Genomic DNA, 44,105 nt, shown 5'->3' with positions numbered 1-44,105 from the left:
GGAGTCGGCGTGGAAGTGTCTGCCGAGTTCAGGGGGGACGATGTTCGGTCCGTTGCACGATGTCCGGGTCCTCGACCTTACCGGCGTGGTCTCGGGGCCATTTGGCGCGATGTGGCTGGCGGACCAGGGCGCGGACGTGATCAAGGTGGAGCCCCCCGTCGGCGGGGACCAGGGCCGTTACGTGGGCGCGGGTTTCCTCGGCTACAGCGCGCTGTTCGCCACCTGCAACCGCAACAAGCGCTCGATCGCCCTGGACCTCGCGAAGCCGGAGGGCGTCGAGGTGGCCCTGGCGCTCGCGGCGCGCGCCGACGTGGTGCTGGAGAACTTCCGCCCGGGCGTCGCTGAACGGCTGGGCATCGGCTATCGAGCGGTGCGCGAGCGGAACCCGCAGGTGATCTACGCGTCCATCTCCGGCTATGGGCCCCAGGGCCCCTATGCCGGCCGTCGGACCTACGACTCCATCGTCCAGGCCGGTTCGGGCCTGGCCGACATGCAGGCTGGGGGGCGAGAACCGCCCCAGCTCGTGAACAGCATAATCTGCGACAAGGTCGCCGGCCTGGCCGCGGCCCAGGCGGTCACCGCGGCGCTCTACGCCCGGGCGCAGGGCGGCGGCGGCCAGCAGATCTTCATATCGATGCTGGAGGCCACGCTCGCGTTCAACTGGCCCGACGTGATGTGGAACGAGACGTTCCTCTCTGAGGACTTCCGGCCGGGCCTGACGATCGCCGACACCTATCGGCTCTGGCCCACGCGTGACGGCCACATCGCCATCGTGTTCATCAGCGGCAGCGCCTTCCAGGACTGGTGCCGGGCGTTGAGCGCCCCGCCCGAGGTGGCGGGCGAGACGTTCGAGACCGAGGCGGACAGCCGCCTGCGCTGGCTGGAACTGCGGCCCCTCTGGGAGGCGCGGATCGCTGCGCTGGACACCGAAGAAGCTCTTCGCCGGTTCCACGCCGAGGGGGTTCCCGCGGGCCGCGTCGCGCGGCGCGGCGAGGTGGCCGGCGACCCGCAGGTCGTGAGCGACGGCTCGATCGTGCGTCTCGAACACCCCGAGTATGGCCCTATGCAGATGGCGCGGCCGGCGGCGCGCTTCGCGGGGTTCCGGCCTCCGGCCCCGCGTGTCGCGCCCGCCCTGGGCGGCGACTCGCTCGCGATCCTCGAAGAGATCGGCATGGGCGGCGAACGGGCCGAGCGGCTGCTGCGCGACGGCGTCGTCCGCACCCAGGCGGCGCCTGCCGCCTGACGCCACGTCTGCGTCGCCGATGCGGGGCGCGGCAGCAGGCATGACTTGAAAACATGACCCATGGGTCATATAAAGCGCGCGGAGAGGGCGAGATATGTCCAACGACCTGAGCACAGCGGCGCGGGGGGAGACGACGGCCGCGGCGCCGAGCGAAGCCCGCGCCGCGTCCAACGGGGCCGACGCGCTCATCCGCACCCTGGCCGACAACGGCGTGACGGCCTGCTTCGCCAATCCCGGGACCAGCGAGATGCAGTTCGTCGCGGCGCTGGACCGCGAGCCGCGGATGTCGGCGGTGCTGTGCCTGTTCGAAGGCGTCGCCACGGGAGCGGCGGACGGCTACGGCAGAATGGCGGACCGCCCGGCGGCGACCCTGCTCCACCTGGGAGCGGGCTACGCCAACGGCGGCGCGAACCTGCACAACGCACGCCGGGCGCGGACGCCGGTGGTGAACGTCGTGGGCGACCATGCCACCTATCATCGGGCCTACGATACGCCGCTTTCGAGCGACATAGCCGGCTGGGCAGCGCCGAACTCGGCCTGGGTCCGCAGCGCCGACCATGCCGACCGGGTGGGGCCGCTGGCGGCCGAAGCGGTCACCGCGAGTCTCGGCCCTCCCGGAGGCTGCGCCACACTGATTCTGCCCGCCGACAGCGCCTGGAACGCGACGGCGGTGCGCGGCCGTGCGCTCGCCCCATCGTCCCCCGTGGCGCCGGATGCAGAGCGCATCGCCGAGGTCGCGGCCGGCTTGCGGGGCGCAAAGGCCGCCGGCCTGCTGATCGGCGGTCGCGCTTGTCGGGCCCGCGGCCTGGCGGCCGCCGCGCGCCTGGCGGCGGCGGGCGTGCGCGTCTGGACGGAGACCTTCGTCGCGCGCCAGCGGCGTGGAGCCGGGATCTTCGCGCCGGCGCGGCTGGCATACTTCGGCGAGGTGGCGCACGACGAACTGGCGGACCTCGACACGCTGGTCCTGGTGGAGGCGCAGGCGCCCGCCGCCTTCTTCGCCTATCCCGACAAGCCCAGCGCGCTGTGGCCGGAGGGCTGCCGCATCGAGATGCTGGCCGGCGTGGACGAGGCCGGCGATGTCGCGCTCGAGATGCTTGCCGACCTGCTCGAGGCGCCGCCGGCCGGTCCCGTGGCGTGCGCGGCTGCGCCGCCTGCGCCACAGGGCGACCTGTTTCCGCAGTCCGCGGGCGCGGCGATCGCGCGCCACCTGCCGCACGACGCCATCATCTCGGACGACGCGGTCACTGCGGGGATGCCCATCTTCCTGCAGACCGCGTCGGCAGCGCCCCACGACTGGCTGATGCTGACGGGAGGCGCCATCGGGCAGGGGATCCCGCTCGCCATCGGCGCGGCCGTGGCCTGTCCTGACCGGAAGGTCGTCTCGCTGAACGGCGACGGCGCGGCGATGTATACGGTGCAGGGCCTCTGGACGATCGCGCGCGAGCAACTCGACGTCACCGTCGTGGTGTTCGCCAACGGCGCCTACAAGATCCTCAACGTCGAGTTCGGGCGGACCGGCTCGGGTCGGCCGGGCCCCGCCGCGCGGCGGCTGCTGGACCTCGGGCGGCCCACCATCGCCTGGACGACCCTGGCCGAGAGCCTGGGCGTGCCGGCGACGCGCTGCGAGACCGCCGAGGCGTTCGACGCCGCGTTCGCGTCCGCCATGGGGCGCCGGGGACCGCGCCTGATCGAGGCGGTGATGTCGCCGCCGCCACAGCGGGTGGGGGCCTAGTCGGATGGACTTCACCCGGCCCGAGGCGCACGCGCTGATCCGCGAGGGGGTGCGCCAGGTCTGTCGCGCCTTCCCCGACAGCTACTGGTCGGAATGCGACGAGCAGCACCGCTTCCCGTGGGCCTTCTACCAGGCGATGGCCGAAGGCGGCTGGCTCGGTATCGCGACGCCGGAAACCTACGGCGGCGCGGGCCAGGGGATCACCGAGGCGTCCATCCTGCTGGAAGAGGTGGCGGCGTCTGGCGCGGCGATGAACGGCGCCAGCGCCCTCCACATGTCGATCTTCGGGATGCACCCCATCGTGCGGTTCGGCTCCGAGTCGCTGCGCCGGCGATTCCTGCCGCGCGTCGCCACCGGCGACCTGCATGTCGCCTTCGGCGTCACCGAGCCCGACGCGGGCAGCGAGACGACCCGGATCGCCACGTTCGCCAGCAAGGTCGATGGCGGATACCGGGTGCGGGGCCGGAAGGTGTGGACCTCGAAAGCCCTGGAGTCGGAGCGGGTCCTGCTGCTCGTGCGCACCACCCCGGTCGAAGCGTGCGCGCGGCGGACCGATGGCCTCACCCTGCTCTTCGCGGAACTGCGCCGGGCCGAGGTGGACATCCGGCCGATCCCCAAGGCTGGGCGCAATGCGGTGGCGAGTTGCGAGGTGGCCTATGACGGCCTGTTCGTCAGCGAGGAGGACCGTGTCGGGGATGAGGGCGCGGGGTTCCGCTACCTGCTGGCCGGTCTGAACGCGGAGCGCATCCTCGTCGCGGCCGAGGCCCTGGGCATCGGCTGCGCGGCCCTGCGCCGGGCGACCGACTATGCGCGCGAGCGGGTGGTCTTCGGTCGGCCGGTCGGCCAGAATCAGGCGGTGGCGTTCCCGCTCGCCGAGGCGCGGATGCGCCTCGATGCGGCGGAGCTCGCGATCCGCGAGGCGTCATGGCGCCTGGATCGCGGCCTCGACTGCGGGTCGCAGGCGAACCGCGCCAAATGGCTCGCGGCCGAAGCGGGGTATGCGGCGGCGGACGCCGCGGTGCAGACCCACGGCGGCTTCGGCTACGCGCGCGAGTACCACGTCGAACGCTACTGGCGCGAAGCGCGGGTGATGCGCCTCGCGCCGATCTCCCAGGAAATGGTCCTCAACTACGTCGCCGAGCACGACCTCGCCCTCCCACGCGCCTACTGACCCGGCGGCCGACCGAACAAATAACCGAACTAGTCAGTCATATTAGATGAGGTAGATCTTGTTCGCGCGGGGTATCAGAAATCGGATCGACAAGAAAATGACGAAGAAACAATATGATAGCAGAAATCAAACCCTCGCAGATGATCCTGAAATAGCTGTTTCAATTTAATGATAAGAATGTCATATAGCGAACGCCTAGCCGACGAGCAGGCAGCGGGAAACGAGGGGGCTCACATGCGTCGTTGCAGTACGTCATGGATTGCGTTGGCGGTCGCCGCCGCCGGCTGCGTGGGGGCCGGCGCGGCCAGCGCCCAGACCGCGGTCGAAGAGGTGATCGTCACCGCGACGAAGCGGGAGGAGAACCTGCAAGCGGTGCCGGTCTCGGTGACCGCGTTCACGGCTCAGGAGCTGCAGCGTCGAGGCGCGGTGTCCCTGCGCGACCTGCAGTACTCGGTGCCGAACTTCAACTACTCCAGCAACGACTTCAACCGGCGGCCCGACGTGTCGCTGCGGGGCATCACCTCGACGGCCCGCAGCCCGGGCGAGGACGGCTCGATCGGCTTCTACGTCGACGGCGTGTTCCTGGCCCGGCCAACGGACTGGAACCCCGACATCCAGGGCCTCGAGCGGATCGAGGTGCTGCGCGGTCCGCAGGGGACGCTGTTCGGCAAGAACACCATCGCCGGCGCCGTGAACATGGTGACCAAGCGGCCGCAGGACACGTTCGGCGCCTCCGTCGACGTCGAGGCGGGCAACCACAGCGCGCTCCGCGCCGTCGGCATCGTCGACATGCCGCTGATCGCCGACAAGCTCTACAGCCGCGTCTCGATCACGCGCTTCCGGCGCGACGGCTTCACGCGCAACGTGTTCAATAACACCCGCGTCGACAGCGAAGACCGGTGGGGCGGCCGGCTGCAACTGCGCGCCAGGCCGTTCGAGAACTTCGAGGCGAACCTGAGCTACGACTACATGACCGAGACCCCCACGCGGGTCATGCGCGAGATCATCTCCGGCGCCAATCCGCTGACCTTCATTCCCGGTCCGCGCACGGTGTCGTTCGATCGAGCGAACGTGAACGACCGCACGCTGCAGGGCGTGCATCTGACCACGGACACCACCTTCGGCGACTACACGCTCACGACGATCACGGCCTATCGCAAGTCGTATGTGGACTTCCAGGTCGACGAGGACACCGGTCCGCTGGACGACCAGCGCACGCGGATCCTCGATCACAATCATCAGTTCAGCAACGAGGTGCGGCTGACCTCGCCGAGCGGCGGGCGGCTCGACTACGTGTTCGGCCTGTTCTACCTCGACGTCTATTCAGACCAGAGCGGGGGCTTCGTGCAGAACGGCGTGGCCAGCCCGTTCTTCCCCGGGCTCACGGGCGCCAACCGCACGGTGTTCACCAACAGCTACGCCGCCTACGGCAACGCCAACTACCACCTCAACGACCAGTGGACGCTGAATGTCGGCCTCCGCTACGGCTACGAGACCAAGCGGCTGGAGTTCTTCCGGTTCAACCAGAACGGCGGCTTCTTCGGCGGCGCCTTCCCGGCGTTCGGGCCGATCACGGACAAGATCCTGGACCACGACGTCTCGCCGATGGTCGGCATCCAGTACAAGCCCTCGGGCGACGTGATGGCCTACGCCAAGTGGTCGCGGGGCAACAAGAGCGGCGGCTGGAACGCCGGCCTCAGCTTCCGCGGGGCGGAGCCCTACAAGGCCGAGCGGGTCGACAACTACGAGGCCGGCTTCAAGGCCGACTTCCTCGAGGGCCGGGCGCGGACGAACGTCGCCGTGTTCTACATGGACTACCGGAACCTCGCGGTGACCACCTTCGGCGGCCTCGCCAACGGGGTGGGCTTCAACGTCGACAGTGCGGCGAAGGCGGTGATCAAGGGCGCCGAACTCGACTTCACCCTGGTGCCGGTGGACGGCCTGGAGATCGCGGGCGGCGTCGGCTACCTCGACAGCGAGTACAAGAACTACCGGGCATCCGCGACCGTCAACAACAGCGGCAACCGCCTGACCTTCGCGCCCAAGTGGAACGGGAATCTGCGTGTCCAGTACACCCGGCCGATCGGGGACGACCTCGACTTCATGGTGCGCGGCGAGTGGCAGTACCGCGGCAACCAGTACGGCAACCCGGCCAATACGCCGGCGTCGCTGACGCCCTCGTACAGCCTGCTGAACGCCCGCATCGGCATCGCGCGGCAGGACGAACGCTGGGGTGTCTACCTGTGGGGTCGCAACCTCGCCGACAAGGACTACCTGAACTATGCCGACACATTGGGCACGGACCGCGTCGGCACCTACGGCGCTCCACGGACCTATGGGGTCGCCGTGAACCTTCGGTACTAGGTTGCGCCGGCTGCGCCTCACCTCCCCGACGCGCGGCCTCTGCCCGGATCCGAGGAGCGTGTGATGCCGAAACCCCACATCGCTCACACGGGCGGGCTCCAGGCGAAGCATCTGCTCGCCTGGAGCCTCGTCTCCATCATCAGCAGCATGATGATGATACCGCTGAACGCCCTCATTCCGGCGTTCTATGCGAAGAACACCGCCATCGACCTGGCGACGATCGGCATCATCCTGATGGCGGCGCGGCTCTACGACGCCGTCGCCGATCCGGCCGTCGGCTACCTCTCGGACCGCACCCGGGGCCCGCTGGGCCGGCGCAAGCCCTGGATCATCGGCGGCGGCGTGCTGGCGACCGGCGCCGTCTACCTGCTGTTCAATCCCCCGGCCGCCGCCTCGGGCAGCTATCTGCTTCCCGTCCTGCTGATCTTCTACACCGCCTACAGCATGCTGGCGGTGCCGCACTCGGCCTGGGGCAGCGAGCTGTCGCGCGCCTACCGCGAACGCTCGATGATCTCGGGCGTTCTCACCTTCGCCAGCGTGGTGGGCCTGCTGCTGTTCATGGGCCTGCCGCTGCTGCTGTCGTCGCCGCTGCTGCCGCTGTTCGCGACCGCCGAAATCACGCCGCCGATGCTGAAGCTGCTGGGCTGGCTGATCCTCGCGCTGATTCCGCTCTGTATCGGCGCGGCGGTGATCTTCGCGCCCATCGGGACGAACGCCGACGAGTCCGGGGCGGTGACCCTGCGCGGCGTGGCCCGGTCGTTGCGCATCAACCGGCCCTTCTGGACCTTCGCCGGGGCCTACGCCCTGACCGGCCTGGCCTACGGCGTCTACTATGGGACGTCGTACATCTTCATCGACGCCTACCTGGGCATGGCCGACAAGTTCCCGGTGATCTACGCCACGGCCGCCATCGCGCAGATGGTGTCGATCCCGCTGTGGACGCGCCTGTCGCAGACATACGAGCGCAAACATATCTGGGCGTTGGGGATCGCCAGCTTCGGGCTGCTGCTCACCCTGCGCGTCTTCGTACCCCCAGGCCAGGCCGGCTTCCCGTGGCTGTTGGCGCTCGCGACCATCGCGAGCTTCGCGAACGCCGCGTCGCAGGTGCCGCAGATGGCGGTGCTCGCCGACTGCATCGACTACGACACGCTGCGCACCCGCGCGAACCGCGCGGGCTCGTACTACGCGATCCAGCAGTTCGTGCTGAAGGCCACCCTGGCGGCGGGCGGGGGCGCGGCGTTCCTGGCGCTGAGCCTGATGGAGTTCGACGCCAGGGCCGCCATCCATTCGCGCGCCAGCCTGAACGGACTGGCGCTGGTGCATACGGGCGCGCCGCTGATCCTGTTTACGGCCGCCGGCGTGATCCTGTGGCTGTTCCCGCTGGACCGCGACCGGCAACGTGTCATCCGTCGCCGGCTGGAGCGCCGGGCGGCCAGCGAAATGTCCCTGGTGTCAGGAGCGTCCCCGCATGGTTCATGAAGTTTCCTACGGCGCCTGGCCGTCACCGTGGACACCCGAGCTGGTGTCGACCGCGTCGGCCTTTCCCGTCTACTGGACCGGCCAGCTCGAGGTGGATCGCGACGGGGCGGTCTACGCGCTGATCCGCCGGCCGGAGGAGGGCGGGCGCAGCGTCGTCGAACGCGTCGCGCCGGGCGCGGCCACGACGATCACGCCGGACGGGTTCAACCTGCGCACCACGATCTACGAGTACGGCGGCAGCGCCTTCCTCGTGCGGGACGGCGAGTTCTTCTTCATCAACGAGGACCAGCGCTGGTATCGGCATCGCCCTGGTTCGGCGCCCGAACCGATCACGGCCGAAGGGCCTTATCGGTATGGCGCGCCGGTCCTCGACGCGCGGCGCGGGCGCATCGTCTGCATCCGCGAAGAGTTCCAGGACGCCGGCGAGCCGAAGAGCACGATCGTGGCGATCGATGTGCGCGGCGACACCTTCGGGACCGTGCTGGTGGCCGGCGACGACTTCTACGCCTGGCCGGTGCTCAGCCACGACGCCGGTCGGCTGGCCTGGGTCTCCTGGAACCACCCGAACGTGCCGTGGGACGTCACCGCGCTGCGGGTCGCGCAGCTCGACGCGGCTGGGAGCCTCGCCGCCGTGGAGACGGTCGTCGCCGAAGAGGCCGAGGTGGCCTGCGATCCACGCTTCACACCCTCGGGCGACCTGATCTTCATGACCGACCGCTCGGGATGGTGGCGGCCCTGCCGCTGGCGGGGCGGCGAGATCGAGCCGCTCTGCGACCTGGAACGCGATTTCGCCCGGCCCCTCTGGCAGATGGGGACCAGCGACTGCCGCGTGCTCGACGACGACAACCTGCTCTGCGTCTACACCGAGGAGGGCATGAACCGGCTGGGGCGACTGCACCTGCCGACGGGCGAGCTGTCGACCCTCGAGCTGCCGTTCACCTACTTCGCCCGGCTGGAGGCGCGCGACGGCGTGGCCTACGCCCTGGCCTCCTCGTCGACCATCCCGGCCGCCATCGTCCGGATCGAGCTGGAGACCGGCGAGCACACGATCCTGCGCCAGGTGATGTCGGCCGAGCCGATGGCGGGCGCGATCTCGCGGGCGCAGCACATCCACTTTCCGAGCGCAAAGGGCCGGACGGGCTTCGGCTTCTTCTATCCGCCGACCAACGCCGATTGTCGCGGACCCGAGGACGAACGACCGCCGCTGCTCGTCGTCAGCCACGGCGGGCCCACAGGCTGCACCAACACCTGCTTCAACCCGGGCATCCAGTTCTGGACCAGCCGCGGCTTCGCGGTCTTCGACGTCAACTACGCCGGCAGCACCGGCTACGGCCGCGACTTCCGGCATCTCCTGCGCGGGGGCTGGGGCGTGGTGGACGTCGAGGACCATGTGGCCGCGGCGCGCCACCTGGTGGCCGAGGGTCTGGTCGATCCGGAGCGCCTGGCGGTCCGTGGCTGGAGCGCCGGCGGCTACAACACCTTCGCGGCGCTGGCCTTCGCAGACACCTTCCACGCTGGCGCTTCGTATTTCGGCATCAGCGACGTGGCCTACTTCGCGAGCCAGACCCACAAGTTCGAGTCGCGGTACGCGGACTACCTCGTCGGCCCGCGCGACACGTCGGAGGCGCTCTATCGGGAGCGTTCGCCGCTCCACAGCGCCGACCGGATCACGGCGCCTCTGGCCATGTTCCAGGGCGAACGGGACAGGATCACGCCCAAGAACCAGTCCGAGCTGATCCTCGAGAGCCTGCGCAAGCGCGGCGTGCCCGTCATGTACATGCTGTTCGAAGGCGAGGGGCACGGCTTCCGGCGCGCGGACACCAACCTGGCCTGCCTGAAGGCCGAACTGGCGTTCTATGCGCGGCTGTTCGGCTTCAGGCCCGCCGACGTGCTGCCGCCGATCGTGATCGAAAACGTGGACCGGCCGGCGGCTGCCGCGGGAGCCGTTTGACGGTGCGGGCGAAGGGCGGCGACCGTCGAGCCTGGGCCGAGGCTCTCGACGCGCGTCTCGCCGAGATTCATGCGCTGACGCCGGAGCTCACGTTCCGGCCCGGCGCCCAGGTGCGGGTGTCGAGCCCCGCCCTGGGTGTCGAGCACACATTCCTGGCCGGGGAAGCGCGCGCGGACCGGGCCGGGCCGATGCGGGCCGACACCGGGTTCCACGTCGCCTCGGTGGGCAAGGCGATGACGGCAACGCTGCTGCTGCAGGCGGTCGAGGCCGGCCTTCTGGGGCCGCAGGGCGTGGACCGCTCCGTGGCGGACATCGACGAACTCGGCGACGTCGTTTCCCGCTCGCAGGTGCTGTCCGACCGCCGCGTCACGCTCCGGCGGATGCTGACCCACACCTCGGGCCTGCGGGACGCGTTCAGCGACGATGCGTCCCGCACTGCGGCCCAGAACGGCGGCGCGCCGGCTCCGGGGTCGCTGGGGGCGCGGCTGCGGGCGGATCCCGATCGCGGACGCCTCTGGCGCCCGTGGGACCCTGACGCGCCTGATGTGGCCGACGCCGGAGTGCTGAACTGGTTCCTGGCGTCGGGCGCGGGCGACGCGCCGGTGTTCGCGCCCGGTGAGGCCTTCCACTACAGCGACACGGCGTATGTGGTCCTGGGCCTGCTCGTCGAGCGGTTGAGCGGCCGCTCGTACGGCGCGTCGCTGCGCGACCGGATCTTCGCCCCGCTCGGCATGACGAACACCTTCCTGGCCTATGGGGCCGAAGCGCCCGCGGGATGGGAGTCAGAGGTGTCCGACTTCCTGTACGGCGGTCGTCCGCTGTTCAGCTCGGGCGGCGGGGCGTCCTGGGACTGGGGCGGCGGCGGCCAGGTCAGCACGGCGGACGATCTGGAGCGCTTCCTGCGCGGCCTGTTCGGTGGCCGGCTGCTGCGCTCGACGGCGGCGCTGCGCACCTACGCGCCTCTCGACGGCATGCCGCCTTACTGCGTGGGCCTCGGCCTCGGCGTGCGCCGCCTCGTCAGCCCGGGGGGACGGGTGCTCGAGGGACACGCGGGCGCCTGGTCGGTGCAGGCCTTCTATTGCGCGGAGCTCGATGCCACTATCACCGGAACCTTCAACCGGCCGATGGCGGATCCCAGTCTTCGCAACTGGGTGCTGGACGTGGCCGACAGTCTCGAACACCTGGCAAGGTAGGTTCATGCCCGCAACGAGAGGGTCCGCTCGGAAGGCGTCGTCCGCGGCGCCCGCGCGGCCGCGTCCCACCCTGCCGCTGATGAGTTTCGCCGACTATCTCGACGCGCTGGTGCGCCGCTCGACGAAGCAGCGCGACCCGGAGAAGACGCGGCCGCTGCTGCTGGCCGCCGCGGTACGCTTTTCCGAGACCGGCAGCTTCGCGACCATGACGGTCCGAGACGTCGTGCGTCTGGCCAACACCTCGCACGGGACCTTCTATCTCTACTTCAGCTCGGCCCAGGACATCGCCGTCGAGGTGCTTTCCAGCTTCGTCGAGTACGAACTGCGCACGCTTCCCGACATCGACAAGGAGCGCCACCCGTTCGAGGTGCGCCTCGCCATGGTCCGCTGGTATCAGCAGAGCTTCCGGGCGAACGTCGGGCTGATGCGTAACATGGTGCTGCTGAGCGACAGCGTGCCCGAGGTGGCGGAGATCTGGCGGCGGCGCGGGAAGATGATCATCGACCGCTTCCTCGACTACTACCGGCAGCGCTACGACGTGACGCCCGAGGACCTGAACCTGCTCAGGATCGCTCACCACGCCGTAGGCTCGATGTCCGACCATAGCCTGTTCGCCCGCTATGGCGTCCACGGCGCGTCGGAGACCAGCGAGGAGCGGGACGAGGACCTGCTGATCGAGCTGCACGCCACGTTGTCCTACCGCGCGATCTTCGGCGTCGATCCGCCGGCGGAGTTCCTGGACCGTTCGGCCCGGTTCGTCGGTCTGGCCGCCAAGCTGCGATAGGCGAGGGGCAGTCTCAACGCTCACGGGCTTCCTCGTCCCAGGCCTGCAATCCGTCGAGGAAGCGCGCGAACATGGCCCGGGCGTTGCGCCAGCCCTCACGACGCCAGTCGGCGGCGGCGGGATCGTAGTAGCTCCGGAAGCGCCGTTTCGTCTCGCGCGCCGCCTCGGCGCTGCGAGCGCCGTACAGATGGTCGTGCATCTCGAAGGCCATGGTCTCGCGGAAGGCGTCGTCGAAGGCGACCGTCCCGATCTCCAGGACGGCCGCCGTCATCGCCACGCCGGGCGCTGCACGCCCGAGCGTGGAGTAGGCCGCCGGCTCCATCGGCAGGTCGAGGTCGTGCGCGAGCGAGCCCAGCCAGGCGCGGACCCTGGCGCACGACGGCGGATCGCCGGCCGCCATGACGAAAGCCTCGCCCCATTCGCCCACGCCGGAATGCAGATCCAGGAAGCAGGCCCGCCGCGCGCCCTGGAGCCTCCGGCGAAGGATGCCGTCGAGGGTGCGCTTCGACCATGAGGCCCGAACGCCGTTGAAGCAGAGGCTCGCGGGACGTGCGGTCTGTCCCCGCTTGAGCGCGGCCATGACCGGCCCGGCGCCGTGGGCCGCCACGATGGCCGCGCGCCGCGCCTGCGCGCTGCGCCAGGCGTCGGCGGTCCTCAGCGTCGGAAGGTCGATGGCGTCGTCGATCTCCAGGAACACCGGGTCGGTCGGCGAGACGAAGTCCCCGTAGGTGAGGTTCTTCATCAGGTCGACGTTGTCCTCGTTGACGTACCGGCCCCACGCGGCGCCGTAGGGGTTGATCGCGTGTATCGCCACCACGCGGACGTCTGGCGCGGGGGCCAGGAAGTCCGCGTCGCGCAGCACGCCGACCTGCAGGCCGGAGCCGACGAAGGCCTCGGTTCCGTGGACGCCGCTGTTCAGCACCAGCACCGTCTCCGCGGTGGGCGGGCCGAACCCGCAGACCATCGTCTGGAGGGACTCGCCGCCGGGGCCGCGCAACGGATGGATGATCGCCTCCACGGCGGCCCCGCGCGCCATGGCCGCCGTCGCGAACCTGGCGGAGGCGGTCGCCAGGTCGTCCGAGAAGAAGGCGGCGGCATCCATGCGAAACCTCGTCGCGACGACGCGCCGAGAGTGACATGACTCATAAGTCATGTAAAATGAGCCCGTGTCGAGCGAGGCGGAAAATCGAGTGCCGTCCAGATCTCCTTTGACCTTGCGGGCTCGCCTGAAGCGTCGCCTCGCGGCTTGGCGTGACGGCATGCGGGCGCGCGCGGACCGGATGTTCCTGGGTGGTGTCGATGCCGTCATCGCGCCCCTCTGCGCGCCGTTGGGCGCCGGCGCCCGGATCGCCGTCGTGGGCGCGCGCGACGCTCACGAGGAGGCGCTCTACGCCCTGCACCTGGAGGCGAGGGGGCTCGACGTCGCGCGGCTCATGCCCGACGAGTTTGCCCGCGTGGCCGCCCTCCGTCGCGCGGCGATCGCACGACGGCCCGCGGACGCCGCGGCCGATCCGCGCGCGCTGGCGGCCGCGCTCGCGCCGCCCCGCGCCGAGGCGCTGCTCGTGGTCTGCCCCTGGATCAGCATGGCTCTGCGCCGCGAGCCCATCGACGCCCGCGTCCTCGACGCCGCCGAGGGACTCGCCGCCCTCCAGGCCGCCTGGGCGATGGCGCCGATCTGACTCAGGCGCCGGCCGGCGCCAATCCGAAGATCTCCCGCGCCCGAGCGGGCGACGCGATGCGGAAGCCCAGGTCCTCGACGATGCGGACCGCGCGCTCGCACAACTCGGCGTTGCTGCGCGCCAGCACGCCTTTCTCGAGGTAGATATTGTCCTCGAGCCCGACCCGGGCGTGGCCCCCGAGCAGGACCGACAGGCCCACCATCGGGAACTCCGAGGGCCCCACGCCGAACGCCGTCCACACCGCCCCTTCAGGCAGCAGGCTGCGCCCGAGCTGGATCGACTCCAGACTGGCGGGCCACCCGTACTTCACGCCCAGCACGAACGAGAACAGGGCGGGCGCCGGGAACGGCATGCGGGCCAGCATGTCGCGTGCAAGCACCAGGTCGCCGGGATTGAAGATCTCGATCTCGGGCCTCCAACCGCCGTCTAGCATCGCCGCGGCCATGATCCCGGTGTTGCGCGGCGTGTTCATCACCACCTGGTCGCCCGAGTTCATGGTGTTGAGGTCCAGGGTGCAGACTTCCGGCGGCAGCGCCTGGATGTGCGGGATGCGCGCCAGGGGCGGCAGCAACGACGTGCCCGGCGCAGCGAGGCGCGGATTGTCCGGATCGGGGATGTAGCGACCGCCGGGGCCGGTGGTGAGATTCAGGATCAGCGAGGTGTTGCGGGCCCGGATGCGCTCCACCACCTCGACGTAGTGCTCGGTCTCCATCGACGGCCGGCCGTCGGGATGGCGTACATGGATGTGCGCGACGGAAGCCCCGGCGTCGGCGGCCTCCAGCGCCGACCGGGCGATCTGCTCGGGTGTGATCGGCAGATGGGGCGTCTGCTCCGGCCGGGTGATGTTGCCGGTGATGGCGCAGGTCAGGACGATGTCGCGCACGGGCGATCCTCCGGGCTGGGGTCAGAGGTGGCGGCCGCCGTCCACGTAGATCGTGCTGCCGGTGGTCATGGTCAGGAGGCGCGCGCCGGCCAGCACGGCGTTGGCGACCTCGCGCGGCGTGGCCAATCGCCCGAGGGGCGTCGCAGCGATGGTGCGGGCGATGAACTCGGGGCCGCGGCCCTTGGCGAAATCGGTGTCGAGCGCGCTGGGGGCCACGTTGACCAGACGGATCTCCGGGGCGAGCGCCTTGGCCAGCGCGACCGTCATGGCGTCCATCGCCGCCTTGGCGCCCACATAGGCCACGTTGCTGCCGACCCCGGTGCGCGCGGCGACCGACGAGACGTTCACCACGCAGGGCGCCTGTCCGCGGCGCAGGGCCGGCGTCAGGTCGCGGATGATCCGCAGCACGCCGGCCGCGTTGGAGGCCATGACCTCGTCGATCGTGGCGTCGTCGAGCTGTTCGATCGCCCGCAGCGGCACCGTGCGGGTCACGCCCGCGGTGTTGACCAGGATGTCCAGGCCGCCCAGCTCGCGCTCGACCCACGCGGCCAGCGCGCGGATCGACTCGGGCCGGGTGAGGTCGACGCCGATCGCGGCCAGTTCGCCGTCGGCGGCCGGCGGGCGGACCGCCGCGGGCTCGGGCCCGCGGCGTGAGGCGATCACGACGCGCGCGCCCAGCGCGCGCAACTGTATGGTCGTCTCGGCGCCGATGCCGCCGGCGCCGCCGACGATCAGGGCGCGGGCGCCGCGGAAGCCTTCGGCCAGAAGGCCGAGGGCGGCCGGGACGCTTTCGGTGTCTGCGACCATGACGGCTACTGGTGCCGGACCGCGCCGTCCATGGCGCGGGCCGCGCCATGGGCGAACTTGTTGCCGAACGGTTCGTAGGTCGCCTGCCGCAGGTAGTCGACGTCGAGTTCGACGCCGATGCCCGGCGTGTCGGGAATGGCCAGGAAGCCCTCCTCAAGCCGGTTGATCTGTTTGACCACCCGGTTCCACGGCTCCCGCGCTTCACGCACGTAGCCCTGCACGTCCCAGTTGGTGGTGCAGGCGGCGAGCTGGATATGGCAGGCGGTCACGACCGGGCTGGTGAAGTTGTGCGGGACGATCCGTTGATGCCGGCTCTCGGCGATGGCCGCGATCTTTCGGACCTGGGTGAAGCCGCCGGCCAGACCCACGTCGGGACGCAGGATCGAGACCGCGTGGCGGTCCGAGAACTCGCGGAACTCCCAGATGTTGGTGTTGCGTTCGGCCAGCGCGACCACCCCGCCCATGCGCGCGGCGGCGTGGCCGTTGCTCTCCAGGCTGAACGGCAGGATCGGGTCCTCGAGGAAGTAGGGCCGCAGCGGTCGCACATCGGCGGCGAACACCTCGGCCAGGTCGGGGGTGAGATTGCGATGGATCTCCACGGCCATGTCCATGTCCCAGCCGATGGCCTCTCGCACCCGCCCGACGGAAGCCACGACCCCGCCCAGCAGGCCGACCGTGGTGCGCGTCGCCCAGTCCCCCAGGAACGGCTTGATCTTGATGGCGGTGAAACCCTCGGCGCGCGCTTCCACCGCCTTGCGGATCATCTCGTCCTCCGACGTGGCCTCGATCAGAAGGATGGCGCGGACCTTGTCGCGAACCCGCCCGCCGAGAAGTTCGTAGACGGGCACGCCCAGCGCCTTGCCCTTGATGTCCCAGAGCGCCTGGTCGATCGCGCTGAGGGCGCCCATCAGCGCGCTGTCCCGCAGGCAGTGGTGCTTGAACAGGCGGTTGAAATGGAACTCGGGCCGGAAGGCGTCGGCCCCGATGAGGTCCGCCTCGAGGTCATCCAAGACAGCCCGCGCTGCGAGGGGATGGGTGAAGTACGTCGACTCGCCGACCCCGGTGACGCCCGTATCGGTCGTCACCGCCACGAAGAGCCAGTGTCCGGCCACGAAGGTTTCGATGGTGTCGATCCGCATGGAGCTCCTGCCGTCTGCATATCGATTAATATGACCCATGAGTCATATATTCAAGCCCCAACGCCGGCGGGCGGTTGACGCTGCAATTGCCAGGGGTGATGTTCCGAGCGGCTGGCCCGTCTTCCAACCCGCCGGTCAGCAGGCGTTCAGCTTTCGAGGGCTCATTTGACCGACGATTCGACCAGCCTGGGGGTGATCCGCTACGCGACCTACCTCGAGGCCGCGGCCCAGGAGATCAAGAAGACGCGCAGCGGCGAGCGCTCTCGCCTGAAGCTGATGGCGGCGGGGGCGCGGTTGCTCGATTCGACCGACTACCGCGAGATGATGGTCGAGCAGGTCTCGCAGGAGGCCGGCGTCGCCAAGGGCACGTTCTACATCTACTTCAAGACGAAGGACGAGTTCCTGCGCGAACTGGGCCGACGCTATGTCGCCTTCGAGTTCCAGACCTACCCGCGGCTCTCCAGCCGCGACAGCCAGTTCACCAACAGCCGCAGGTGGATCGCCTGGTACGAGAAGACGTTCGAGGCGAATGCGGGCGTGCTGCGCTGCATCGTGCAGATGGGCGCCGCCGACGAGATCATGCGCGAACTCTGGCACGGCCGGAACGGGCGGATCGTCGACCGCGCCATGGCCGGTTGGGAGAAGCACAATCCTTCCAGGGATCCGACGCTGCAACGCTGGGTGATGCGGACCGCGGGGGGCATGCTGGACCAGAGCCTGTTCGAGCGCTACGGCGTCCAGCCCGGGCCGGGCCTCAACGAGACGGCGAGCTTCGAGGTGCTCGTCGAACTGCACGCGCTGCTCAACTTCCGCGCCCTGTACGGCCGCAATCCGCCGCTGGAAGAACTCAGCCCCGGCAGCCCGCTGCGCCAGCTCTTCGAAACCTAGACCGCGGGTCGTGACCGCCAGGTCGCCGTCTCGGACAGCGTCCGGACGGCTTGCTTATATGACTCATGGGTCATAATGTGCGGATGTAAGGGAGGCGCCGATGGGTGGTCGCGACGAACCTGCGGACCTGCGCGTCGTCACGGACGCGCTGCGGTTCCCCGAGGGGCCGGTGGCGCTGCCGGACGGCTCGGTGCTGGTGGTCGAGATTGCAGGTCCTGCGTTGTCGCGCGTCTGGCCGGACGGGACGGTCGAGGTCGTGGCAGAACTGGACGGCGGTCCCAACGGCGCGGCCCTGGGCCCGGACGGGTGGTGCTACGTCTGCAACAGCGGCGGCTGGCTGTACACGACCGAGGCCAACGGCTGGCGGCGGCCGACCGGACAGGCCGACCGGCCCGGCTGGATCGAGCGCGTCCATCTGGCCTCGGGCCGTGTCGAGCGCCTGTACGAGCGCTGCGGCGACCTGGAGCTTCAATCGCCGAACGACCTCGTGTTCGACAGCCGCGGCGGCTTCTACTTCACCGACCATACCAAGCGCAGGCCCCGCCAGATGGGGATGGGCAGCGTATTCTACGCAGAGCCGGACGGCTCGGGCGTCGTCGAGGCGGTCACGGGCCTGGTATCGGCCAATGGGGTCGGACTGTCCGCGGACGAGCGCACGCTGTTCGTCGCCGAAACGCTGACGCGCCGCATCTGGGCGTTCGACCTCGTCGCGCCGGGCCGGATCGCGGCTCAGCCTTGGCCGTCGCCCAACGGGGGGCGTCTCGTGGCGGGGCTGCCCGACAACAACCTGCTTGATTCGCTGGCGTTGGACGCCGCCGGCAACATCTGCGTCGCGTCGTTCGACAACTGCGGGATCTGGGAGATCTCGCCCGACGGGGCGTCGCGCCGCTTCGTGGGCTTCGACGACTACTACGCGACCAACATCGCGTTCGGCGGCGATGACCTGCGCACGGCGTTCGTCACGCTCTCGTCGACCGGACGCCTGGTGGCGTTCCAGTGGCCGCGACCCGGCCAGCCTCTCAACTTCCTCAACCGGCCCGCGGCGGCGGCCGCCGCCTCGTAGGAGACCGCTCGTGTTCCCCGATCCCCAGTCCAGATCAGCGCAGCTCTTCGAGCGCGCCCGGCGCGTGCAGCCCGGGGCCAACACCCGACACATGATCACGTTCGCCCCGTACATCGTTTACGCCGACCGCGGCGAGGGGTGCCGGCTGACGGACGTCGACGGCAACGTCTACATCGACTGGATCAACAACTTCTCGACCCAGATCCACGGCTACGCCTTCGCCCCGATCCTGGAGGCGGTGCGCGCCCAGATCGAGCGGACGATCTGCTGCATCCTCCCGGACGAGTCCGAGATCGAGCTCTCCGAGATGATCGTCGAGCGCATGCCGGGGGTCGACCAGGTCCGGTTCACGAACTCCGGCACCGAGGCGATGATGGTGGCGATCAAGGCCGCGCGCGCCCTTACCGGCCGCAGCAAGGTCGCCAAGGCCGAGGGCGGCTATCACGGCCAGTACGACCTGATGGAGGCGAGCTTCCTGCCGACGCCGGCGAACTGGGGGCCGGCGGATCGGCCTGCCGCGCCGCCGCTGGGCGTCGGGACGCCGAGGTCGCTGACGGATCAGGTGGTCGTCTATCCGTTCAACGACTGGCCGACGACCGAGGCGCTGCTCGAAGAGAGCGCCGCCGACCTCGCCGCGGTGGTGATCGACCCCTATCCGGCGCGGCTGGGGTTCTCCCCGGCCGACCGCGCCTATCTGGACGCGCTGAAGGCCTTCTGCCGGCGCCGCGGCGTCGTGCTGATCTTCGACGAGGTGTTCTGCAACCGCGCAGGCTACCACGGCGCCCAGGGCCGCGCCGGGGTCACGCCCGACCTGACCGTCATGGGCAAGATCATCGGCGGCGGCTTCCCGATCGGCGCGGTGGGCGGGACGCGCGAGGCCATGGCGGTGTTCGACAACCTGGCCGGCCCCCTGCGCATGAGCCACAGCGGGACCTTCACGGCCAATCCCGTCTCGATGGCGGCGGGCATCGCGGCGTTGAAGCACCTCACGCCGGAGGTGTTCCAGCGGCTCGAACGCCAGGGGGATCGACTGCGAAGCGGGCTGACGGCGCAGTTCCGCCGAGAGGGCCTCGTCATGCGGGCGAACGGTCTCGCCTCGATGACGAGTCTGCAGTTCTTCGCCGAGCCGGCGCGCGACTATCGCGAGTTCTACACCCGGTCGGGCCCTGACTATCTCCAGCGGATGCAGTCGCTCCACCGGAGCTTCCTGAGCGAGGGCGTGCTGATGGCCACCCGCGGAATGATGATCGGCTCGGCCGCCATGACCGACGCCGACATCGAGGAGACTCTCGACCGCTGCGGCCGCGCGCTCGCCGCGTTCGCGGGACAAACGGCCGCCTAGGTCCCAGCGACCTCGTCGGCCCGGCCAGAGGCGGGGGCGCGTACGAGCCCGCGACCTGGCCCTCATCCGCCTTCCGCTGTCACGCCTCGGCTGCCCTGAGTGTCGATTCGTTCCCGCCCCGGCCCGCGGCTCTTGACTAAATATGACTCACGGGTCACGTCTTGATCAGGTTGTGCGGGCCGCCGGGCCGCGCCGGAGGACCTCACATGAGCCGTATCGCCGAAGTCGAATGCGTCCACCTGCGCTTCGAGTACGACATGGCCAAGACATTCCGCACGCCCGCCGGTCCGGTCCACGGACGCTTCGCGAGCCTGGTGCGCATGCGCACCGACGACGGCCTGGAAGGCATCGGCTCCGCCTACGCCCATCCCGGGGTCGTGCAGGCCTCGGTCGACCACATGGCGCCGTTCCTGATCGGGCTCGCGCCGGACGACGTGGGCCGGCTGGCCGACCGGCTCAACGGCGTCAGCCGCTGGTACGGCCGCAAGGGCGGCGCGCTGGCCGCGATCAGCGGGATCGACACTGCGCTGTGGGACCTGAACGGCAAGCGCCTGGGCCAGCCCGTCTGGAAGCTGCTGGGCGGCCGCGAGGGGCGCGCGCCGGCCTACGCTTCCGGCAACCTCTACTCGAGCCCCGAGGCGGTCGCGGACGGCGTGCGCCGCGCGCTGGCGCGTGGCTTCCGGCGCGTCAAGATGCGGGTGGGATGGACCTACGACTACGATGTGGCCGCCATGCGCGCGGCGCGCGCCGCCATGGGCCCGGACCACGACCTGATGATCGACGGCACTCAGCGCTTCACGGTCGAGCGCGCCCTCGACCTGGCGCCTGTGCTGGCCGAGGTGAACGCCTTCTGGTTCGAGGAGCCGTTCGGGCCCGATGACCTGGACAGCTACGTGGCGCTGCGCGAGCGCCTGAAGCCCTACGGCGTGCGGCTGGCCACGGGAGAGAACGAGTTCGGCCTCCACGGCTTTCGCGAACTGCTGCGCGCAGGCGCCATCGACATCGCCCAGGCCGACGCCAGCCGGGCAGGCGGGATCACCGAGGTCATGGAGGTGGGCCGCATGGCCGCCGCGCACGGCGCGCTGCTGGCGCCGCACACCTGGTGCGACGCCGTCGCCGTGGTGGCCAACGCCCACGTCGTCGCCGCCTCGCCGAATGGCCTGACCTGCGAGGTCGACCAGACCGGCAACCGCTTCATCGAGGAGTTGGTCGGCCCGCTGCCGATCCGCGACGGCATGCTCGAACTGGGCGACCGACCCGGCCTCGGGATCACACTCGACGAAGATCTCGTGCGAGAGCTTCGCGTCGACCCCTTCAGCATGCCGGACGGCAACTACTGCGACGTGATCTTCGGACGGGGCCAGACGCGCTACATCGGCGACTACGTGCCCAAGGCGGCTTGAGCGCCATGCCTCTGATCCAGATCTCGCTTCGGACCGGCCGCTCGGCGCGGCAGCTGCACGAACTCGCGGCCGGGGTCACCCGCGCGGCGAGCGAGGCGCTGGGCGCCCCGGCGTCCTCGATTCGCGTGATCGTCGCCCAGGTGCCGCCGGAGAACTGGTTCGTGGGCGGCGCACCGCTGGGGCCACCGTCTGCGGGCCTTCACGACGACTCTTTGTGACCTTCTAGTCATATGGTTCAGTGCTCGCCGTGAAACGCCGCACGCTCTGCCTGTTCGCCTTCGCCGCGCTCGCGGCCGGGCCGGCGCGCGCCGAGAACGGCGAGCGTCAGGGCGCCGAGGCAGCCTACCGTCCAACCATCGCCGATCCACGGCACGCGCCGGGCGCCGGGGCGCGCATCTGCAACGACGAGGCGCACCACAACTTCCACCGCCTGGACGGACGTTTCGCGGCGTTCGCGGCCGTGCTGCGCGCGGACGGCTACCGCCTCTCGCGCCTGGACGCCGCCCTCCGGCCCGCCGCGCTGCGGCGCTGCGACGTCCTGGTGATCGCCAACGCCCTGCCGTCGGACGGACCGTGGGAGGACTATCCGCGGCCGACGCCGCCGGCGTTCACCGCCGAGGAGGTCGGGACCGTGCGTCGCTGGGTGGCGGGCGGTGGGCGGCTTCTGCTGATCGCCGACCACCGGCCGCTCGCGGGCGCCGCAGCCAGCCTCGCCGAGGCGTTTGGCTTCCACTTCACCGACGGCTACGCCCTGGCCCTGCCGGCCGATGCGCCGCCGGGCGCGATCGTCCCGCGCATGCCGGACCTGTTCACCGCCGACGCCGGCGCGCTGCGTCGGCATCCGATCACAGACGGCCGTCTCGGCGGCCCGCCCGTGACCCAGGTGGCCACCTTCATCGGCCAGGCGTTCCGCGCCGACCCCGGCGCGCAGCCGCTGCTGGTGCTGCCCGAAGGGTTCGTCTCGCTCGATCCCGCGCGGCCGTGGGCGTTCGATGCGGCCACGCCGCGCCAGGCGGTCCGCGGCTGGCTGCAGGGCGCGACGCGAAAGGTCGGCCGCGGACGCGTGGCCGTGTTCGGCGAAGCGGCGATGTTCACCGCCCAGGTCGCCGCCAACGGGCAGAAGATGGGCCTGGACGCACCGGGCGCCGAACAGAACGTGCGCTTCCTACGCAATGTGATCGCATGGCTGGCGGCGGCCGGCTGACGGTAGGAGTCGAGGGGACAGTGGCATGAAGCTCTACATTTCAGCGGACATCGAAGGCGTCGGGGGCATCGCCCACTTCGACAGCGGGACCGCGGGCCAGTTCGACTATGGCGAAGCCCGCCTGTGGATGACCAACGAGGTGGTCGCCGCCTGCGAGGGCGCCCGCGAGGCCGGGTGCGAGGAGGTGATCGTCTCGGACTCCCACTACAATGGTCGCAACATCCTCGTGGATCGCCTGCCGCCCTATGCCCGCCTGATCCGCTGCTGGCCGCGCCCGCTGCTGATGATGGAGGGCGTGCAGGAGGCCGGCGTCGTAGGCGCTGTGCTGCTCGGCTACCACGTCGGCGCGGCGTCGGCGGAAGGCCTGTGCCCTCACACCGTCAACGGCGGGGTCTTCAGCGACATGCGACTGGACGGCGCCTCGATCTCCGAAACCCACATCAGCGCGCTGACCGCGGGTGAGCTCGGGGTGCCGGTGCTGCTCGCCACGGGCGACGACGCCTATGCGCGTCACGCGGCCGCCGTCCTGGGGGAGGTGGAGACCGTGGTCACCAAGACGGCGCTCAGCCATACGGCGGCCGACACGCTCACCCCGGAGGTCTGCTGCGGGCTGATCCGCGAGGCGACGGCGAAGGCGGTGAAGCGGCGGGCCGACTTCCGGCCCTATGACCGGCCCTGGCCGATGGATCTCGACATCGCGTTCAAGGGCAACCGGATGGCGGAGCTCATGGCCATGCTGCCGCAGTTCGAGCGGCTCAACGGCTACACGGTCCGCAGCCGGCCGAAGTCGGCCCGCGAGATGTCGGAGATCCTCAATTTCCTCAACCAGATGGTGTCGCTGAAGTGACGGGCGGCGCGGCGGACGGAGCGCGCCTGCCGATCGTCTTCGTGCATGGCAACGGCGAGACGGGGGCGGCCTGGTCGTCCCTCGCTGCCCGCTTCCGCGGCCTGGGCTACGCGCGGTTGTTCGCCGTGGACCTGGACCCGCCGGGCCACGGTTCGTGCGTCGATTACGCGCGTCAGCTCGCCGACTACGTGGCGCAGGATGTGCAGCCGCACATCGGCGCCGGCGCGCCCTTCGCCCTGATCGCCCACAGCCTGGGGGCGCCGGTCGTCCGCTATTACCTGTCGGTGCTGGGCGGGGCCTCGACCGTCTCCCATGCGATCTACATCGCAGGCTGCGTGTCGGGGGCGCCGGCCTGCGATGTCATGCTGCTGCGCGATCCGCAGGGTCGGATCTTCCGCCAGGCGCCCGAGATCCACACCGGCGGATCGGCCTTCCTGGAGGACCTCGACGCTCGGGGCCCGCCGCCGAACGTGCGCAGCCTCACGATCTCCAGCCCGGACGATGCGCAGTACCTGCTGTTCGAGGAGGGGCCGCAACTGGCCGGCGCCGACAACCGCGTGTTGCCGGGTCTCGGCCACTGGGCGATCCGGGAGGCGGACGACAGCTTCGCGCTGATGGCGGCTTTCCTGGAGGACCGCGCCGAGCTCTGCGACCTCGGCCGGCACGCGCCGTCGCCGCCCGAGAGCCCGGTCGGGACCTGGCTGGCCTGCGAGCCGGAGTTCCAGGACCTGGTGCTCTCGTTCGACGATCGGGGCGTGGTCACGCAGAGCTTCCAGGGACGCCGTGCCGAAGGGGTGTTCGTCGCCGCCCCATCGCCGCCCAACCACAGGGTCGACCTGCGCCTCGGCGACGAGCAGATCCTCGGACTCTACCGGCTGACCCTGGACGGCGAGACGCTGGGCCTCGTCCGGGGCGAGCCTAGCGGGCCGCGCCCGCGTCGGTTCCGCCTGCCGGCCCTGTTCCGACGCGCCGCGCCGGGCGGCTGGCCCCCGGACCTCACGGGCGTCTGGCGCTCGACCGCGCCGGGCGCGCTGGGCGGCATCGGGTTGAAGGCGTTCACGCTGGACATGGCCGGGGACGGCCGGTGGAGGATCCAGGTCCATGAGGGCGAGGACATCCGGGTGGAGGGCGCATGGTCGGCCGCGCCCCCACGGGAGGCCGGCGAAGGGCCGTTCCGGCTGGACCTGACGATCGCGCGCTCGAACACGCCGCGGCTGGCCGAGGGCGCGTGGTGGGGCGGTCTGGCTCAGGTGGCGGATGGCGTGATGCGGCTGGAGATGCCGGCCGTGACCCGCGGCGCGATCCGCCCCCAGGTCATCGACAACCCCGCTGTGCTGGTCCGCGCGTAGATGGTCAGCGACCTTGCCGGAGCGGGCCGGCATGCCGGGCACGACGCGTCACTCACGGCGAGGCGGCCGCCTCGATGAGCGCGCGCAGACCCGGGGTGACCGTGATGATCAGGTCCCCGGGCGGGCGCTTGCCGAAGAACGCGAAAATCGGCCGCGCGGACGCCGCCTCGGACGCCTCGGCCCGGGCGATCGCCGACCGGCCGCGCTCGGCCGCGTCGGCGGCCAGGGGCTTGCCGGCTTCCAGAGCGTCGAGCGCAGCGAGTCCGGCGGTCGCGAGTCCCGCGATCTCCGCCGAGACGGGCAGCACCTCTCGGATCGAGGGATTCGCGGCGGCCTGGGCCTGCAGCCGCGCATCGTTGACGATCCAGGCCTGAAGCTCCGCGCGGACCTGGGGCGCGAGCCCTCGGTCGCCGGCAACCAGCCGCCGCGCTCGCGCCGCGAATCCTCGCGCGACCAGGCTGTCGACCGGGGCCGCGTCGGCCGCCGCGGTTAGGTGCTGGACCGCCTTCTCGCCCCGCAACGCCGCAGGGACGCGCTTGTCGTGCGCCATGTTGCGGACCGGGCCGACGAGGTCGAGGAAGGCGAGCAGCGGTCCGGTGTCGCCGGGCGCGAGGCGCGAGGCCATGCGCGCGCGAAGCTCACGGTCGTTCAGACCCAGGCGGCGCAGGCGGTCCTGCTGGACGGCAAGGCGGGCGTACATGTCGTCGACGTCGCGCACGTCCCGCGGCGACCAGAAGCGTTCGGCCAGCGCGGCCGCGCGCGGCCAGAGTCGCGAGTCCAGCATCTCGTCGCTGACCAGTTCCGCCCAGATCGGCGCTTCGCCCCCCAGCACCAGAGCCTCCTGGGCCGGTGACAGAGGCGGCGCCGGCCGGACGACGATCCCGTCGGTCACGAAGTGGGCGACGAGCGGGTGCAGCTTGCGGGCGGCCTCGGCGTCGGCCGGGGACATGCCGGCCGTCGAGGTGTCGAGCGGGTCGAAGCCGTAGTGGAACGCCGCCGTGTTCAGCAGGTCGAGGTAGTAGCCGGCGGATACGATCGTGCGGTGGCCCTGGGCCGTGGCGCGCGCCGTCGCGTTGGACGTGCGCCAAGCCTGCACGACCACGTCGCGCGGCAGCGTCCCGGTGTCGATGACTTCCTCCCACCCGACGACGATCTTGCCGCGCCGGGTCAGAGCCTGATGGATCCGGCGATGGAAGTGGGCCTCGACCTCCGCCTTGGTCTTCAGGCCCCGCGCGGCCTTGAGCGCCTCGACCGCCGGGTCGCCCGCCCAGGCGTCGTCGCCGACCTCGTCGCCGCCGATATGAAAGTAGTCGTCGGGGAACAGGCCGGCCATCTCGTCGAACAGCCGCGTGACGAAGCGATAGGTCTCCTCTGACGCCGGGTTCAGCACCTGGGCGCCGGCCGCCCCGGGGCCGACCGGGTGCGACGCCAGTTGGGGGTAGGCCAGGATGATCGCGCGAGTGTGGCCGGGCACGTCGAACTCCGGGACCACGCGCACGCCGCGATCGGCGGCGTAGGCCACGAGGTGGCGGATCTGCGCCTGTGTGTAGAACTGGCCCTGGGCCGCGATCCCGTGCAGCCGGGGGTAGCGCCGGCTCTCGACCCGGAACGCCTCGTTGTCGCTCAGGTGCAGATGCAGGACGTTTAGCTTCACCTGCTCCATGGCGTCGATCTGGCGCTTCAGGGTCCCCACGGTCATGAAGTGCCGGGCCGTGTCGATCATCACGCCGCGCCAGGCGAAGCGCGGCTTGTCGTCGATCTCCACGAAGGGCAGGGCGGCGGACCCGTCGGGCGCGGTTTCCAGCAACTGGCGCAAGGTGGCCAGCCCCCGCAGCACGCCGATCGGTCCGTCCGCCTCGAGGCGGACGCCCCGCTCGTCCACCTGCAGGCGATAGGCTTCGCGCGCGCCGAGGGCGAGGGCGCCGGGTTCGGCGGCGCGGCAGGCGATATCCAGGCGCGGCCCGGCGGCGGCGAACGTCTCGATGCCCGTCAGTCGCCCGAGATCGCGCTGGAAGCGCTCCGCGGCCCGGTCGAGCCGGAGTTCGTGGCAGCCTGTCCAGACGATGGCGAGGCGGCCGGGGATGGCCAGGGCGCCCGCCTGCTCCGTCACCGATTGAGGCCGCGGCATGAGGGCAACGGCCGCGGAAGCGCCGGAGGCAGCCAAGGCGACGGCAATGGTGAGGACGAGGACGGCGGTGAAACGTCGGAGCATCGTCAAGGGCGGCCTCTTGGCAGGACGCCTGTCGGCGCTCCAATCGACCAAGCCGATAGGCGCTTCCGCGTAGGCGTCAACGTCCCGCGAAACGGAGGCTTGCCAACAGCGCCGATGTCGTCGTACTCAATATGCGAATAAAAGTTCGTAATCCGAACAACTAGAAATCGAGGGAAGGATACGCGGATGGGTCGGTCGGGACTCTCAAGGGTGTTGTGGAGCGGCGCGAGCCTGCTCGCGATGATGGTGATCCCATCTCAAGCGTGTGCGCAGGCGGCTGCCGAAGGCGGCGAAGCTGCGGTCGACGAGGTCGTCGTCACCGGAAGCCGCATCCAGAATCCCGGCATGACCTCGCCGACGCCGCTGACCGTGCTCGGCGCCGAGCAGTTCAAGCGCACGACGCCTTCCTCGGTCGACGACATCATCACGCAGTTGCCGGCGTTCCGTTCGAACTCGGGCGTGAACCAGGTGCAGCGCAACGCCGGCTCGATCTCGACCGGCCAGAGCCTCGCCAACCTGCGCGGCCTCGGCGCGCAGCGGACCCTGACGCTGATCGACGGGCAGCGGCCGGCGCCGACCAATGCGCAGGGGACGACCAGCACCAGCATCATCCCGGTCGGTCTGATCAAGCGCGTGGAGGTGGTGACCGGCGGCGCTTCGGCCGCCTACGGCTCCGACGCCGTGGCCGGCGTCGTGAACTTCGTGCTGAAGGACCGCATCGACCACCTCGAAGGCCAGGTCATCGCCGGCCGCTCGCAGCGTGGCGACAACGAGGAGTGGGGCGTCAGCCTGGCGGACGGCTTCTCGCTGATGGACGACCGGCTGCACGTCGTGGTCGGGGCCGACTACAACGACAACAAGGGCGTCGGGAACATCTACAAGCGGGGCTGGGCCTCGGTGGAGGCCGGCAACTCGGGCACGCCGCTGGCGTTCGGCGCCACGCGTCCCGCGGGGACGCCCGCTTTCGGCTGGGCGACCGGCGTTGAGTACGCCACCCAGACCCCGGGCGGCGTGATCAACACCGCCAGGACCCCGACCGGCGCGACCGTGTCGCTGCTGAATCAGCTCGCCTTCGCGCCGAACGGCGGCCTCTACCGGCTCGAGCGCGGCCCGGTGTTCGGCAACCTGATGATCAACTCGTCGAGCAACCACGTGGCGACCCCGATCGCCCAGTGGAACCTGAAGCAGCCGCTCGAAGCGCTCTCGACGATGGGCAAGGCGGTCTACGACGTCAGCGAGGACACCAGCATCTTCGTGCAGGCCGGCTACGCCTGGAGCAACGTCTTCACGCTCTCGCAGTACCACCAGACACCGACCGTCACGATCCTGGCGACCAACCCCTACCTGCCGGCCGCGACCCGCGCGCTGATGCAGGCCAACAACATCGCTTCGTTCGACATGGGGCGGGTCGACACCGAGTGGCTCGGCACCTCGGCCGACAACACCTACAAGACCTTCGAGGTTTCGACCGGCATCAAGGGCAAGGTCCTCGACCGGTTCTCGTGGGACCTTTCGTACAACTACGGCCGCTCGGTCATCGACTCGAAGGTCTATGGCACCCGCGAGGCCAACCTGGCGGCGGCCGAGTACGCGGTGCTCGACGCCAGCGGCAACATCGTGTGCGGGCCGGTCGCGACCAACCCGAACTTCGCGGCCGCGCGGCTGACGAACACGATCCAGCCCGGCCTGGTGCAGCCCGGCTGCGTGCCGCTGAACCCGTTCGGGATCGGCAATTCCTCGCAGGCGGCGCGCGACTATGTGGCGGGCCTCGAGTTCACCAGGGACGTGATGGTCCGTCACGACGTGGCGCTGAACGTCTCCGGCTCGCTGTTCGAACTGCCCGCGGGCCCGATCGCCTTCGCCACCGGCCTGGAGTACCGCCGCGACACCCTCGACCAGACCGCAGACCCGCTGCAGATCCTGGGCCTCTACTCGTCCGGCAACAACAAGTCGTACTCCGGCAAGGAGACCGTGCGCGAAGGCTACGCCGAGGTCGAGGTCCCGCTCCTGAAGGACGTGCCGTTCTTCAACGCGCTCGGCGTCAACGGCGCCGTGCGCCGGACCGACTACAAGATCAGCGGCGCGGTCACGACCTGGAAGGTCGGCGGGACCTGGGAGCCACTCGACGGCCTGCTGCTGCGGATGACCCGTTCGCGCGACATCCGTGCTCCGTCGCTGTCGGAGCTGTTCCTGGTGGGCGGCATCTCGGCGACGGGCTCGTTCGTCAATCCGTTCAACGGCCAGTCGGCCCGCCTGCCCGTGCAGACCCTGGGGAACTCCAACCTCGTGCCCGAGCGCGCCGACACCTTCTCGGTCGGGGGCACCTGGCGGGCGCCCGCCGGCCCGCTCTCGGGCCTTCGCGTCTCGGTCGACTACTTCCGCATCAAGGTGCGCGACGTGATCGCCTCGGTCGGCGCGACGGACATCCTCCAGCGCTGCTTCCAGAACGTCACGATCTACTGCTCGGCCATCACCTTCGACAACTCGGCTTTCGGCATCTCCAAGGTGCTGACCCAGCCCTTCAACCAGTCGGTGCTGCTGGCCGAGGGCCAGGACTTCGAGGTCGGCTACCGGACGGACCTGGACGGCGTCGGCCTGCCGGGCTCCATCGACATCAACGCCTTCGCGACCCACCTGTCGCACCTGAAGACCACCGACCGGACCGGTCCCCTGGGCATCACGGTCGACAACGCCGGCGTGCAGGCGGGCCAGTCGAAGTGGGTCGGCTCGGCCTTCATCAACTACCGGTTCGACCCGATCACCGTCGGGCTGCAGATGCGGGCCTTCTCCAAGATCCGCTACTCGGCCCTGTTCTTCGGGCCTGAGGAAGACGGCTACAACCCGACGCTCTCGACCAGCATCAACAAGAACGTCTTCCCGTCGCTGGTCTATTTCAACCTCAACGGCAGCTACGACTTCGAGCGCTTCGGGCGAAAGTTCCAGGCCTTCGCCAACGTCAACAACCTGTTCGACAAGGATCCGCCGGCGCTCGCGATCGCGGCGATCAACCTGGGCGGCAACCCGTACGACTACGTTGGCCGCACCTTCAAGGTCGGCCTGCGGTTCGGCTTCTGATGATGGCCCGCGCCGCCTTCCTCCCCGCGCGGGCCGCCATGGTCCTCGGCGCCGCGATCTCTTCGATCGCCGGCGCCGAGGCGAAGGCGCAGCTCGTCGATTACGAGCCGGCGGCGAAAGCGACGCCAGTGCAGCAGGATGCGGCCTGGCGCCTGGCGTTCCGGCCGGGGATGCAGGTGCTGACACAGACGGTCGGGCAACTGCGGACGGGTGCGCCTGCGCCCGTCCAGGCTCAGGTGGATGCGCTGGTCGCGGAAGCCGCCAGGCAGTCCGAGCCCGAGGCCCGCCGCACGCTCTGGCGCGCGGTCAGCCTGATGGGCGGGCTGGCCTGGACGCCGGAACAGGAGCGGGTGGGCGCCCTGGCGCTGCGCACGCCCAGCCAGATCTGGACCGGAGTCGGCGACGTCCTCACCGCCGAGATGCTCTACCCGGCGAGCGGTCGGGTGACCTATGCGCTCGACCTCTACGCCAGCCAGCCCACGACGTCGGCGACTCCGAAGAAGGGCGCCCTGATCCGCCCGGTGGTCCGCGGCCGGCTCGACGCCTATCCGGCGCCGATCGGGGTTGAACTCTCCGGCCTTCCGGACGGCGCCTACCTGCTGCTGGCCAAGGTCACCGCCGGCGCGGCGACGACCGAGATCGTCCAGCCGGTCTACCTCGTGCGGGACCTGGATGCGCGCTATGCGGCCCTGAAGCGTGAGCTGGCGGGCGTGCCGAGCCATGAGGAGGCCAAGGCGCTGGCCGAGTATCCCTTCGCTCTGGCCCAGGCGATGAAGGCCGGACGCCGCGAGGTGGTCTCCTACGACTTCCCCTCGGCGATGAAGCGATCGGCCGACATCGTGGCGGCGCTGAAGGCGGGCCGCGATCCCGTGCGCCAGGCCACTGGCCTGCAGAACCGCGCCTACCGCTTCTCCGAAACGGGTGAGCTGATCCCCTATCAGGTCTACGTGCCCACGGGCTGGACACCGGCGAAGCGCTGGCCGCTGGTCGTCGCCCTGCACGGCGCGAACCTCGACGAGACCAACATGCTGGGCCGCGACGGCGGCCGGATGCAGAAGCTGGCCGAAGAGCACGGCTTCGTCGTGGTGACCCCGCTGGGCTACCGCCTGAACAGCGCCTACGGCTCCGAGCGGGGGCTGGCCGGCCTGGCGGGACGCGACATGACCCGCGTGAAGCGCAGCGAGCAGGACGTGCTGCAGGTCGCGGCTCTCGTGGAGAAGGAATACGGCGTCGACCCCGCCCGCCGGTTCCTGACCGGCAACTCGATGGGCGGCGGCGGGACGTGGTGGATCGGCGGCCGTCATCCGCAGATGTGGGCCGCGATCGCCCCCGGCGCCTACGGCGGCGTCATTCCCGAGGACGTCCCGGCGCTGTCGAACCTGCCGATCCGCGTGGTCGTGGGCGAGCGTGACGACCTCATGCTGGACCGCGTCCGAGAGACGATCGCCACCCTGAAGGCCGGGGGCGTCACGCCGGAATATGTGGAGGTTCCCGGCGGCACGCACGCCAGCGCGTTCGAGATCGAGTTGCCGGCGATTTTCACGTTCTTCGAAAAGCACGCCAAATAGCCCCAGCGAGATGACCATGCAGGGGCGCGAGATGAGCGACGACAAGAACATCGTGAAGTCGGTGGCGAAGGCCTTCGCCGTGCTTCAGGCGTTCGGGCCGGATGCGACCGAGATGGTGCTGGCGGACGTGGCGCGCGCGGCGGGCCTCGACAACGCCGGCGCCTTCCGGCTGCTCAACACCCTCGTGATGCTGGGCTACGTGGAGCGCGTCCCGGACACGCGGCGCTTCCGGCTGACGTTCAAGTGCCTGGAGCTGGGCTTCAACGCCATCGCCCGGTCGGACATCCGCAGCCTGGCCCGACCGCTGCTTCGCGCCATCGTGGGCGAGCGGATCGAGGCGGCCTCGATCGGCGTGCTCGACGGCCACGAGGTGGTCTACATCGAACGCATCCAGGCGGGGCTCGAGCGGCTGGCGGTCGACATCCGCGTCGGCAACCGCGTCCCGGCGTATTCGTCGGCCATCGGCCGCGCGATCCTCTCGCGCATGCCCGTCGAGGCGCAACGCACGATCCTCGAAGCCGCCCCGCCGCGGCGGCTGACCGATCGCACCATCATCGACGTCGACACGATCCTCGCCCAGATCGCCGAGACGAGCCGCCTCGGCTACGCCTTCTCCGATCAGGAGACCGTCACCGGCCTGCGCGTCCTCGCCGCGCCCATCACCGACGTGGACGGCGTGCCCGTCGCGGCGGTCAGCGCCGCGGCGCCGGCCTTCGGCCGGACCGAGCTGGAGTTCCTGGCCGATGCGCGTGACCTGACGGTCGACGCGGCGACCCGCCTTTCCGAAGCCGTGCGCGCCGCTGGCGGCATGGCGGCTCACCGACACTCACCCTGAATCTGGAGTTCCGATCCCGTGCCGCATTCGCTCGACCTCAAGGGACTGATCCCCGCGATCGCCGTCCCGTTCCATGAAGACTTCAGTATCGATGCGGCCGGGCTCACCCGTTTTGCGCGCTGGCTCAGCGGCCAGCGCGGGATCAAGGCGCTGATGACCAACGGCCACACGGGCGAGGTGTTCTCGCTGACGCCGGCCGAGCGCACCGAAGTCACCCGGATCACCGTGCAGGCCGTCGACGGCCGCGTGCCGGTCATCTCCTCGATCGTCTGCGAGGGCACGCTGGACGCCGCCGAGCAGGCGAAGGCCGCCAAGGCCGCGGGCGCCTCGGCGCTGGACATCATGCCGCCGCACCACTGGCTGCGGTTCGGCTTCCGGCCGTCGCACGTCCTCGACTACTTCAATGCCATCGGCGACGCCTGCGGCCTGCCGCTGGTGGTGCATGTCTATCCCGCCTGGACCAAGGCCTCCTTCTCGTCGGAGCTGCTGGCCGAGCTGGCCCGCCTCGACCACGTGCATGCCTTCAAGATCGGCACGCGGGAGATGAACAAGTACGCGCGCGACCTGAAGGCGATCCGCGCCGCCGCGCCCGACAAGGCGCTGCTGACCTGCCACGACGAGTACCTGCTGGCCTCCATGGTCCAGGGTGTCGACGGCGCCCTGGTCGGCTTCGCCTCGCTGATCCCGGGCCTCATCCAGGACCTGCTGGACGCCGTTGCGGCCGGCGACCTCAAGCGCGCGATGCAGATCCAGGGCGTGATCGATCCGCTGAAGCAGTCTGTCTACGGCGACGGCGAGCCCACGGGGGAGGCGCACGCCTGCATGAAGGCCGCCATGGCCGCCGCCGGCATCTTCGACCGCGGGACGGTGCGCCCGCCGACGGTCGCGCCGTCGCCTGAGGAACTGGCCCGCATCAAGGCCGCCGTCGAAGGCGCCGGCCTCTCGCAGCGGCCCGCCGCCTGACATGCCGTCCGCCTCGCCCCCGACCGTCCTGGTGACGGGCAGCCGCTCCGGGATCGGAGCGGCCGTCGCCCGGCGGCTGGCCGCCGGCGGCTGGTCGGTGATCGGCGTGGACCTGGGCGTCGACCACGGCGCGGCGCACTTCGCGGCGCAGCGGACGGCCGACCTCACCGACGCTGCCCAGGTCGAGCGGCTGGTGGCGGACCTCCCGCCGGTCCAGGCGCTGGTCCACGCCGCCGGCTTCATGCGGACCGGCGCCCTGGCCGATCTCGATCCCGCCGATGGCGCGGCGATGTGGGCGATCCATGTCCAGGCCCTGACCCGTCTGGGCCAGGCGCTTCTCCCGGGCATGGCCGCGGGCGGGCGGCTGGTGGCCATCGGCAGCCGGACCAGCGCCGGCGCCGCCGGCAAGAGCCAGTACGCCGCCTGCAAGGCCGCCGTGGTCGCGCTCGTCCGCTCGTGGGCCATCGAGCTCGCGCCGCGTGGGATCACCTGCAACGTGGTGGCGCCGGCCGCCACCGCGACGCCCATGCTCACCCAGGGCGACCGCACCGTCGCCCCCGTCACCCCGCCCATCGGGCGGTTCATCGAACCCGACGAGATCGCGGCCTACGTCGCCTTCCTGCTCTCGCCCGACGCCGCGGCGATCACCGGCCAGGAGCTTCTCGTCTGTGGAGGAGCTTCCCTGTGACCCTGATCCTGCAACGCGGCGTCTCCACGGATGCGCCGCGCATCGTCGACATCGTCGAGGTGACCAAGCCGATCGCCTCGCCGATCCGCAACGCCTACATCGACTTCTCGAAGATGACCGCCAGCCTGGTGGCGGTGGTGACGAATGTGGTCCGCGACGGCCGCCGCGTCGTCGGCTACGGCTTCAACTCGAACGGCCGCTACGGGCAGGGCGGGCTGATCCGCGAGCGCTTCGCCGATCGCCTGCGCGACGCGGAGCCGGGCAGCCTGCTGGACGACACGGGCGAGAACCTGGACCCGCACCGCATCTGGCGGACGCTGATGACCAACGAGAAGCCGGGCGGCCACGGCGAGCGCTCGGTGGCGGTCGGCACCATCGACATGGCGGTCTGGGACGCGGTGGCCAAGATCGCAGGCAAGCCGCTGTTCCGGCTGCTGGCCGAGCGCAGCGGCCGTGAGGCCGACCCGCGGGTCTTCGTCTACGCCGCGGGCGGCTACTACTATCCCGGCAAGGACGACGCGGCCCTGCGCGCCGAGATGCGCAGCTACATCGACCGCGGCTACGACGTCGTGAAGATGAAGATCGGCGGCGAGAGCCTGGCCGCAGACCGTCGCCGCATCGAGTCGGCGCTGGCCGAGATCGGCTCCGACGCCCAGCTCGCCGTCGACGCCAACGGCCGCTTCGACACCCTCACCGCCATCGAGTACGCCAAGGCGCTCCGGGACTATCCGCTGTTCTGGTACGAGGAGGCGGGCGACCCGCTCGACTACCAGCTCCAGGCGGCGCTGGCCGAGTTCTACCCGGGCCCGATGGCGACCGGCGAGAACCTGTTCAGCCACCAGGACGCCCGCAACCTGATCCGCTACGGCGGCATGCGGCCCGACCGCGACTGGCTGCAGTTCGACTGCGCGCTGTCGTACGGCCTGGTCGAGTACATGCGCACGCTGGAGGTGCTGGATACCGCCGGCTGGTCGCCCTCGCGCTGCATCCCGCACGGCGGCCACCAGATGTCGCTGAACATCGCTGCCGGCCTGGGCCTGGGCGGCAACGAAAGCTACCCGGACCTCTTCCAGCCCTACGGCGGCTTCCCCGACGGCGTGAAGGTCGAGGCCGGGCACATCGTCATGCCCGACCTTCCCGGCATCGGGTTCGAGGGCAAGTCCGACCTGATCGAGGTCATGCGCGAGCTGGCCGAGTAACGAGAACAAGACCCCCTCGGCGCTTGCCGGAGGGAGGGGAGGTGACATGGACCTGTTCCACTCGCGCGAGGCGCTGATCGCCGGCTCGGTGATCGTCTACATCGTGTTGACCAGCATCCTGGCCTACGCGCTGCGCAGCCGGACCAGCGCCCAGTTCATGGTGGGCTCGAAGGCGCTGCCGGCGGTCGTCATCGGCATCCTGCTGATGAGCGAGTTCATCGGCGCCAAGTCGACGGTCGGCACCGCCCAGGAGGCCTTCGAGAAGGGGATGGCGGCCGGGTGGTCGGTCCATGCCGCCGCCATCGGCTTCCTGCTCCTGGGGCTGATCTTCGCGCGGAAGGTCTACACCTCCCAGCAGCACACGATCTCCGGCCTGGTGGAGCAGCGCTACGGCAACGGCGCACGCATCGTGGTGTCGATCATCATGATCTACGCGCTGCTGCTGGTGAACGTGGGCAACTACGTCAGCGGGGCCGCCGCGCTCAGTTCGGCGATCCACACCAACCTCACGGTCTCCACGTTCATCATCGCCGCGTTCAGCGCCGTCTACTACGTGTTCGGCGGGCTCAAGAGCATCGCCTACGTCACCGTGCTCCACAGCATCGTGAAGCTGACGGGGATCGCCATCCTGGTCGGCGTCGCGGCGATGCTGAGCGGCGGGCTGGAGCCGATCCGCCAGGGCCTGCCCGCCGACTACTTCAGTTGGGACGGCCTGGTCGGCCCGAACAAGATCTTCGCCTGGATCGTCGGCACCGTGGGCGCGATCTTCTCGACCCAGTACATCGTCCAGGCCATCGCCTCGAACCGCAACGAGGGCGCGGCCCGCACCTCGGTGCTGATCGCCGCGGCGCTGTGCCTCCCGCTGGGCTTCGCGCTCGGCTTCATCGGCGTCGCGGCTCGCTACCTCTATCCGACGCAGGACAGCCTCTACGCGCTGCCGGTCTTCATCGAGCAGATGTCGCCGGCCCTGGCCTCGGTGGTCACCGTCTCGCTGGTGGCCTCGGTGCTGGTGAGCGTCAGCACGGTGGCGCTGGCCACCACGGCGCTGGTGATGCGCGATTTCTACGTGCCCTGGCGCAAGCCCGATGCGGACGGCGAGCTGAGGGCGACCCGCTACGTCGCCCTGGCCGTGGGCATGCTGCCGCTGCTGTGCGTGTTCTTCACGCCGCATATTCTGGAGCTCTCGTTCTTCACCCGCGCGCTCAGGCTCTCGATCGCGATCGTCGCCTGCCTGGGCGTCTACCTGCCGTGGCTCGGCTCGCCGCGGACCGCCGTCGCGTCGCTGATCGCCAGCGGCGTCGCCACCACCGCCTGGTATCTGCTGGGCAATCCCTACGGCATCGACAACATGTACGTGGCCGCCGTCGTCCCGGCCCTGGTCCTGGCGGCGGATCGCTTCATCCCCGGCGCGCGCAGCAGCGCCGCCAGGCCCACGGAGGCCGCCCGATGAGGTGCGCACTGTCGATCGCAGCGTGGGCGTGGGCCGCGGGGGCGGTCGCCACCGCGGCGCCCGTGCCGGTGACCCCGTCCGGAATCACCAGCATCCCGGCGATGGACGTTCCCGGGTCCTCGCTGATGAGCCGCGAGGGCAACGACTCCCGCGTCGAGCACATCCTGACCGAGCGCAGCCTGTCCGGGCGCCCGACCGCCGAGTTCAACGCCGCGCTGTTCGGGCCGCGCCTGGAGCGGATGAAGGCGGCCTACCCCGTGACGATCCGCGACGCGACCATCGGCGGCGTCCCGGTGCGCATCTATGAGCCGCCCAAGGGAGCCCCCGACGCGCCGGTGCTGCTGAACGTCCACGGCGGCGGGTTCGTCGGCTGCTTCGTGGAGTGCGGGGGCCTGGAGTCGATCCCGATCGCGGCGCTCGCCGGCCTGCGGGTGATCAGCATCGACTACCGCCTCGCGCCCAAGGCGCAGTTCCCGGAGGCGAGCCAAGATGTGGCCGCCGTCTACCGCGAGGTGCTCAAGACCACCCCGGCGACCCGGATCGGCCTCTACGGCTGCTCCGCCGGAGGGCTGCTGACGGCTCAGTCGCTGGCCTGGTTCCAGGCTGAGGGCCTGCCGGCTCCAGCGGCGGCGGGCGTGTTCTGCGCGGGCGGCGATCCCGGCATGGGCGGCGACTCGCGCATCGTGGGCATGCTGCTGGGCGACGGCGAGGCGCCGGCGTCCGGCGGGACCGGCGGTCCGCGCCTCGGCTACATGCGCTCGGCCGCCGCCGGCGATCCGCGCGCCTTCCCGGCGGCCGACGCAGCCACTCTACGCAGGTTCCCGCCCACGCTCGTCATCGTCGGGACCCGCGACTTCGCGCTGAGCAGCGCCGTCAACCTCCACAGCCGCCTGGTAGCCTCCGGCGTCGACGCTCGCCTGCATGTCTGGGAGGGCGGACGCCACGCCTTCTTCTATGACTCGCGCGTCCCCGAAGCGCGGGAGGCCTACGCGGTGATCGCGAAGTTCTTCACGGACCGGCTTCGCTGAACGAGGCGTCCGCTCGGGCCGTCAGGCCGCGAGATACGACTATCCTCCAGCTCGACCGTCGGTCGGGGCTCCCAACGAGGTCAGGCGTCGCGTGCGCCCTAGGTCGTCTCCCGTCCGACAGCGGGCCGCCCGAGCCGCTCACGCAGCATTCCGACAAGGGTGCGTTTCGCCTTGTGTTCGGCGGCCAGCGCCTTGAGCAACGCTGCGTGCTGGTCAGCCTGTCCGAGGCGGAGGCGAATCTGCCCCATGCGGTCGAGCAGCGCGCAGGCGGCCTCGTAGCCATGGCGGCTGGTGCGCGCGACATCGCTCCGTGCGAGCGCTTCGTAGGCGCGGAGGGCGTTGTCGGGCAGGTCCTCTTCGCTCCGCCGCGCGAGGTCGCGTAGCGCCTGTTCCCCCGCGCCGTGCCCCTCGACGGCCGCCCACGCTTCCAGGAATCTGCGTTCCCCGGTGAGGATGCGGACCCTCAGGTCCGCGGCCGTCGCCCGCGCGTAGGGGGCCTCAGCGGCGGCGCTCTCCACCCGGGTCTCCAGGATCTCGACGGCGCGGTCGGTGGCGGAGAGGTCCCCAGTGTTGCGGATGTGCCGGAAGAGCTCGAGCGTCGGAGCGCGCCGGAACTCCGCCCAGAGCATTTCGTCCGCCTGCGCCGCCTCCCCGGCTTCGCGCAGCAGTCGGGCGGCCAGGGTCGTGAGCCGGGCGTCGGGCCGGCCTTCGCACACCCAAAGGCCCTCCTTGGCCCACGACAGCGCGAGATCGGCGCGGCCATGCGCGAGGCAGACCTGCGCCATGTCGACATAATCGAAGGCCGAATCCAGGGTGTTGCGGCGCAGGGCGATGCGCTTCTCCAGGTCGTCGTCACGCGCGGCGAAACCATCCAGCATGGCCTTCAGCCGGTAGCGCGCCGAGGAGGCGGGGTCGGGACCGCCTCCGTGCCGCCTGAGAGGCGGGAGCTTCGCCCAGGCGTCTTCCGCCAGCCGCCGGAACTCGGCGACGCCGACCTCGCCCAGCACGTCGGCGTAGCTCTGGGCCGCATCGTCGAACGCGTCCCATTGTGACTCCATCTCCTTGTCGAACAGGTCGCCGGCGAGGGCGAGGGGGTCCGCCCGTCCGGCGCGGCAGGCGGCCAGGTGGATCTCCCGGATCCGGGCGAGCAACTCGCCGCCTTCGCCGTTCGAGTCGTCGATGCTCGCCAGGGCGTCCTCGACGCGCTCCCAGGCGAAGTCCGCCAGCCGGCGAGCGATCTCAGGTTGCGCACCCGTGAGCCGGTCGATCCGCGAGAGGGCTTCGCCGACGCCCGTAGCCCAGCCGCCGGCCTCGCCGTACTGGACGTATCCGCCGGTCCGGGTGGCCGCCATCAAGCGCTTCCGGTGCAGCGCATAGAGCGCCTCGCCGTCGGTGCTCGACGCGCCGGCCTCGACGTCGAGGTCCTCCAGCAGGTCGAGATCGCGCTCCGCCCAGGCCAGGATCCGTCCGGCCAGGGCCTCGGCGCCCTGCGCGATCAGGTGCGCCCGTATGCGGGACATTCGGTCCGGGCCGTCCGCGGAGCCCTGTGCGTCGGCGGCGTTCACGCACAGCGCCGTCGCGACCATATGCTTGCAGACACCCCAGTCGTCGAACGCCGGACATTCGCAGTGGCCTGCGAGCCGGCCGCGGCCCACGAGTTCGACGCGGTACGCCTCGGTTCCCTCGACCTTCGCCAGAACACGCTGTGGTTCGAGGACGATGATCTCGACCCGCCCTTCACGGTGGTAGGCCGAGCCGCGATCGAAGACCTTCGGGCCCGCCTGGTCCTTCACGGCGGTGAGATCATACCGGCCGAGCCGGGCGCTCTGGCGACTCATCCTGGAAGCGTTCCACAGGCTGGTCTGAGAGGCCAGCAGAGCCGTCCACGACGTCGTGGGGGTGGCTCCCGCGCAGGCTCTTCTCCGCCGTGGCGCGAACATTTCTTGGGTATTGGCGGGAAGGGGATTCCGCTGGGTCAGCGTGGGCGCAGCGACGAGGCCATCGGTCTCGGCAAACAATGAAAAGTGTTCTCTGTTTGTTCTTTACAACTCGCGTGTGAGCTGGCAATATCGCACTTCGCTGGGCGCGATGTCGGCCGCGTTCCAGCATTCCGTCAAAAGTCAGGAAAGGCGGCCTCTCGGCCGGCGATGAGGCATGCGCGAAAGCATCTCGGAATTCATGGATCGTCAGAACCGCAAGGTCGCTCGCTTCGGCCGAGAGGCTGAAGCCGCCGCACACGAGGCCTACAGAAAATCGATCAGGCTTGGGGAGGATCTGAAGCTGGGTTCGCCGGGCGATGTCATGCGCCACGGGGCCCAGCTTCTGCAGGATGCCGAAGACCGCGCTGTCAGGGCGGTTTCCCGCAAGGCGGAGGGGGCCAAAGCGCGGGCGCGCGCGGCGCTGCGTGGAGTGGCTCAGAATCCGGTCGCACGGTCGGTGGCTATCGACACCGCCCGAACCGCGGGGAATGTCGCTGGCGTTGTCAGGGGTGGAGTTCACGCCGTCGAAGGGCTGGTCGACGGCGCCACATTTCTGGGTCGGCTCGTCGATCCCCTCGACCGTCTGAAGAGCGCTCCAGGCCAGTCGGCTGTAGAGCAGCTCGGCAGAGGTGTGGTGAATACGGGCCGCATGGGCGTTGACTATGTGCGAAAGGGCGTTGCCGATCCGCAAGGCGTTGTGACGGATGTGACCAATGCTGCAGGGCAATGGCGTCGTGAACTGGATCCATCTGCAACCCCGGTCGCGCCCACCTTGGAAGGCGAGCTTCGTCGCAACTTCGACATCGGCCAGAACCAGGGCGAACTCGCCTTCGACGTCGGCTCGCTGGTCATGGGCGGACCCGCCGCAAAGGCTGTGAAGGGTCTGTCGCGCGTCGCAAGTATCGGCAACGACGCCAAATATCTGGCGCAGGGCTTCGGGCCGAAGGCAGCCGCCTACCTCGCCGAACCCTATCCGGCATCCGGTATGGGCAGTCACTATGTCCCGAGGCGCGCCAGGTTGCCGGAGATACTTGGCGGAGGTCCGTTGCCGAAGAGCTATATGGACGGCCCCTTCAACCGGCTGGCTCCCCCCGGCATCAGCCGTGGGGATATGTACGAGCTGCATTATCAGGTCGACCCCAGGTTCAACGTGGCGAGGCTGCCCCGGGAGGTCGGTGGCGGAGTCTGGCAGGGCGGAAAAATTGACCTTGAGAGATACGATCAGCTAGGCCGTCTCTGGCACGGTGCTCCGCCGCCCCTGAAGGCGCGCGTCGGCGGCCTGGGTGCAGGCGCCGGCGGCGCCCTTTACTCGCCGGAAGAGGAGAGTGACTGGTGACGATGCGGCCGGAAATCAGGTTCAGCTCCGCCTTTCCCGACGACTCCGTCGAGGACGAGGGTGACTTCGTGCAGTGGCCGGGCCGCAATGTGGCTGACGCGCTGAAGCATGCGCTGGAGGAGAAGGGATACCGTGTCTCCGACCCTGTAGACGCACAACATGTGGGCTGGGAGCTCGATATCTGGCGCGGCCGCAAACGCCTGTGGCTGCAGATCAGTCTGGGCGACACTGACGAGAACTACCTGATCGCCCAGAACATGACCTTCTTCCTCTGGCCGGACGCGGAGCTGTTCCGGTCCTTCCTGTCGGACCTTCAGGGCATCCTGGAAGCGGACGACCGCTTCAGCCGTATTCGCTGGTTTCCCAAGGGCGGGCGGGATCGCGATGTGGCGGGCGCTTCAGGGCCTTTCGATCCCTGAGACTTGCTCTGATCGGGTCGCCGCCAAGGCTGCTCCAGGTTCTTCCACTATGTAGCGTTATGCGAAATCGGGTGACAGCGGGGTCGCGCGCGTGAGGGCATTGACCGGCCCGCCGGCTAAAGCTCCACTGCACCCGTGAAGGCGGTCTTCGACACCAAGCCCAACTCCGGCTACGACGACGAGATCGTCCAGCGCTACCACTTCCCGACCCAGAGCAATTACCTGGCGGCGGCGGAAGGCGCGGTGGGCGACTGGATCGTCTATCGCGAACCGCAGCGCAACGGCGGCCGGCGCGCCTACATCGCCGTGGCCAGGGTGCTGCGGGTCGAGGCCGATCCGCTCCGCGCCAACCACGCCTACGCCGTCGTGGGCGAATATCTGCCGTTCGATCGCCCGGTGCCGTTTGCGGGCCTTGGGCAGGGTTATTGGGAGACGCCGCTGCGCGCCGTCGCCGATCCGAGCCGGGTGGGCGCCTCGCTGCAGAACAAGTCCATGCGACCAATCTCGGATGCGGATTTCGCGGCCATCGTCTCAGCGGGGCTGCAGGAGACGCTGGCCCCGCAGAACGCTCGGCGGCTGGATCTGGTGGGCGTCGAAGAGGCGGCCGCGCCCTTTGATTATGCCTCGGCGCCAGGCCTGGATCAGGTCCGGCGCGTCGAGCAGATGCTGGTCAATCGCAAGATCCGCGACGCGAACTTCCGCCGCCAGGTCTGTGAAGCCTATGAGGACCGCTGCGCCGTCACCGGTCTGCGGATCATCAATGGCGGCGGGCGCTCAGAGGTACAGGCGGCGCACATCTGGGGCGTTGGCGAGGGCGGTCCGGATGTGGTCCAAAACGGTATCGCGCTCTCGGGCACGATCCACTGGCTGTTCGATCGTCACCTGATCTCACTGACCGACGACTACCGGCTGCTCGTCTCGCACAACAAGGTGCCGGCGGAGCTGCGGGTGTTGTTTGAGAAGCAGTTGGATCGAATCCAGCTGCCCGCGAACTCGGCCTTGTGGCCCCATCCGGCTTATGTGGAGCGGCATCGCGAGCGGTTCTTGGCGGCTTAGGAGGCAGGCGGTGTGCTGCTCAATTTCCACCGGTGACTCAAGCGGTGACTCGAGGTGACTTTAGCAACATCCGCTTCGAGGCTATCCGCAACCTTGCTTGGGGTGCTCGCTGCAGAAAGGACGTCAACTTCCGCCTGTAGCGCGGGAGGTCGAGGACAAGGGGTGGCAGGGGGGAGCCTAGTAGGCGCACTCCGGGCCGGGCTTTGGTACGCCGTCCAGTTCGACGTGGCCCTCAGCGGCGTCTGCGCCACGCCGCGTTAGTTCGGCGATCATCAGGGTTTGGTGCATCGTGATCGTCAGAGCATGTAGACGCTCCAGATGGTCCAGGGCCGTGCGCGTCGTACTCCACCACCCATAGAGGGCAAGGCGGCGAAGGTAGGCGGATATCACCTCCTCGTTGGCGCAATGATCGGGCGCCTTCCAGAGGCATCGCACGATCGCTAACAGGCGTTCGCCCGTGATAATCCGCTGCAGAGACGACTGTTCGTTGTCCACTCGGCTTCTCTCGAGTCGCGCCCTTATCAGACGGTAGCGCGAGTCCCAAGTTAGGGCCTTAGTACGCTGTTCCGACGGGGTGTGCCGGCACACGGTGGAGAGCCGACGTTTTGCCGACTACCTTCGCCTCATAATGACTCGCAGCGTCCCCATAGAAGAGGCAATCAGCCGGCCGCTATTCGAGCCATTGGGCCCGGAGCACGAGAGGCCGAATCCGTGGAGCGGGCCGCTGGGGTTTGTGATCGGAGGCTTCGCGACGCCGGTCTCGCGGACCGAGCGAGATGGCGCGCTTGCGGAGCAGTACTTCGCAGCGGCCAACGCCTTGGTGGACGCGATTATCGATGGCCGCGTGGGCGACTACGAAGTCGCGAACGCAGCCCTGTTCCTCTACCGGCATTCCTTCGAGCTTCTGCTGAAGGCGGGATTGCCGGTGAAGGTTCGCGCTCGAAAGGCGATCCATCACCTCGGGGATCTGGCCAAGAGCTATGCTCACCACAAGCGGGTGGCCGGCACTATCGTCCCGCCTTGGGTTGTGAAGCGTTGCGAAGAGCTTGCCACCGTTGATCCTAGATCGGAGGCTTTCCGCTACGGCGACTATCGAACGCCACGAACGCGAGACGGCTCGCCGATCGAGGACGAAATCCACATCGACCTTTTCCATCTCAAGGCCGCGATGCAGGCTCTCAGCACCGCTTTGGTGTCGCAGAACTGGATGATCCGCATGGCTCGCGGCGATCGGCCGTAGGGTTGACGAAGCCGTCCGAGTGGGCGGCGCAGCGGGCTCTCTTCACGACCTTAGAGATCGAGCGCGAAAGCGCGGCTTCGGGCGGCTCAGAGAGCCACACGCGCGCAGCCGTATCCGCCTAAGGGGCGGACTTCTCGCGGGTATTAGCGGGAAGGGTATCTCCCCCAGTTAGCGGGGGGAGTAGATGGTCGGAGTGGCAGGATTTGAACCTGCGACCCCTGCGTCCCGAACGCAGTGCTCTACCAGACTGAGCCACACTCCGACTTGGAGGCGCGCTTATAGAGGAGGGTTCGCAGGCTCGCAAGCGGGCGAAAAGGTCGCTTGTTCAGGGGCGTTGCATCGTCGGGTCCGGTACGCTATTTCCCCCGCTCCCGCGGGCTCCGGCCCTGCGGCGGCCGTTCCTGCTGGGGAATGGTGTAATGGTAACACTGCGGTTTTTGGTACCGTCATTCTAGGTTCGAGTCCTAGTTCCCCAGCCACGCCGCGCCGGCCTTCCAGACACCGTTCGCCGGCTTCGCCGCGGGGCGCTCGCGCGG

The 44,105-nt window shown here is 69.8% G+C and carries 36 protein-coding genes and 2 tRNA genes; 30 read left to right on the top strand and 8 right to left on the bottom strand.

Going from position 1 to position 44,105, the window contains the following annotated elements; all coding sequences use genetic code 11:
- Positions 1 to 40 precede the first annotated feature (40 nt).
- The 8 genes from JNL41_RS06925 to JNL41_RS06890 all read left to right on the top strand — a co-directional run bounded on the left by JNL41_RS06925 (position 41) and on the right by JNL41_RS06890 (position 11,917).
- Entirely contained in the window at positions 41 to 1,243 is a 1,203-nt protein-coding gene (locus JNL41_RS06925) for a CoA transferase (RefSeq protein WP_293473547.1), read from the top strand.
- 94 nt (positions 1,244 to 1,337) lie between these two features.
- The gene (locus tag JNL41_RS06920) at positions 1,338 to 2,975 is read left to right on the top strand and encodes an acetolactate synthase large subunit (protein WP_293473546.1); all 1,638 of its coding nucleotides are present in this window, start codon (positions 1,338 to 1,340) and stop codon (positions 2,973 to 2,975) included.
- Between the two features lie 4 nt (positions 2,976 to 2,979).
- Complete coding sequence (locus tag JNL41_RS06915; RefSeq protein ID WP_293473545.1) at positions 2,980 to 4,146, top strand: acyl-CoA dehydrogenase family protein; 1,167 nt, start codon at positions 2,980 to 2,982, stop codon at positions 4,144 to 4,146.
- Between the two features lie 264 nt (positions 4,147 to 4,410).
- Complete coding sequence (locus JNL41_RS06910) at positions 4,411 to 6,510, top strand: TonB-dependent receptor (RefSeq protein ID WP_293473544.1); 2,100 nt, start codon at positions 4,411 to 4,413, stop codon at positions 6,508 to 6,510.
- A 63-nt stretch (positions 6,511 to 6,573) separates the two neighbouring features.
- On the top strand, positions 6,574 to 7,989 hold the full coding sequence (locus JNL41_RS06905; RefSeq protein WP_293473543.1) for an MFS transporter: 1,416 nt from the start codon (positions 6,574 to 6,576) through the stop codon (positions 7,987 to 7,989).
- Positions 7,979 to 9,940: a prolyl oligopeptidase family serine peptidase gene (locus JNL41_RS06900; protein WP_293473542.1), complete on the top strand. Its 1,962-nt coding sequence runs from the start codon at positions 7,979 to 7,981 to the stop codon at positions 9,938 to 9,940. Before JNL41_RS06905 ends, JNL41_RS06900 begins: the two co-directional genes overlap by 11 nt.
- Positions 9,941 to 9,942: 2 nt before the next feature.
- Positions 9,943 to 11,133: a serine hydrolase domain-containing protein gene (locus JNL41_RS06895; RefSeq protein ID WP_293473541.1), complete on the top strand. Its 1,191-nt coding sequence runs from the start codon at positions 9,943 to 9,945 to the stop codon at positions 11,131 to 11,133.
- A 79-nt stretch (positions 11,134 to 11,212) separates the two neighbouring features.
- Positions 11,213 to 11,917, top strand: a complete 705-nt coding sequence (locus tag JNL41_RS06890) for a TetR/AcrR family transcriptional regulator (RefSeq protein ID WP_293473540.1) — start codon at positions 11,213 to 11,215, stop codon at positions 11,915 to 11,917.
- 13 nt (positions 11,918 to 11,930) lie between these two features.
- Here the strand turns inward: JNL41_RS06890 and JNL41_RS06885 are convergent, their stop codons facing one another.
- Positions 11,931 to 13,019: a DUF2817 domain-containing protein gene (locus JNL41_RS06885; RefSeq protein WP_293473539.1), complete on the bottom strand. Its 1,089-nt coding sequence runs from the start codon at positions 13,017 to 13,019 to the stop codon at positions 11,931 to 11,933.
- Positions 13,020 to 13,176: 157 nt separating this feature from the next.
- Between JNL41_RS06885 and JNL41_RS06880 the strand changes: the two genes are divergently transcribed.
- Positions 13,177 to 13,596 carry a hypothetical protein gene (locus tag JNL41_RS06880; protein ID WP_293473538.1) on the top strand — a complete coding sequence of 140 codons (420 nt, stop codon included), beginning with the start codon at positions 13,177 to 13,179 and terminating at the stop codon, positions 13,594 to 13,596.
- A 1-nt stretch (position 13,597) separates the two neighbouring features.
- On the opposite strand, the gene JNL41_RS06875 is transcribed toward JNL41_RS06880, so the two are convergent.
- The 3 genes from JNL41_RS06875 to JNL41_RS06865 are packed head-to-tail and all read right to left on the bottom strand — an operon-like array spanning position 13,598 to position 16,425.
- Complete coding sequence (locus JNL41_RS06875) at positions 13,598 to 14,479, bottom strand: 3-keto-5-aminohexanoate cleavage protein (RefSeq protein ID WP_293473537.1); 882 nt, start codon at positions 14,477 to 14,479, stop codon at positions 13,598 to 13,600.
- A gap of 21 nt (positions 14,480 to 14,500) precedes the next feature.
- On the bottom strand, positions 14,501 to 15,286 hold the full coding sequence (locus tag JNL41_RS06870; protein WP_293473536.1) for an SDR family oxidoreductase: 786 nt from the start codon (positions 15,284 to 15,286) through the stop codon (positions 14,501 to 14,503).
- A 5-nt stretch (positions 15,287 to 15,291) separates the two neighbouring features.
- Positions 15,292 to 16,425, bottom strand: a complete 1,134-nt coding sequence (locus JNL41_RS06865) for a mandelate racemase/muconate lactonizing enzyme family protein (protein WP_293473535.1) — start codon at positions 16,423 to 16,425, stop codon at positions 15,292 to 15,294.
- 165 nt (positions 16,426 to 16,590) lie between these two features.
- On the opposite strand from JNL41_RS06865, the gene JNL41_RS06860 reads away from it, so the two are divergent.
- The 8 genes from JNL41_RS06860 to JNL41_RS06825 all read left to right on the top strand — a co-directional run bounded on the left by JNL41_RS06860 (position 16,591) and on the right by JNL41_RS06825 (position 24,521).
- Positions 16,591 to 17,313: a TetR/AcrR family transcriptional regulator gene (locus tag JNL41_RS06860; RefSeq protein WP_293473534.1), complete on the top strand. Its 723-nt coding sequence runs from the start codon at positions 16,591 to 16,593 to the stop codon at positions 17,311 to 17,313.
- 100 nt (positions 17,314 to 17,413) lie between these two features.
- Positions 17,414 to 18,376 (top strand): SMP-30/gluconolactonase/LRE family protein, encoded by a 963-nt coding sequence (locus JNL41_RS06855; RefSeq protein WP_293473533.1) that lies wholly within the window; start codon positions 17,414 to 17,416, stop codon positions 18,374 to 18,376.
- A gap of 10 nt (positions 18,377 to 18,386) precedes the next feature.
- Entirely contained in the window at positions 18,387 to 19,718 is a 1,332-nt protein-coding gene (locus tag JNL41_RS06850) for an aspartate aminotransferase family protein (protein WP_293473532.1), read from the top strand.
- Positions 19,719 to 19,924: 206 nt separating this feature from the next.
- The gene (locus JNL41_RS06845) at positions 19,925 to 21,121 is read left to right on the top strand and encodes a mandelate racemase/muconate lactonizing enzyme family protein (protein WP_293473531.1); all 1,197 of its coding nucleotides are present in this window, start codon (positions 19,925 to 19,927) and stop codon (positions 21,119 to 21,121) included.
- Positions 21,122 to 21,126: 5 nt separating this feature from the next.
- Positions 21,127 to 21,339 carry a 4-oxalocrotonate tautomerase family protein gene (locus tag JNL41_RS06840; protein WP_293473530.1) on the top strand — a complete coding sequence of 71 codons (213 nt, stop codon included), beginning with the start codon at positions 21,127 to 21,129 and terminating at the stop codon, positions 21,337 to 21,339.
- 29 nt (positions 21,340 to 21,368) lie between these two features.
- The gene (locus JNL41_RS06835; protein WP_293473529.1) at positions 21,369 to 22,325 is read left to right on the top strand and encodes a hypothetical protein; all 957 of its coding nucleotides are present in this window, start codon (positions 21,369 to 21,371) and stop codon (positions 22,323 to 22,325) included.
- A 25-nt stretch (positions 22,326 to 22,350) separates the two neighbouring features.
- The gene (locus JNL41_RS06830; protein WP_293473528.1) at positions 22,351 to 23,172 is read left to right on the top strand and encodes a M55 family metallopeptidase; all 822 of its coding nucleotides are present in this window, start codon (positions 22,351 to 22,353) and stop codon (positions 23,170 to 23,172) included.
- Positions 23,169 to 24,521, top strand: a complete 1,353-nt coding sequence (locus JNL41_RS06825; RefSeq protein ID WP_293473527.1) for an alpha/beta fold hydrolase — start codon at positions 23,169 to 23,171, stop codon at positions 24,519 to 24,521. Before JNL41_RS06830 ends, JNL41_RS06825 begins: the two co-directional genes overlap by 4 nt.
- 52 nt (positions 24,522 to 24,573) lie before the next feature.
- On the opposite strand, the gene JNL41_RS06820 is transcribed toward JNL41_RS06825, so the two are convergent.
- Positions 24,574 to 26,649 carry a family 20 glycosylhydrolase gene (locus tag JNL41_RS06820; protein WP_293473526.1) on the bottom strand — a complete coding sequence of 692 codons (2,076 nt, stop codon included), beginning with the start codon at positions 26,647 to 26,649 and terminating at the stop codon, positions 24,574 to 24,576.
- A gap of 270 nt (positions 26,650 to 26,919) precedes the next feature.
- Here JNL41_RS06820 and JNL41_RS06815 point away from each other — a divergent pair, with 270 nt between their 5' ends.
- From JNL41_RS06815 to JNL41_RS06780, 8 genes are read left to right on the top strand one after another with little or no spacing between them, the layout of a single operon-like run.
- Positions 26,920 to 29,808 (top strand): TonB-dependent receptor, encoded by a 2,889-nt coding sequence (locus JNL41_RS06815; RefSeq protein WP_293473525.1) that lies wholly within the window; start codon positions 26,920 to 26,922, stop codon positions 29,806 to 29,808.
- A 2-nt stretch (positions 29,809 to 29,810) separates the two neighbouring features.
- Entirely contained in the window at positions 29,811 to 31,376 is a 1,566-nt protein-coding gene (locus JNL41_RS06810; RefSeq protein ID WP_293473524.1) for a PHB depolymerase family esterase, read from the top strand.
- A gap of 31 nt (positions 31,377 to 31,407) precedes the next feature.
- Positions 31,408 to 32,211, top strand: coding sequence for an IclR family transcriptional regulator C-terminal domain-containing protein (locus tag JNL41_RS06805; RefSeq protein WP_293473523.1), 804 nt, complete (start codon positions 31,408 to 31,410; stop codon positions 32,209 to 32,211).
- An 18-nt stretch (positions 32,212 to 32,229) separates the two neighbouring features.
- A complete protein-coding gene (locus JNL41_RS06800) occupies positions 32,230 to 33,174 on the top strand; it encodes a dihydrodipicolinate synthase family protein (protein ID WP_293473522.1) in 945 nt (314 codons plus the stop codon).
- Between the two features lies 1 nt (position 33,175).
- Positions 33,176 to 33,862: an SDR family oxidoreductase gene (locus JNL41_RS06795; protein WP_293473521.1), complete on the top strand. Its 687-nt coding sequence runs from the start codon at positions 33,176 to 33,178 to the stop codon at positions 33,860 to 33,862.
- Entirely contained in the window at positions 33,859 to 35,061 is a 1,203-nt protein-coding gene (locus tag JNL41_RS06790) for a mandelate racemase/muconate lactonizing enzyme family protein (RefSeq protein WP_293473520.1), read from the top strand. The genes JNL41_RS06795 and JNL41_RS06790 overlap by 4 nt, the downstream gene beginning before the upstream one ends.
- Positions 35,062 to 35,107: 46 nt before the next feature.
- The gene (locus JNL41_RS06785) at positions 35,108 to 36,511 is read left to right on the top strand and encodes a sodium:solute symporter family protein (RefSeq protein WP_293473519.1); all 1,404 of its coding nucleotides are present in this window, start codon (positions 35,108 to 35,110) and stop codon (positions 36,509 to 36,511) included.
- A complete protein-coding gene (locus tag JNL41_RS06780; RefSeq protein WP_293473518.1) occupies positions 36,508 to 37,539 on the top strand; it encodes an alpha/beta hydrolase in 1,032 nt (343 codons plus the stop codon). Before JNL41_RS06785 ends, JNL41_RS06780 begins: the two co-directional genes overlap by 4 nt.
- A gap of 98 nt (positions 37,540 to 37,637) precedes the next feature.
- On the opposite strand, the gene JNL41_RS06775 is transcribed toward JNL41_RS06780, so the two are convergent.
- Positions 37,638 to 39,377 (bottom strand): DUF6880 family protein, encoded by a 1,740-nt coding sequence (locus JNL41_RS06775; protein WP_293473517.1) that lies wholly within the window; start codon positions 39,375 to 39,377, stop codon positions 37,638 to 37,640.
- Between the two features lie 316 nt (positions 39,378 to 39,693).
- On the opposite strand from JNL41_RS06775, the gene JNL41_RS06770 reads away from it, so the two are divergent.
- The 3 genes from JNL41_RS06770 (at position 39,694) to JNL41_RS06760 (ending at position 42,329) form a co-directional block, all read left to right on the top strand.
- On the top strand, positions 39,694 to 40,854 hold the full coding sequence (locus JNL41_RS06770) for a hypothetical protein (protein ID WP_293473516.1): 1,161 nt from the start codon (positions 39,694 to 39,696) through the stop codon (positions 40,852 to 40,854).
- Positions 40,851 to 41,273, top strand: a complete 423-nt coding sequence (locus JNL41_RS06765; protein WP_293473515.1) for a hypothetical protein — start codon at positions 40,851 to 40,853, stop codon at positions 41,271 to 41,273. The genes JNL41_RS06770 and JNL41_RS06765 overlap by 4 nt, the downstream gene beginning before the upstream one ends.
- 135 nt (positions 41,274 to 41,408) lie before the next feature.
- Positions 41,409 to 42,329 (top strand): HNH endonuclease, encoded by a 921-nt coding sequence (locus JNL41_RS06760; RefSeq protein WP_293473514.1) that lies wholly within the window; start codon positions 41,409 to 41,411, stop codon positions 42,327 to 42,329.
- 177 nt (positions 42,330 to 42,506) lie between these two features.
- Here JNL41_RS06760 and JNL41_RS06755 read toward each other — a convergent pair whose 3' ends face one another.
- Positions 42,507 to 42,824 (bottom strand): hypothetical protein, encoded by a 318-nt coding sequence (locus JNL41_RS06755; RefSeq protein ID WP_293473513.1) that lies wholly within the window; start codon positions 42,822 to 42,824, stop codon positions 42,507 to 42,509.
- Between the two features lie 238 nt (positions 42,825 to 43,062).
- Between JNL41_RS06755 and JNL41_RS06750 the strand changes: the two genes are divergently transcribed.
- The gene (locus JNL41_RS06750; RefSeq protein ID WP_293473512.1) at positions 43,063 to 43,569 is read left to right on the top strand and encodes a hypothetical protein; all 507 of its coding nucleotides are present in this window, start codon (positions 43,063 to 43,065) and stop codon (positions 43,567 to 43,569) included.
- Between the two features lie 185 nt (positions 43,570 to 43,754).
- Here the strand turns inward: JNL41_RS06750 and JNL41_RS06745 are convergent.
- Positions 43,755 to 43,831, bottom strand: a tRNA-Pro gene (locus JNL41_RS06745).
- A 143-nt stretch (positions 43,832 to 43,974) separates the two neighbouring features.
- Here JNL41_RS06745 and JNL41_RS06740 point away from each other — a divergent pair.
- Positions 43,975 to 44,048, top strand: a tRNA-Gln gene (locus JNL41_RS06740).
- The last annotated feature ends 57 nt before the right edge of the window (positions 44,049 to 44,105 follow it).

Source organism: Phenylobacterium sp., from assembly GCF_016793285.1.
Taxonomy (GTDB): domain Bacteria; phylum Pseudomonadota; class Alphaproteobacteria; order Caulobacterales; family Caulobacteraceae; genus Phenylobacterium.
Note: the sequence above shows the minus strand (reverse complement) of the source record. Positions and strands in the feature narration are given on the sequence as shown.

Excerpts from the sequence above, each read along its gene's own strand:
- JNL41_RS06925 (WP_293473547.1), top strand. The coding sequence starts at position 41 with ATGTTCGGTCCGTTGCACGATGTCCGGGTCCTCGACCTTACCGGCGTG.
- JNL41_RS06920 (WP_293473546.1), top strand. The coding sequence starts at position 1,338 with ATGTCCAACGACCTGAGCACAGCGGCGCGGGGGGAGACGACGGCCGCG.
- JNL41_RS06915 (WP_293473545.1), top strand. The coding sequence starts at position 2,980 with ATGGACTTCACCCGGCCCGAGGCGCACGCGCTGATCCGCGAGGGGGTG.
- JNL41_RS06905 (WP_293473543.1), top strand. The coding sequence starts at position 6,574 with ATGCCGAAACCCCACATCGCTCACACGGGCGGGCTCCAGGCGAAGCAT.
- JNL41_RS06900 (WP_293473542.1), top strand. The coding sequence starts at position 7,979 with ATGGTTCATGAAGTTTCCTACGGCGCCTGGCCGTCACCGTGGACACCC.
- JNL41_RS06890 (WP_293473540.1), top strand. The coding sequence starts at position 11,213 with ATGAGTTTCGCCGACTATCTCGACGCGCTGGTGCGCCGCTCGACGAAG.
- JNL41_RS06885 (WP_293473539.1), bottom strand. The coding sequence starts at position 13,019 with ATGGATGCCGCCGCCTTCTTCTCGGACGACCTGGCGACCGCCTCCGCC.
- JNL41_RS06880 (WP_293473538.1), top strand. The coding sequence starts at position 13,177 with ATGCGGGCGCGCGCGGACCGGATGTTCCTGGGTGGTGTCGATGCCGTC.
- JNL41_RS06870 (WP_293473536.1), bottom strand. The coding sequence starts at position 15,286 with ATGGTCGCAGACACCGAAAGCGTCCCGGCCGCCCTCGGCCTTCTGGCC.
- JNL41_RS06865 (WP_293473535.1), bottom strand. The coding sequence starts at position 16,425 with ATGCGGATCGACACCATCGAAACCTTCGTGGCCGGACACTGGCTCTTC.
- JNL41_RS06855 (WP_293473533.1), top strand. The coding sequence starts at position 17,414 with ATGGGTGGTCGCGACGAACCTGCGGACCTGCGCGTCGTCACGGACGCG.
- JNL41_RS06845 (WP_293473531.1), top strand. The coding sequence starts at position 19,925 with ATGAGCCGTATCGCCGAAGTCGAATGCGTCCACCTGCGCTTCGAGTAC.
- JNL41_RS06840 (WP_293473530.1), top strand. The coding sequence starts at position 21,127 with ATGCCTCTGATCCAGATCTCGCTTCGGACCGGCCGCTCGGCGCGGCAG.
- JNL41_RS06830 (WP_293473528.1), top strand. The coding sequence starts at position 22,351 with ATGAAGCTCTACATTTCAGCGGACATCGAAGGCGTCGGGGGCATCGCC.
- JNL41_RS06820 (WP_293473526.1), bottom strand. The coding sequence starts at position 26,649 with ATGCCGCGGCCTCAATCGGTGACGGAGCAGGCGGGCGCCCTGGCCATC.
- JNL41_RS06815 (WP_293473525.1), top strand. The coding sequence starts at position 26,920 with ATGGGTCGGTCGGGACTCTCAAGGGTGTTGTGGAGCGGCGCGAGCCTG.
- JNL41_RS06810 (WP_293473524.1), top strand. The coding sequence starts at position 29,811 with ATGGCCCGCGCCGCCTTCCTCCCCGCGCGGGCCGCCATGGTCCTCGGC.
- JNL41_RS06805 (WP_293473523.1), top strand. The coding sequence starts at position 31,408 with ATGAGCGACGACAAGAACATCGTGAAGTCGGTGGCGAAGGCCTTCGCC.
- JNL41_RS06795 (WP_293473521.1), top strand. The coding sequence starts at position 33,176 with ATGCCGTCCGCCTCGCCCCCGACCGTCCTGGTGACGGGCAGCCGCTCC.
- JNL41_RS06785 (WP_293473519.1), top strand. The coding sequence starts at position 35,108 with ATGGACCTGTTCCACTCGCGCGAGGCGCTGATCGCCGGCTCGGTGATC.
- JNL41_RS06780 (WP_293473518.1), top strand. The coding sequence starts at position 36,508 with ATGAGGTGCGCACTGTCGATCGCAGCGTGGGCGTGGGCCGCGGGGGCG.
- JNL41_RS06775 (WP_293473517.1), bottom strand. The coding sequence starts at position 39,377 with ATGAGTCGCCAGAGCGCCCGGCTCGGCCGGTATGATCTCACCGCCGTG.
- JNL41_RS06770 (WP_293473516.1), top strand. The coding sequence starts at position 39,694 with ATGCGCGAAAGCATCTCGGAATTCATGGATCGTCAGAACCGCAAGGTC.